Origin of the sequence: Microseira sp. BLCC-F43 (genome assembly GCF_041929235.1) — a bacterium.
Classification (GTDB): Bacteria; Cyanobacteriota; Cyanobacteriia; order Cyanobacteriales; family Aerosakkonemataceae; genus Microseira.
Genome location: NZ_JBHFNP010000192.1, coordinates 1 through 57,164, shown reverse-complemented (window position 1 = coordinate 57,164; position 57,164 = coordinate 1). Strand labels below are relative to the sequence as shown.

General features: G+C 44.2%; 60 protein-coding genes (1 of these 60 running past the window's edge). 16 read left to right on the top strand and 44 right to left on the bottom strand.

Translation table 11 applies throughout. From position 1 onward, the window contains the following. On the top strand, positions 1-971 hold the 3' end of the coding sequence (locus tag ACE1CM_RS26705; RefSeq protein ID WP_374881883.1) for a CHAT domain-containing protein. 1,600 nt of this gene lie to the left of the window's left edge; 971 of the gene's 2,571 nt are visible here — the last part of the coding sequence; its start codon lies beyond the left edge, outside the window; it ends in the stop codon at positions 969-971. A gap of 152 nt (positions 972-1,123) precedes the next feature. Here the strand turns inward: ACE1CM_RS26705 and ACE1CM_RS26700 are convergent, their stop codons facing one another. The 7 genes from ACE1CM_RS26700 to ACE1CM_RS26670 all read right to left on the bottom strand — a co-directional run bounded on the left by ACE1CM_RS26700 (position 1,124) and on the right by ACE1CM_RS26670 (position 10,974). Further along, entirely contained in the window at positions 1,124-1,873 is a 750-nt protein-coding gene (locus tag ACE1CM_RS26700; protein ID WP_374881882.1) for a DUF928 domain-containing protein, read from the bottom strand. Positions 1,874-1,885: 12 nt separating this feature from the next. Continuing rightward, positions 1,886-4,063, bottom strand: a complete 2,178-nt coding sequence (locus tag ACE1CM_RS26695) for a CHASE2 domain-containing protein (RefSeq protein WP_374881881.1) — start codon at positions 4,061-4,063, stop codon at positions 1,886-1,888. 83 nt (positions 4,064-4,146) lie between these two features. Then, complete coding sequence (locus ACE1CM_RS26690; protein WP_374881880.1) at positions 4,147-5,757, bottom strand: NB-ARC domain-containing protein; 1,611 nt, start codon at positions 5,755-5,757, stop codon at positions 4,147-4,149. 343 nt (positions 5,758-6,100) lie between these two features. Then, positions 6,101-7,057, bottom strand: a complete 957-nt coding sequence (locus ACE1CM_RS26685; RefSeq protein WP_374881879.1) for a branched-chain amino acid ABC transporter permease — start codon at positions 7,055-7,057, stop codon at positions 6,101-6,103. A 455-nt stretch (positions 7,058-7,512) separates the two neighbouring features. Beyond that, the gene (locus ACE1CM_RS26680; protein ID WP_374881878.1) at positions 7,513-8,463 is read right to left on the bottom strand and encodes a branched-chain amino acid ABC transporter permease; all 951 of its coding nucleotides are present in this window, start codon (positions 8,461-8,463) and stop codon (positions 7,513-7,515) included. Positions 8,464-8,552: 89 nt separating this feature from the next. Beyond that, positions 8,553-9,743 (bottom strand): ABC transporter substrate-binding protein, encoded by a 1,191-nt coding sequence (locus tag ACE1CM_RS26675; protein WP_374881877.1) that lies wholly within the window; start codon positions 9,741-9,743, stop codon positions 8,553-8,555. 10 nt (positions 9,744-9,753) lie between these two features. Beyond that, positions 9,754-10,974 carry an ABC transporter substrate-binding protein gene (locus tag ACE1CM_RS26670; protein WP_374881876.1) on the bottom strand — a complete coding sequence of 407 codons (1,221 nt, stop codon included), beginning with the start codon at positions 10,972-10,974 and terminating at the stop codon, positions 9,754-9,756. A gap of 26 nt (positions 10,975-11,000) precedes the next feature. Between ACE1CM_RS26670 and ACE1CM_RS26665 the strand changes: the two genes are divergently transcribed. After that, complete coding sequence (locus ACE1CM_RS26665) at positions 11,001-11,207, top strand: hypothetical protein (protein ID WP_374881875.1); 207 nt, start codon at positions 11,001-11,003, stop codon at positions 11,205-11,207. A 20-nt stretch (positions 11,208-11,227) separates the two neighbouring features. Here ACE1CM_RS26665 and ACE1CM_RS26660 read toward each other — a convergent pair whose 3' ends face one another. Further along, positions 11,228-13,099 carry an ATP-binding protein gene (locus ACE1CM_RS26660; RefSeq protein WP_374881907.1) on the bottom strand — a complete coding sequence of 624 codons (1,872 nt, stop codon included), beginning with the start codon at positions 13,097-13,099 and terminating at the stop codon, positions 11,228-11,230. Positions 13,100-13,201: 102 nt separating this feature from the next. Next, positions 13,202-13,372 carry a hypothetical protein gene (locus tag ACE1CM_RS26655; protein WP_374881874.1) on the bottom strand — a complete coding sequence of 57 codons (171 nt, stop codon included), beginning with the start codon at positions 13,370-13,372 and terminating at the stop codon, positions 13,202-13,204. Between the two features lie 69 nt (positions 13,373-13,441). On the opposite strand from ACE1CM_RS26655, the gene ACE1CM_RS26650 reads away from it, so the two are divergent. The 3 genes from ACE1CM_RS26650 to ACE1CM_RS26640 all read left to right on the top strand — a co-directional run bounded on the left by ACE1CM_RS26650 (position 13,442) and on the right by ACE1CM_RS26640 (position 15,734). After that, positions 13,442-14,290, top strand: a complete 849-nt coding sequence (locus ACE1CM_RS26650) for a Uma2 family endonuclease (RefSeq protein ID WP_374881873.1) — start codon at positions 13,442-13,444, stop codon at positions 14,288-14,290. Positions 14,291-14,331: 41 nt separating this feature from the next. After that, on the top strand, positions 14,332-14,925 hold the full coding sequence (locus tag ACE1CM_RS26645; RefSeq protein ID WP_374881872.1) for a Uma2 family endonuclease: 594 nt from the start codon (positions 14,332-14,334) through the stop codon (positions 14,923-14,925). Between the two features lie 95 nt (positions 14,926-15,020). Continuing rightward, a complete protein-coding gene (locus ACE1CM_RS26640) occupies positions 15,021-15,734 on the top strand; it encodes a DUF4058 family protein (protein ID WP_374881871.1) in 714 nt (237 codons plus the stop codon). Between the two features lie 229 nt (positions 15,735-15,963). Here the strand turns inward: ACE1CM_RS26640 and ACE1CM_RS26635 are convergent, their stop codons facing one another. From ACE1CM_RS26635 to ACE1CM_RS26500, 28 genes are all read right to left on the bottom strand, one after another. Further along, positions 15,964-17,943 carry a DUF4157 domain-containing protein gene (locus ACE1CM_RS26635; RefSeq protein ID WP_374881870.1) on the bottom strand — a complete coding sequence of 660 codons (1,980 nt, stop codon included), beginning with the start codon at positions 17,941-17,943 and terminating at the stop codon, positions 15,964-15,966. A 376-nt stretch (positions 17,944-18,319) separates the two neighbouring features. Next, on the bottom strand, positions 18,320-18,553 hold the full coding sequence (locus ACE1CM_RS26630) for a nucleotidyltransferase domain-containing protein (RefSeq protein ID WP_374881869.1): 234 nt from the start codon (positions 18,551-18,553) through the stop codon (positions 18,320-18,322). A 60-nt stretch (positions 18,554-18,613) separates the two neighbouring features. Beyond that, entirely contained in the window at positions 18,614-18,880 is a 267-nt protein-coding gene (locus ACE1CM_RS26625) for a type II toxin-antitoxin system ParD family antitoxin (RefSeq protein WP_374881868.1), read from the bottom strand. A 70-nt stretch (positions 18,881-18,950) separates the two neighbouring features. Then, complete coding sequence (locus ACE1CM_RS26620; RefSeq protein WP_374881867.1) at positions 18,951-19,079, bottom strand: hypothetical protein; 129 nt, start codon at positions 19,077-19,079, stop codon at positions 18,951-18,953. Further along, positions 19,076-19,321, bottom strand: coding sequence for a hypothetical protein (locus ACE1CM_RS26615; protein ID WP_374881866.1), 246 nt, complete (start codon positions 19,319-19,321; stop codon positions 19,076-19,078). Before ACE1CM_RS26615 ends, ACE1CM_RS26620 begins: the two co-directional genes overlap by 4 nt. A gap of 119 nt (positions 19,322-19,440) precedes the next feature. Further along, positions 19,441-20,979 carry a polymer-forming cytoskeletal protein gene (locus tag ACE1CM_RS26610; RefSeq protein ID WP_374881865.1) on the bottom strand — a complete coding sequence of 513 codons (1,539 nt, stop codon included), beginning with the start codon at positions 20,977-20,979 and terminating at the stop codon, positions 19,441-19,443. A gap of 139 nt (positions 20,980-21,118) precedes the next feature. Then, positions 21,119-21,397, bottom strand: a complete 279-nt coding sequence (locus ACE1CM_RS26605; protein ID WP_374881864.1) for a hypothetical protein — start codon at positions 21,395-21,397, stop codon at positions 21,119-21,121. A 104-nt stretch (positions 21,398-21,501) separates the two neighbouring features. After that, positions 21,502-22,107, bottom strand: coding sequence for a hypothetical protein (locus tag ACE1CM_RS26600; RefSeq protein WP_374881863.1), 606 nt, complete (start codon positions 22,105-22,107; stop codon positions 21,502-21,504). A 6-nt stretch (positions 22,108-22,113) separates the two neighbouring features. After that, on the bottom strand, positions 22,114-22,323 hold the full coding sequence (locus ACE1CM_RS26595) for a phage tail protein (RefSeq protein ID WP_374881906.1): 210 nt from the start codon (positions 22,321-22,323) through the stop codon (positions 22,114-22,116). Between the two features lie 3 nt (positions 22,324-22,326). After that, complete coding sequence (locus ACE1CM_RS26590) at positions 22,327-22,554, bottom strand: hypothetical protein (RefSeq protein WP_374881862.1); 228 nt, start codon at positions 22,552-22,554, stop codon at positions 22,327-22,329. Further along, a complete protein-coding gene (locus ACE1CM_RS26585; RefSeq protein ID WP_374881861.1) occupies positions 22,541-23,467 on the bottom strand; it encodes a baseplate J/gp47 family protein in 927 nt (308 codons plus the stop codon). Before ACE1CM_RS26585 ends, ACE1CM_RS26590 begins: the two co-directional genes overlap by 14 nt. 3 nt (positions 23,468-23,470) lie before the next feature. Continuing rightward, on the bottom strand, positions 23,471-24,418 hold the full coding sequence (locus ACE1CM_RS26580) for a baseplate J/gp47 family protein (RefSeq protein WP_374881860.1): 948 nt from the start codon (positions 24,416-24,418) through the stop codon (positions 23,471-23,473). Next, on the bottom strand, positions 24,366-25,688 hold the full coding sequence (locus ACE1CM_RS26575; RefSeq protein WP_374881859.1) for a hypothetical protein: 1,323 nt from the start codon (positions 25,686-25,688) through the stop codon (positions 24,366-24,368). Before ACE1CM_RS26575 ends, ACE1CM_RS26580 begins: the two co-directional genes overlap by 53 nt. A gap of 17 nt (positions 25,689-25,705) precedes the next feature. Continuing rightward, positions 25,706-26,845, bottom strand: a complete 1,140-nt coding sequence (locus ACE1CM_RS26570) for a hypothetical protein (protein WP_374881858.1) — start codon at positions 26,843-26,845, stop codon at positions 25,706-25,708. A 5-nt stretch (positions 26,846-26,850) separates the two neighbouring features. Beyond that, positions 26,851-27,234 carry a GPW/gp25 family protein gene (locus ACE1CM_RS26565; protein WP_374881857.1) on the bottom strand — a complete coding sequence of 128 codons (384 nt, stop codon included), beginning with the start codon at positions 27,232-27,234 and terminating at the stop codon, positions 26,851-26,853. A gap of 69 nt (positions 27,235-27,303) precedes the next feature. Continuing rightward, positions 27,304-27,627 (bottom strand): PAAR-like protein, encoded by a 324-nt coding sequence (locus ACE1CM_RS26560; protein ID WP_374881856.1) that lies wholly within the window; start codon positions 27,625-27,627, stop codon positions 27,304-27,306. Continuing rightward, positions 27,627-28,316 carry a phage baseplate assembly protein V gene (locus ACE1CM_RS26555; protein ID WP_374881855.1) on the bottom strand — a complete coding sequence of 230 codons (690 nt, stop codon included), beginning with the start codon at positions 28,314-28,316 and terminating at the stop codon, positions 27,627-27,629. Before ACE1CM_RS26555 ends, ACE1CM_RS26560 begins: the two co-directional genes overlap by 1 nt. Continuing rightward, the gene (locus ACE1CM_RS26550) at positions 28,313-29,428 is read right to left on the bottom strand and encodes a phage late control D family protein (RefSeq protein ID WP_374881854.1); all 1,116 of its coding nucleotides are present in this window, start codon (positions 29,426-29,428) and stop codon (positions 28,313-28,315) included. The genes ACE1CM_RS26555 and ACE1CM_RS26550 overlap by 4 nt, the downstream gene beginning before the upstream one ends. A gap of 15 nt (positions 29,429-29,443) precedes the next feature. Beyond that, a complete protein-coding gene (locus ACE1CM_RS26545) occupies positions 29,444-30,124 on the bottom strand; it encodes a LysM peptidoglycan-binding domain-containing protein (RefSeq protein WP_374881853.1) in 681 nt (226 codons plus the stop codon). Further along, entirely contained in the window at positions 30,115-31,566 is a 1,452-nt protein-coding gene (locus ACE1CM_RS26540) for a hypothetical protein (protein WP_374881852.1), read from the bottom strand. Before ACE1CM_RS26540 ends, ACE1CM_RS26545 begins: the two co-directional genes overlap by 10 nt. 26 nt (positions 31,567-31,592) lie before the next feature. Continuing rightward, positions 31,593-31,727: a DUF6760 family protein gene (locus tag ACE1CM_RS26535; protein ID WP_374881851.1), complete on the bottom strand. Its 135-nt coding sequence runs from the start codon at positions 31,725-31,727 to the stop codon at positions 31,593-31,595. Between the two features lie 20 nt (positions 31,728-31,747). Beyond that, the gene (locus ACE1CM_RS26530; RefSeq protein WP_374881850.1) at positions 31,748-32,113 is read right to left on the bottom strand and encodes a phage tail assembly protein; all 366 of its coding nucleotides are present in this window, start codon (positions 32,111-32,113) and stop codon (positions 31,748-31,750) included. A 379-nt stretch (positions 32,114-32,492) separates the two neighbouring features. Then, positions 32,493-32,945 carry a phage tail protein gene (locus tag ACE1CM_RS26525; RefSeq protein ID WP_374881849.1) on the bottom strand — a complete coding sequence of 151 codons (453 nt, stop codon included), beginning with the start codon at positions 32,943-32,945 and terminating at the stop codon, positions 32,493-32,495. Between the two features lie 93 nt (positions 32,946-33,038). Next, positions 33,039-34,202, bottom strand: coding sequence for a phage tail sheath family protein (locus ACE1CM_RS26520; RefSeq protein WP_374881848.1), 1,164 nt, complete (start codon positions 34,200-34,202; stop codon positions 33,039-33,041). A 77-nt stretch (positions 34,203-34,279) separates the two neighbouring features. Beyond that, the gene (locus ACE1CM_RS26515) at positions 34,280-35,137 is read right to left on the bottom strand and encodes a phage tail sheath family protein (protein ID WP_374881847.1); all 858 of its coding nucleotides are present in this window, start codon (positions 35,135-35,137) and stop codon (positions 34,280-34,282) included. Between the two features lie 498 nt (positions 35,138-35,635). Then, complete coding sequence (locus ACE1CM_RS26510) at positions 35,636-37,081, bottom strand: FAD-dependent oxidoreductase (protein ID WP_374881846.1); 1,446 nt, start codon at positions 37,079-37,081, stop codon at positions 35,636-35,638. Beyond that, the gene (locus ACE1CM_RS26505) at positions 37,078-37,929 is read right to left on the bottom strand and encodes a YdcF family protein (RefSeq protein ID WP_374881845.1); all 852 of its coding nucleotides are present in this window, start codon (positions 37,927-37,929) and stop codon (positions 37,078-37,080) included. Before ACE1CM_RS26505 ends, ACE1CM_RS26510 begins: the two co-directional genes overlap by 4 nt. A gap of 127 nt (positions 37,930-38,056) precedes the next feature. Further along, positions 38,057-39,898: a hypothetical protein gene (locus ACE1CM_RS26500; RefSeq protein WP_374881844.1), complete on the bottom strand. Its 1,842-nt coding sequence runs from the start codon at positions 39,896-39,898 to the stop codon at positions 38,057-38,059. 149 nt (positions 39,899-40,047) lie between these two features. Here ACE1CM_RS26500 and ACE1CM_RS26495 point away from each other — a divergent pair, with 149 nt between their 5' ends. The 3 genes from ACE1CM_RS26495 to ACE1CM_RS26485 all read left to right on the top strand — a co-directional run bounded on the left by ACE1CM_RS26495 (position 40,048) and on the right by ACE1CM_RS26485 (position 41,145). Then, positions 40,048-40,374, top strand: coding sequence for a type II toxin-antitoxin system ParD family antitoxin (locus ACE1CM_RS26495; RefSeq protein ID WP_374881843.1), 327 nt, complete (start codon positions 40,048-40,050; stop codon positions 40,372-40,374). Between the two features lie 46 nt (positions 40,375-40,420). Beyond that, positions 40,421-40,666 carry a UPF0175 family protein gene (locus ACE1CM_RS26490; RefSeq protein WP_374881842.1) on the top strand — a complete coding sequence of 82 codons (246 nt, stop codon included), beginning with the start codon at positions 40,421-40,423 and terminating at the stop codon, positions 40,664-40,666. Positions 40,667-40,749: 83 nt separating this feature from the next. Next, positions 40,750-41,145 (top strand): DUF3368 domain-containing protein, encoded by a 396-nt coding sequence (locus ACE1CM_RS26485; protein WP_374881841.1) that lies wholly within the window; start codon positions 40,750-40,752, stop codon positions 41,143-41,145. 124 nt (positions 41,146-41,269) lie between these two features. Here ACE1CM_RS26485 and ACE1CM_RS26480 read toward each other — a convergent pair whose 3' ends face one another. Both ACE1CM_RS26480 and ACE1CM_RS26475 read right to left on the bottom strand, forming a co-directional pair. Then, positions 41,270-41,539: a hypothetical protein gene (locus ACE1CM_RS26480; RefSeq protein ID WP_374881840.1), complete on the bottom strand. Its 270-nt coding sequence runs from the start codon at positions 41,537-41,539 to the stop codon at positions 41,270-41,272. Further along, positions 41,536-41,679, bottom strand: coding sequence for a hypothetical protein (locus tag ACE1CM_RS26475; protein ID WP_374881839.1), 144 nt, complete (start codon positions 41,677-41,679; stop codon positions 41,536-41,538). The genes ACE1CM_RS26480 and ACE1CM_RS26475 overlap by 4 nt, the downstream gene beginning before the upstream one ends. Positions 41,680-41,688: 9 nt before the next feature. Between ACE1CM_RS26475 and ACE1CM_RS26470 the strand changes: the two genes are divergently transcribed. Beyond that, positions 41,689-41,985 carry a hypothetical protein gene (locus ACE1CM_RS26470; RefSeq protein ID WP_374881838.1) on the top strand — a complete coding sequence of 99 codons (297 nt, stop codon included), beginning with the start codon at positions 41,689-41,691 and terminating at the stop codon, positions 41,983-41,985. On the opposite strand, the gene ACE1CM_RS26465 is transcribed toward ACE1CM_RS26470, so the two are convergent. Beyond that, positions 41,951-42,595: a PEP-CTERM sorting domain-containing protein gene (locus ACE1CM_RS26465; protein ID WP_374881837.1), complete on the bottom strand. Its 645-nt coding sequence runs from the start codon at positions 42,593-42,595 to the stop codon at positions 41,951-41,953. The genes ACE1CM_RS26470 and ACE1CM_RS26465 overlap by 35 nt on opposite strands. 227 nt (positions 42,596-42,822) lie before the next feature. On the opposite strand from ACE1CM_RS26465, the gene ACE1CM_RS26460 reads away from it, so the two are divergent. Both ACE1CM_RS26460 and ACE1CM_RS26455 read left to right on the top strand, forming a co-directional pair. After that, entirely contained in the window at positions 42,823-44,211 is a 1,389-nt protein-coding gene (locus tag ACE1CM_RS26460) for an NB-ARC domain-containing protein (RefSeq protein ID WP_374881836.1), read from the top strand. Between the two features lie 243 nt (positions 44,212-44,454). After that, positions 44,455-45,060 carry a glutathione S-transferase family protein gene (locus tag ACE1CM_RS26455; protein ID WP_374881835.1) on the top strand — a complete coding sequence of 202 codons (606 nt, stop codon included), beginning with the start codon at positions 44,455-44,457 and terminating at the stop codon, positions 45,058-45,060. A gap of 484 nt (positions 45,061-45,544) precedes the next feature. On the opposite strand, the gene ACE1CM_RS26450 is transcribed toward ACE1CM_RS26455, so the two are convergent. Continuing rightward, complete coding sequence (locus ACE1CM_RS26450; protein WP_374881834.1) at positions 45,545-45,754, bottom strand: hypothetical protein; 210 nt, start codon at positions 45,752-45,754, stop codon at positions 45,545-45,547. 201 nt (positions 45,755-45,955) lie between these two features. Here ACE1CM_RS26450 and ACE1CM_RS26445 point away from each other — a divergent pair, with 201 nt between their 5' ends. Both ACE1CM_RS26445 and ACE1CM_RS26440 read left to right on the top strand, forming a co-directional pair. Continuing rightward, complete coding sequence (locus ACE1CM_RS26445) at positions 45,956-47,467, top strand: NACHT domain-containing protein (protein ID WP_374881833.1); 1,512 nt, start codon at positions 45,956-45,958, stop codon at positions 47,465-47,467. Between the two features lie 102 nt (positions 47,468-47,569). Beyond that, positions 47,570-48,484, top strand: coding sequence for a hypothetical protein (locus tag ACE1CM_RS26440; RefSeq protein WP_374881832.1), 915 nt, complete (start codon positions 47,570-47,572; stop codon positions 48,482-48,484). A gap of 319 nt (positions 48,485-48,803) precedes the next feature. On the opposite strand, the gene ACE1CM_RS26435 is transcribed toward ACE1CM_RS26440, so the two are convergent. Further along, positions 48,804-51,302, bottom strand: a complete 2,499-nt coding sequence (locus ACE1CM_RS26435; protein WP_374881831.1) for a VWA domain-containing protein — start codon at positions 51,300-51,302, stop codon at positions 48,804-48,806. A 269-nt stretch (positions 51,303-51,571) separates the two neighbouring features. Between ACE1CM_RS26435 and ACE1CM_RS26430 the strand changes: the two genes are divergently transcribed. Further along, positions 51,572-52,123, top strand: coding sequence for a siphovirus Gp157 family protein (locus ACE1CM_RS26430; protein ID WP_374881830.1), 552 nt, complete (start codon positions 51,572-51,574; stop codon positions 52,121-52,123). A gap of 251 nt (positions 52,124-52,374) precedes the next feature. Here the strand turns inward: ACE1CM_RS26430 and ACE1CM_RS26425 are convergent, their stop codons facing one another. Beyond that, entirely contained in the window at positions 52,375-53,649 is a 1,275-nt protein-coding gene (locus ACE1CM_RS26425) for a M20 family metallopeptidase (RefSeq protein ID WP_374881829.1), read from the bottom strand. Between the two features lie 199 nt (positions 53,650-53,848). On the opposite strand from ACE1CM_RS26425, the gene ACE1CM_RS26420 reads away from it, so the two are divergent. Both ACE1CM_RS26420 and ACE1CM_RS26415 read left to right on the top strand, forming a co-directional pair. Further along, positions 53,849-54,832, top strand: coding sequence for an endonuclease/exonuclease/phosphatase family protein (locus ACE1CM_RS26420; RefSeq protein WP_374881828.1), 984 nt, complete (start codon positions 53,849-53,851; stop codon positions 54,830-54,832). 82 nt (positions 54,833-54,914) lie between these two features. After that, the gene (locus ACE1CM_RS26415) at positions 54,915-56,087 is read left to right on the top strand and encodes a CapA family protein (RefSeq protein ID WP_374881827.1); all 1,173 of its coding nucleotides are present in this window, start codon (positions 54,915-54,917) and stop codon (positions 56,085-56,087) included. A 413-nt stretch (positions 56,088-56,500) separates the two neighbouring features. Here ACE1CM_RS26415 and ACE1CM_RS26410 read toward each other — a convergent pair. Continuing rightward, positions 56,501-57,164 (bottom strand): beta-propeller domain-containing protein (locus ACE1CM_RS26410; protein WP_374881826.1); only part of this gene is annotated, 664 nt, incomplete at its 5' end.

Below are 57,164 nucleotides of genomic sequence, written 5' to 3'. Positions count from 1 at the left end.
ACCAACGGTTAGCCGTCATTTTACAGTTACCTGAAAAAGTTTTAGAATATCATGAAATTGCGATTGACAAAAACCAGGTACACAATGCGATCGCCGAGTTAAAAGAATATTTAAACGCACCGAATCGCCGCGATGAAGTTATCCAAAAAGCGCAGATATTTTATCAATGGATATTTAAACCTATCGAACCAACAATTAGCAGCCGCAAAGACATTGAAACTTTAGTATTTGTTCTAGATGGAGACTTGCGAAATATCCCGATGACAATTCTCCACGACGGTCAAAAATATCTGTTTGAAAAATATCCAACTGCTGTGGCTCCCCAATTGGAAATTTTCGCCCCCAAACCGCTGGAAAAAAGCTTAAAATTATTTATTGGTGGCGTTGGTCAACCACAAACAATCGAGGGAATATTTTACGAGCGCATTAGATATTTTGACCAAGAGTTAAATCAAATAAAAACGCAAGCATCTGCCAGCGAAACACTTGTAAATGAGAATTTTACCCTGGCAAATATCCAACAGCAACTCGAATCAGAAAACTTTTCAGCCATCCATATTAAAACTCACGGCGTCTTCAGTTCTGAACCGGATGGTACATTTATTGTGGCTTACAATCAATTAGTCAAGGGTAAAGATTTAGCTAACATAATTCAATCGAACCGTCAAAGCGAATCTCAAACTATCGAATTACTCGTCCTGAGTGCTTGCTATACAGCACAAGGAGATAACCGAGCGATTTTAGGACTGGCTGGAATTGCAGTGCGTGCAGGCGCACGCAGTACAATATCAACGTTATGGGAAGCACGGGATGCAGCCAATACCGAACTAATGGCAAAATTTTACCAAGAGTTATCTAAACCAAACATGACGCGAGCAAAAGCATTGCAACTAAGTCAAAAATCCCTGTTTGAGCAATACAAAGCTCCCAATGTTTGGGCACCTTATGTTTTAGTTGGGAATTGGCTTTAATATCGTGTCCGGTCGATTACCTCTAATAAAATAAGCCCGCGCAGGCGGGCTTAGTTTGTGTAGCCGCACCCTTTAGGGTGACGGTATTATGGGTAATTTACCGGACATCATATAACAACCAGAAACCCGGTTTTTCTAAAAAACCGGGTTTCTTAACCATTATCCACGAGTTGTATGACTTCAACCACAGGTATTTTACCCATAGCCTCCAAATCAGTGGAATCTAACTCAGCAGATGTTAATAAATTCATCCAATCGCGTTTGAGTTGTTCATTTTCTGAATTGCTAAGACGCTGTTCTGCTAAACGGGATAAAGCGTCATACCAAATTTCTGGATTCCCAGCGTTCATTTTAACCTCGCTTTCGGGAGTTAACGGAACTCGTTGCACCCACTCATCCACAGCAACGCGCTGATTGGGGGTCTTTTGTTGGCATTTAATTACTAAATACCAATGGTAATATTGATTCGGTTGCAGGGCATATTTAGGAACGGCAGGGAGACGAATCCCAATAATTCCAGGAGTTTTAGAGGGTTTAAAAGAAGTTCGGTAAATAAGTTTTTCGTCGCGCTCGTGCAGTGAAAATTCGCTCGATTCAATTTCTTGTGATGAATAGGGAAGATAAAACCAAAATGTGGGATATTCTTCTGTGGTTAATCGCTGTTCCAGATTGCGAGGAACTAAAGCTGTCAGTCGCTGACCTGTGTTGTTGCAAGATGCGCTAGAATCGCCAAGTCCACCGCCTTCTGTGGCAGTTCCTTTGGGTGGTCGGTCGCGACTTGCATTGACTTGGTTCTGATTCTCCAGAATACCAGACTGTTGTTGTGCAAGCACCGGGTAGAATGGCACGCTGATGATTGAGAGAGCAATCGCAAAAGCAATCTTAACCTGCTCGGTGACCATAGCAAATGGTGATTATGAGTTCTTAGAAGCAATATAAAAGACCAAAACGCCGCTTGTGAACAGAGATAATACTGAAGGAACCAGCGGTATCCACCCACTGATAACGAGACTGCCGTAGCAGATTAAATATAATGCGATCGCTGCCACACTGGCGCTAGGGACGACTAAACCTCGCCGCGATCGCACAGACGAAGCGAACGCACCCCCTGCAAGGGACCAAATCCAAACAAAAATAGCATCCCCCCACTGGGGTAAGGTCCACAACAAAGGTCGTTTATCCATCACCGCACTGATAATTTGACTCGTCATCTGTGCGTGAACCCAAACCCCCGCCATTTCACCCAATGGGGTATTAAAATTATCTCTAGCAACTTTTGCAGTATAGCCAATCAGTACAATTCGATCTTTTACCAATTCTGGGTTAATTCCAGCTAAAACTTGCGTTAGGGTCACTTTATTTGCGGGTTTGGGGTTTGAACGATAGTTAATTAGTATTTCATTGCTCTCGCCACTTAAGTTTTGATAACCACCCGTCCGCGCATTTAATGGTTTCAAGATAACTTGGTCGTGATGCCAATCTCCATTTGGCAAAGTTGTCAGCGGTTTACCTTCTGCCTGAAGAAATCGTTTAGCTAACACCAAGCTTAAACTATAGGGAGTAATGCAAGTCGGAGATTTACGAAATTTCGGGTTGTAGGACAGAAATTGCCGCCGAATTGAATTATCAATCCAATCATCCTTAATTAAATCGCTATAACCGACTTGTTCCTTTAACTGTTTTTGGGAAAATTCAGCAGGTGGGTAAAAGTTTGGTGTTGAATCTAAAGCAGCACAGACAGTCAATAAATTTGAGTTTTGTTGAAATTGCTCGATGAATTCTTTTCTCCCCGGTGGTCTGGCTTGATAGCGGTGCATATCTAAACCGATAACGCGGGGTTGATGTTGTTCTATTTTTTCAATTAACTTCGCTAACGTTGTATCTTCTACGGGATATTTTCCACCTATATCTTCTTGGGTGACTTCAACAACTAAAATGCGCCGATCGATGGTTTCAGATGGACGCGATCGCATCATCCCATCAAACACCGCCAACTCCCACGATTGCAATATCCCAGTTAACCGCACACCCATTATTAGAGTGGTTGCGATCGCGCTTGTAGGTAAAACAAATTGCCAGCAATCTTCCCGTAACCAAACAGGACGATTTACGAGCGATCGCCAGTTTTCTAAACGGTTTTTAATTATTTCTACATTTGCCGGTCTTTTGTCTATAGATTCCTCTATCATCCAATCCAGCAAATCAGCCAACCGCTTTGAAATATGCTTAGCACTATTTCGCCAAATTGGCTTTTTTGTGCCTTCGTTTTTCGGGAAATCACAGGGTTTTTTGCCAGTCAGCAAATGTACAAAAGTTAGCCCCAAAGCAAAGAAATCTGATTGGGGATATCCCAGTCCTTGTTTTCCCTGTTCTGGCGCTGCATACATTGATATAACTCTTCTGGCAACTTCATCTCCCGCACCTAATCTTGCGTAATAAGTGTTCGTAATTTGTCTAACTTCGCCAAAGTCAACTAACACCAGTTTACCATCATCTGGTTTTAGCATGATGTTTGAAGGGCTGATATCAAGATGTAAATATTTTTTATCATGATGCAGATATCGCCGGATTTTTATTAATTGTAATAACCAGTCAATTGCTGGCTTTTCTTCAATCGGTTTATATTCAGGATTTTCCATCCATTTGTCTAAGTTGATTCCTTCTATTTTTTCCATCAACAGACAGTGGATTTCTCGTGGCGGACAATCTTCTATAGGATGAGTGAAGTAATCTTCTCCTGCTTCTACTCTAGGAATTGATATATCTGGACGCCACAATTGTTTCAATACTCTGCCTTCCTGCTTAAAGGAATCCAGATGTTCTAGCTTTGTTAGACATTTAAGAACTTTCTTATTTCCATTGTTATCTACAACCTCAAAAACTCGTGCAAAACCCCCTTCACCCAACTTCTTAACGACGCGATAACGATCTTTCAGAATTAATGCTGCTCCACATTCAAGGCACAAAGATTCATCTTCTGGATTTTCTGGATTGTTACACCAAGGATTGAGGCAATAAATCATAGTCGGAGAAAGAACATAAATCAATTCAGATAACCACAGGGTAGGGGCACGGTATCCAAAATATTCCATCCAAATGAAGATTTTATGATTGCCGTGCCCCAGGGACGAGCTATCGCTATTGATATTCAAGCATAAACCCAGTTTCTTGAATTTTAATCTGACAATTGCTCGATCAAATAATCAATATTATCTGCTGCATACCCGATTTCTTCGATTGGCTTTTCTTCAATTTTTGAGCATAATTGACTCAGCTTTTCTTGCAAAACACTGTCTTCTCGATAAACCTTGCGTAAGGTTTCTATAATCTTGTCCGTGATGTTAGGAATGAGGGATTCCACAGTCTCATCTCTTTCTTCTTGAATATCCAAACAATAAGCTTTCAGCATTTTAATTTGTTGAATTTTTGACAGCTTAATTGCTTGATAAATTTCCCGTGTAATTCCATCGCTCAATTGGTTTCGGACATACTCCATCACAACAGGTGGAAAGGTAAATCCTGCTGCATTTCGCTCGATCATATTGCGTCTTTGCAGCGATTCTAAAGCCTCGAATAACTCATCATCAGAGACGAAGAGTAAACTATTTAATTTGATATCTTGCCACGGCAGTGGATTGCCGACGATCGCTAGCCATCCGGCGATTTCTTTTTCGCGTTCTGATAACCGTTCGTATTGTTGCTTGATTAAGTCTCGAATATCCTGCACTAACGTCACTTTTTGCGCCAAAAATTCGGATATTTTGCCGCCAAATAGCTCTTTAATCGTGGTGGAAGCAATTTTTAAAGCTAAAGGGTTTCCTCGATAGTGTCGAATCAGATAGTCATATTGTTGCCGATCGACTAACTGTTTTTCTTGTAAAAACTTTTCGGCATATACCGGATCTAACCCTTTAACTTGATAGGAGCGAACGGGTAAGGTTTCTCCTTCGGCGAAGGCAATTTCTTTAGTCTTTTCCAGACTGGTAATCACAATGCAGCTTTGATGGCGTTCTCCCAACCGCTCTAGCAGTTTGCCATAGTCTTGATGTTTTTCCTCAAATTGTCCGGCAATATTTTCGCTGCAAAGCAGAGATTCTAAGTTATCGAGTACGATCAAGCAGCGATGTTTTTTTAAACAATCGAGTAGTCGCTCGATTCGAGCGTCATTATTATAAGTTTGATAAATTGCCCGCTCGTCAGGTAAAGATTGAATTAGGTCATCTAAGAGGTTCTCAATACTAGGGGCGCGACGCAGCGATCGCCAAATCACATAATCAAACTGCTCGCCAATTTCTTCCGCCAACTTCACCGATAAAGCAGTTTTACCAATTCCCGTCATCCCCAACAGCGCCACGATGCGGCATTTATCATCCACGCACCACCGCTTCAGCATGTTCAGCTCTTCTGTGCGACCATAGAAAACCGAAACATCCGGCGCTTCTCCCCAGTCGAGGCGGGGACGAGAGCGCGATCGCTCAGTGTAAACAACAGCAGACTCTGCGCTTACTAAATTGTCTCGCTTCAAGCTTTTTTGGTGCAGCGAATCAAGCAGGGACATCAACTTGGCTAATTTCCCAGGTCCTGCGCCGGTAATGCGAAACTTCTTGTACACCTCGCCGAGTCTCTTGCGGACTGCTTCCGGAGTCAGGTCTAGCTTTTTGGCGATCGCAACAATCGGTTCGCCCCGCAACGCCATTGACAACACTTCTAACTCGTTGTCGGACACAAAGTATTCAGTTGCTACCGCTTTCAGGAAATCTTGGGGAATCACAGTACTTAGGCTCATCTAGGCGAATATATTTTATTCTATACTTATAAGTGAGTTTTTGTGTATGTTCGCCCGCTCTCACTTCCCGCCAAACCGCGCCAGTCGGATCTTTTGCCTAAACCAACGTCAAAATTGCGTTCTCAACTCCTCTCCCTTGATGGGAAACCGGAAATTATAGGAGACAGTAGTACGACGGGTACAAAAAACTTGACAGTTAAGCTTGACAGAATGGGATTTCCCCATTTATTCTCTCACATAAAGAGATTTGAATGAATTGATCGAGGGCAAAAAAGTTGCGCTCTGATGAAGAAAATTCTACATAGCTGGAATCCCCTGGCGCCTACCATGGGGTGTCCCCGCGTCACCGTGTCAGAGCGTCGGGAGCGTCCTCTTCAATTTGGCGCCGCCTGAGTTTCTTAAACAAATCCGGCGTTACCAAACCTTGAGGGAAAAAGATCGTTCCCAAGACGATCAGCAATCCGAAGATAATTAAACGACCGTCGCGCAGGAATGCTGCTAACCAGTTGGGTAGACCACCAGCGTCTGCGATCGCTCTTAAAATTTCCGGCAATGCTGTAAATATCATACCCCCCAACACCGGCCCCACAAAAGTCCTATTTCCCCCAATTAAAACAGAAGTTAAGTAAATAATACTCGCATCAAACGTCCCTTGGCGGGCATTCCAAGTATTGAGAAAATGGGCGCTAATAGCACCCACAACCCCTGCCAAAATCGCACCCAGCGTAAACGCCAATACCTTGTAATAAGTCGGGTTAATTCCCATCGCCCCCGCAGCCAATTCATCTTCTCGAATAGCTGTAAATGCCCGACCTACCCGGATCCCCTCAAGGCGATAAAGTAAAACCATACTAATTAATAGCAACGGCAATGCAATCCACAAATATTCAATCGGGGTTGAAAAAGGTTGGGGAATACCAAAAATCCCCACAGCACCGCCGGTAATTTCCAAATTCAGCGACAAAACCCGCAACACTTCTACAAAAGCGATCGTTGCCAGTGCCAAATAAATTCCCCGCAAACGTAGCGCTGGAATCCCTACCAAAATGCCCAAAATCCCAGAAAATACAGCAGCACTTAGCATTTCCAATAACAGCAAGGGAATCGGAAATAAACCGCTTTGAGTGGGAAAAACTTTAGTAGATAAAATTGCCGCAATGTACCCGCCCAAAGCATAAAAACCAGGACTCGCCAAAGACAATTGCCCAGTCATTAGAGGCAAGTAAAGCGATAGTCCCAGCAGCGCCCCCAATACCATAGAGACGATTAAAGGCCCGTAAGTGGTGAAAAATTCAGTCATAAATGGATTTTAGATTTTAGATCGGGACTTACGCAAACCCTCTATCTATATGTAGGGTGCGTTAGCGATAGCGTAACGCACCATCTACCAAATTTAGTATCCCTGGGTAAGTCCTGTAGATTTTAGATTGAGATGGAGGCGAGGCCTCCGGATTTCGTTCCCAGGCAAGATCCTGGGAACGAGTGGTGCAAGGCAGAGCCTTGTGGTTTTACTATATCCCTCAAGTCCTTGCCTTGCGGACGCAAGTTTGTATAGCCCCACCCTTAAGGGTGAGGGGCTAAAAATGTCGTGCGTTACGCTATGTGGTGCGTTACGCTATGTGGTGCGTTACGCTATGTGGTGCGTTACGCTATGTCGTGCCGTACTCTGCTGGCTAACGCACCCTACGCGGCTACACCTTTTGAATCAAACGCCGCCCCAGTGCCGTACTCTGCTGGCTAACGCACCCTACGCGGCTACACCTTTTGAATCAAACGCCGCCCCAGCAAACCTTGCGGTCTAACCAAGAGCATAATAAATAATATCCCAAAAGCCACCGCATCTTTATAAGCCGAATATTCCGCAGGGACAAAAGCTTCCACAATTCCAATTACCAAACCCCCCAACACTGCACCGGGAATACTCCCCAACCCTCCTAAAACAATAACAGCTAAACCTTTTAAACCAAAAGCAATGCCAAAATATGGCCCGGCGATGCTAACGCTTGAACCTACCAAAGTTCCTGCCAATCCTGCTAAAAAACTGCTAATGAAAAATGTCAGGACAATAAAACCGTCTGTGTTAATTCCTAACAAACTCGCCGTCGTTGCATCTTCAGCGACGGCACGCATTGCCTTGCCGTATTTGGTGTAATTGATGAAATAAGTAAGAATTGCCAAAATCACCACAGATACACCAAAAATCACCAGTTGAACCGTGCGAATCGGAATCGGGTTTTCTGCCGTACCAAAGTTAATCGCAGCAGGGAGGTTGCCGTAGGTATCGCCTGGAAAGGTGTAGTTTTCTGCACCGACTAAATACTGGATTAAATTGACAATTACTAAGGCAACTCCCAAGCTGGAAACGACAGTCAGCAATGGATCTGAACCCTTACGCCGCAAAGGACGAAAAGCAATGCGTTCGATGGCAATTCCCACTAAACCGGCGAGTGCGCTGCCTAAAATTAACGCCAGTGCAAATGGAAGTTGTACGGGTAAGGCAGCATTGGCAAGCAATCCGCTAAAACCGAATCTTCCTCCCATCAATGTATAGGTGAAATACGCGCCCAAGGTAAAAATTGCCCCGTGAGCAAAGTTAATGATGCCTAAGATGGAGAAGATGAGGGTGTATCCTAATGCAAAAATTGCATAAACGGTGCCAATGGATAAACCGTTGAGAATTTGTTGGATAAATAGAGTTAAATACATATTGCTAATGGCTAATGGCTAATGGCTAATGGCTAATTGGTTCTTACTATTAGCGATTAGCAATTAGCCATTACCCATTCCCTATTTTACTATTTTATTAATGAGAATTTACCATTGTTACCATTGGCATCCATTTTAATTTTAGAGACAGAGAATTCTTTCTGAATTATATCTCCTGTTGGGGTGAAGGCAATGTCGCCTAATGGGGTTTCGTACTTGCCAGCTAGGATTTGTTTGTTCAGTTTTGTCCGCAGTTGTTCTAGGGGTAATTTAGTAATGTCAGATTGTTTATCGACTGCTTTTAGCGCTTCCACAAATACCTGAACTGCTGTGAAAGTTTGGGCGCTAAATTGGGGGGGGTCTTTTTGGTATTTTTGACGATAAGTGGCAGCGAAAGATTTGTTAATTTCGCTGGGCAGCGCCGGATTATAATATTGGGCAACTAGGATGCCGTTGCAGAAGTTTTTACACACGGGAAAGACATTAGAAGTACTGAAACCATTCCCGCCAACGATCGCTCCTTTATAACCCAATTCTCGCAACTGTTTCACCAAGTTTCCCCCATCTGTCGTCAGGCCGGAAATAATCGCCAAATCTGGTTTAAAATTGATGGCAGCAGTCGCTTGGGCTTGGAAGTCAGTATCTGTGGTTTGGAATTTTTGCACCGTTACAATATCGAGTTCCAGTTGCGTAACCGTTTTCTGAAACACTTTGGTTTCATAGACCATTGCTTCTTGGTCTTGGGCGTAAAATACGGCGACTTTTTTGATTTTTGGATTGAGTTTAAGTGCTGCTTTGACCGACTTGGGAACTACGAGGTCGGGACCGGGGGAAACCCGCGCTATAAAATCGCCAATTTCGGGGATGCCTTTGGCGATGGTGGAGGGTGCGATCGCAGGCACTTTTGCCCGCTCCGCCACTGGATGCGCGCTAAAACCCTGTTGCGAAGTAGTCGGTCCGACAATCCCGACTACTTTATTCTTATTAATTAGGGTTTTAAAAGCATTAATTGCTCCCGTTTCGTCTCCCCCAGTATCTTGAAACACCAGTTTAATTTGCTTGCCATTAATGCCACCCTGCTGATTAAAATACTCCTCGGCAATTTTCGCCCCAGCAACTTGTTCCTGACCGATTAAAGCAATGTTGCTAGTCTGCGCCAAAGCTACGCCAATCAAAATAGAATTGTCAGGATTATTGCTCGTGTTATTCTGACCGCAAGCAGAAAGCAATAATCCGATAGTGGCTAGGAGGGTAGATACACAGGTAGATGGTTTTTGCATAAGCGATCAACTATTTCACCGAGACAAACTTGCCATTCTTCCCATCTGGATCGACTTTCAGTTGTGCGACATAAAACTGACTTTGAACCACATCTCCCACTGGCGTAAATGAAATTTGACCCAAAGGAGTATCGTATTTTCCAACTAAAAGCTGCTTGTTCAATTCGGTTCGCAATTGCTCCAGGGGCATTTTAGCAATATCGCTCTTTTTATCCACTTCTTTGAGCGCTTCTACAAATACTTGCACGGCTGTAAACCCTTGGGCGCTAAACTGGGGTGGTTCTTTTTTGAATTGTTCCAGATAAGTACTGCGGAAGGTTTTGTTAATCTCATTCGGGTGTTCGGGGCTATACGCTTGAGCCACCAAAACCCCATTGCAGCGAGCTTGGCACACTGCGAATATATTAGATGTATTGAAACCGTTGCCGCCCACAATGATACCTTGATAGCCCAATTCTCGCAGTTGCCGCACTAAGTTTCCCCCATCCGCAGCTAAGCCGGAAATAATAATTAAATCCGGTTTCAGGTTAATCGCGTTAGTTGCTTGCGCTTGAAAATCAGTGTCACTGGTTTGGAACTTTTGTACGGTTACTAAATCCAGTTTTTGATCCTTAACTACTTGCTGAAAAATTTCGGTTTCCGACTTGCTAAAAGCGTCGTTTTGTGCATAAAACACAGCCACTCGCTTGATTTTTGGATTCAGTTTGAGCGCCGCTTTGATGGAATTGGGAGCAACAATGGAAACGGGTGCAGAAACGCGGGAGATATAATCACCAATTTCGGGGATGCCTTTGGCAGTATTGGAAGCAGCAATCACGGGAACTTTAGCGCGTTCGGCAATCGGATCGGCACTAAAGGCTTGTTGGGAAAGCGTAGGGCCAACAATACCTACTACTTTATTTTGATTAATCAGAATGTTGAAAGCATTGATAGCGCCAGATTCTTCGCCGCCTGTATCTTGCACGACCAATTTTATCGGAGTGCCGTCAACGCCACCTTTGTCATTGAAATATTTTTCGGCAATTTTAGCTCCTTGGATGCCTTCTTGACCCAGTAAAGCCACGTTGCTAGTTTGCGCTAAGGCAACACCAATTGGAATGCCCCCCGCAACACTTGCTGTCCCTGTAGGACTGGTGTTGGTGGCAGTTGGGTTATTCGATTGAGTGCAAGCTGTCATGAGTAAAGTCAAGGCAGCCAATAAGACAGAGGTACGGGCAGTAGAGTTTTTCATAAAGGTTCGAGACAAGAAAAAAATTTATGCCTGTGGGCAGATTGTATCTCATCTCCATTGGCATTAGTGCAGGAACTTGGTGGGTTATATCATGTCCTCTTGCTGCGGCATTGCAGCGACGGGGCGGGTTTATCAATACAATTCGCCCCAAATCAAAGATTTCTCGTAAAACCCGCCCCTACGACGCAATTAACCATACGAGTCCGATACTAGCGGACATGATATTACGCTGATTTAAAGGAATACCACACCATTAATTGGGTAAAAGGATATCTTCTTCGATCAAAATTCTGCCAAGCTTCTGATATTCTCGTCGAATAGCCTGGAGCAGGTGAGCCATGTTGATGACTCTACCATCGTCTGCTGCTAAGAAAGCTGCTGCTAGCGCAATATTCCGAATATGAGCGCCTGGGATTTCAAAGCGACGCGCTAGGAAATCTAAGTTTATGTCTGAACTGCAAGGCGTTGTATCGGGCCAAACTTTTTCCCAGATTTGACGGCGTTGCTTTTCATTTGGGAAGGGAAACTCGATAATGAAACGCAGCCGCCGGACAAAGGCATCGTCCATATTGCTGCGGAGGTTGGTAGTCAGAATTGCTAGTCCTTCATACTCTTCCATTTTTTGCAGCAGGTAGCCAATCTCGATGTTGGCATAACGGTCGTGAGCATCCCGAACTTCAGAACGTTTGCCAAATAAAGCATCTGCTTCATCAAATAAAAGAATGGCGTTGTAGTTAGCCGCAGCGGTAAAAATACGGTTGAGGTTTTTCTCAGTTTTACCGATATATTTGCTGACAATTTGTGACAATTCAATTTTATAAAGGTCGAGTTGCAATTCGCGAGCGATGACTTCAGCCGCCATTGTTTTACCAGTTCCAGGTGGTCCATAAAACAGCACGTTCAAACCTTTGCCGAGGGATAGTTTGCGATCGAAACCCCATTCTTCATGCACGAGATTTCTATATTTGGTTTGATTGCAGATTGCTCTGAGCTGGGTCTGATGGTCGTCTGGTAAAATAATATCATTCCAAGTATATTGAGGCTCTATTTTCCGTGCTAGTGCGGTCAAATCGTGACCGGATTGAGCGCGGGCAGATGCAAATAATAATAAAGTATGGGAAGTGTTTTTCTCTGCCGCTGCTTGCCAACGAGCTGCTTTACAAGTACTTTTGACGGTATTGGTAATTTGGTGGGGAGTGAGGCGGAAGCGGTCTGCTAGGGCATCTAATTCTGTAGGATCGATCGAGATGCCTGCCGTCGTCAGTTGAGTTTGCCAGCAGATTCGACGCTGGGCAAAGTCGGGAATGGAAAACGGTACGGTTATCATTTCGACTGGAACAGCAGCATTAGGTATCCAGGGTTGGATGCCAGCTAGGATGGTAATGCTTCTGTGTTGTGCGATCGCTCTCATCAGATCCTCATACAGAATAGCCTGGTCGTTTAGCAAGGCATCCAGTCCATCTAGGTAAAGCAAGGCATTCTGAAACCAAGCTTCGCGGCATATCAGCTTTAAAGTGGGTGCAAAATTAGCTTTGTTATCTGCAATTTTGGCTAAGTCTGCTGATAGCAAAGGAGCTTTGATTGCTGCAGCTAATGCTTCAGCGGTGAGATGTTTACTGACTCTATCTGAACCTTGAAAATAAATTTGTAGCGTTTTTTGTGCTTGCCAATCTTCGATAACTAAGGTTACCAAAGCTTGTTTTACTTCAGGATTCAGGTATAAATCGTTGAGGCAAGTGGTAGGGTTGATTAGTTGGCAGAAAGGAGCAAGTCGCGCGTCCAGTCCGGGTTGTTGCAATAAAAAGCGAACCACTTGGTCATCGAGGTGCAATTCGTGGGCGAGAAGCGTAGATTTGCTGCGATCGCTTTCTGAAACCACGTGTAGTAAATCATGCCGAATCAGCGGCACATCAGCAGAAAAATGGATGCGTCGCGCTAATTTATCTGCGGCTGAAACACAAAGCAGATTGAGGGCAAGATCGACGCTGGGACGCTTGCATCTAACATCATCTTGGAGATAGGCGTAGAGGCGTTCGTAGCGGCGATCGAGTTCGGGGGCGAGAGCGATCGCAATGATATCTATATCAAAATCCGACAGTCCGAAAGTCTGGATTAACTGTGCCAGTCGCGAATCTTGTTTAATTAAATTACTAATAGGTTGAGTGGGTAATTGATGGTTTAGTTCAAATACTGGTGCGGCTGGTTTTCGTTGTAGTAACTGTTGAGTTTATTCTGGATTAACGTGCAGTCCTCGATAGGGATATTGTGCGGCTTCTGTTCCATAAGCTATTTGTGCGGCGGCTATAGCTTGTTCTAACAATTGGTCTAGACGCTGTAATAGGGGAAGTAATTCTTCGAGTGGGGAATTGCTGGCGATCGCTTCTGTTGTGTTAACCATTTCTTCTCTGTCCGATTGCTACACTAAGTTTATAACTCAAAGCCTTCTGTTGTTCTTCCCCTAAATCCTATGTCCGTTGTACAAAACTGGGAAACTATCGATGTACCCCCTCAGTTTCCAGACCACACCCAACTGCCAGAATCGGATGGAACGTTTGTGAAAAATTTTCAAGCACATCCTCAAAGTATTCTTCTTACTGATTCCATTGACCCTGTTTTGCAGCGTCTCCATCCCGACGGACAGTACGCCATCGGTCAGGATTGCGGGATTTACTGGCGCGAGACTGAACCTCCAGAAAAGGGTGCTGAAGCACCTGATTGGTTCTACGTTCCTCGCGTCCCCGCGAGAATTGATGGTCAGATTCGTCGTTCTTATGTGTTGTGGCGAGAGTTTATTACACCCACAATAGTGTTAGAGTTTGCCTCTGGTAATGGCAGTGAAGAACGTGACAGGACTCCTTTATCGCGTTCTGGTGAGGGAGAAACTATCCGACCTGGGAAATTTTGGGTTTACGAGCAGGTGATGCGTATTCCTTACTATGGTATCTATCAAAATCAAACTTTGGAAGTTTATCATCTGGTAGATACTACTTATCAGCGGATGACACCTAATGAACGAGGTCACTATCCTATTCCCCCAATGCAGGTGGAATTGGGTTTATGGAGAGGGAGTTACTCGAGTCATGTCGATGAGTTGTGGTTGCGCTGGTGGGATGAAGATGGGAATTTGTTGTTAACAGGTCAGGAGGCGGCTGAGGTAGAACGAAATCGGGCTAATGTTGCTGAGGAACGGGCTAATCTTGCTGAAGAACAGGCTAAACAAGAACAACAAAAGCGATCGCAACTAACAGAACGGCTGAAATCGCTTTCTCCAGAACAGTTGCAGGCTTTGGGAATTAGCTTAGAACTTTTGGATTGACATGCTCTATTTTTCAGAAAGGAAACAAACTGGAGACTCAAATGATACCAGCGATCGCACTCCCCAAAAAAGAATCCCCTCTCCTGTTTGAAGGACTGACTTGGAGAGAGTTCAAAGCCGTCGAGCAATTGTTAGACCGTCCGGGATATCGACTCTCTTTCTTGGATGGAGTTTTGGAGATCAGAAGAATGCCTGGAGAACCCCACGAAACTGTTAAGGAACGAATCGGTGCATTGTTGGAACTTTTCCTGCTTGTGGCAGGGTTTGACTTTACTCCAACTGGTTCAATGACTTTAGAAAGTGAAGGAGGTGCTGTCAAGCGAGAGGCGGATAAATCCTATAAACTTGCCCCAGGTCGTAGGCTACCCGATCTGGCGATTGAGGTAGTATTTTCCAGTGGCGGTATCAATAAGCTGGAGGTATACAAGCGGCTGAAAATTCCGGAAGTTTGGTTTTGGGAAGACGGAGTGTTGGAGGTTTATCACCTGCGAGGAGAGGGGGATGCGCTTTACTATGAAAAGATTTCCAGTAGTGAAGAGGTGAAAGGGATCGATCTGGATTTGTTGTTGAGTTGCATCAATATGGTGAATCATGTTGATGCGATTAAGACTTTTCAACAGGGATTTCAGAAATAGCTGGGGATAGGCGATCGCATGACCATCAAGACAGTCGTTACAATTTTGTTGTATCTGGTGAATCAAAATTTATTGATGATGTAGTTTTAACTGATATGGTACTCCGGGATCACTTTCGCCCGCCTCTAAGTACCAGACGACACTGGCACAGTTTTCACAATGCCTGGTCAACCTATATTGCTGATGACTTGAACCAATGTCTTCCAGAAGGCTACTTTGCTGAACCAAACGCTCAATTTGGCATTGAAATTGCTCTGGCTGCTTTCAGCGAACGAATACCTGTTAATCCAAAGCATCAAACATCTGAAATGCTGGAATGGAAGCCAAGCTCACCGACTGCAACGGTGCCATTTCAACTCACCACAGATGTCGTTGAAGTTCAAATTTTTAGTACTCAAGCAGGACCGACGCTAGTGGGAGCTATTGAGTTAATTAGTCCGGCGAATAAAGACCGCCCAGGGCAGCGATCGGCGTTTACTTCTAAATGTCAAACTTACCTGACTCAAGGCATTGGACTAATTATAGTCGATCTCGTCACAATACTTTCTGCAAACTTGCACAACGAGTTGATGAATCGCTTGAATTTGGTAATTGACCCCCTAGATGCACGATTGTACGCCGTTGCTTATCAAGTTGGTCAAAAAAATGGCAGTCCTCACCTTGATTTTTGGCAAGAAGCGCTGGCGATTGGAGACAATCTTCCTATACTACCTCTGTTTTTAAAAGGTGGGCTTTATTTACCGATTCATCTGGAAATGACCTACCAATATACTTGTGTTAGGCAACGTATTCCTGAATTGAATGAATAATCACTAAATAGGAGCAAAGAAAAAGGTGAACCACGGTTCACAAAAAGCGATCGCGTGCGGTGTTATAGGTTGCTATGGGCGAGCGATCGCTCTAACCTTTGGTAAGGGTTGATTTTGTAATTCAACCTAACCTATAGACAAGCGATTGTCCCAAAGGGACACACTTCGCGATCGCACTTTTGGGATGAAAAGCATCCACTATGCGATCGCTATCAGGCACCCTACAAGATCAGAGATTAGTTTTCTTCGTAGTGCGATCCACAAAGTCTTGTTCTTTGTCGTACAATATCCCATGAACCCCTTTAGTTCTCAGCCCTGGTATATGGGCAGCCCCAACTTGGACAAGCAATGGGGAAGGGGCGACATTGATCCGCCGCATCATTTCGTTCTCACGGATATCCCTTGTCTCAGGGTTCATAATGGCTTGATTGACCCGTTGTGACCAATCGTCTCGATTTCTCTCTCGACCTGCATTGAGCGTGATTAGCGGAGCCATCTTCGGGAATTTCTCGATATCGATCGCACTTTTTATAACCAGGTTAATTAGGTCTTGGATCGATTCGATACTCTTCCAGAAATTTCGTTGCATCCATCCACCCAATTGAGTGACCCTGCCCTGTGCATTACTTGTGCTAATTTTCTTCACTTCCTCATAACCATCATGGACGTAGATTTGCAGGGCAAGGTTGACATACTCTTGTTCCGTTGGTGTCTTGTTTGGTTTTTCAAACAGACTCTCTCCAATTTTGTGATATCGCAATAGCACCACATAGACTTCGCGCATTCTTTCAAACAACATATTGTAGAAATCATTTTTGACTTTCTGACTATCGGGACCTGTGAGATTATAAATCTGGTCATATCCTTTGAGGAATTGTTGTACTATACTCAGGGCGCTGATGGCATACTCGTTTTGTCCCTCTAGGGCTAAGTCACCAGTGACACTCCGAGTCTTACCGCCTAACTCATCTTCGATCGGCTGATCTGCTAAGGCAATGCTGTTTTCGGTTGGTTTGCCAAATGTCTTGTACTTTTCCCGCATCTTGGGGAGATAAGACCAGGGAGCTGTAGCATTGTTCCAGGTGTCGGCACCATGCCTTGATTCACCTACAATATGTTTGTCTTCCAGCATTACCCGGACTGATAGGTGATTACGAATTTGCTGACCAAGCGTTGCAGCAGGAGCTACGAGAAAAGTATCTGTTGTTGAGTTCAGCGTCTGTTCAGCTTCGCTCCCAACAGCTACACTCCCTGGTGGAACACCCACATTGTGTTCCATTTCGTGTGCATTGTTCATGAGCGTTTTGTCATCTTTCCATTTTGCCTGGAGTACTGTAACGCCTGATGGTTGCATCTGGTTGGGAGCAGAAAATATGCCTGGAAGCTTATCCGGCGATACCTCACCACCGCCTGTGGCATCCTGTTCCTGAACAGGGACTTCAGCATTGTGAAGTTGATCAAACCGTAATGCAAGCGCATGAATCTTGTTGTTGCTCATGTTATCGGTATCATATTCTTCATTTGTTCCAGAATCTACGTAGATTCTTTGTATCGCATCGGAATTGACTGGAACAATTGGTATGGAAGGTTGAGATACCATAGGTTGATAAGCATTTTGGGGAAGGTGGATTGCTTTTGCCCCCATCACATCTGCTTCTGTTTCCAACTCGCGATCATCATTAATCCCTACACCCAGTGCCTGTATTGTTGGCCTTACCCTTCCCTGCATCTGCTGTACAACGTGCCACGCTTCATGAGGTAAATGCTCTTCTTGTCCCGGTGCCACATGAATATCTGTCCCTTGAGTATATGCCAAAGCCTGCAACTCGGCAGGTTTAGAGCAATTGTAGTGAACCCTCACATCATCCATCGCTATCCCACAAAGGTTTTCTATCCCTACTTTGAGGTTATCCGGTAGTCCGGTTTTGTTTTCTGTCTGCGCTTGAGATACACTAGCACTATCAGCTTCCTTCGCTTGAATGGGTTTTTTTATCTGCATCAAATCACTGCGAAACTCTGGAAATAAACCCCGAAACAGCGGTTTTTGTGGTATGGAAGGTTGATTTGCCAGGAGTTGGTTAACAGCTTGATTGCCGATCGCGCCTTGCAATTCCTCAATGGGGTGCGTGGAAGAGCCAGCGAGCGCACTACTTTTAGTTTGAGATGGAGCGATCGCATTTTTAGTTTGGCTCAGGTGTTGGCGTTCCATAAAATTTTCCTCGAGAACTGGGTATGAAATACGCGATCGGGTTCCCAGTTGCGATCGCATCGATCGTCGATGCACCAACTGCCTTCTTGCTTGGGTTTCAACAGGCGATCGCATTTTGGGATTGAGGTGGAGCGAGCGCTTAATTTTAAGGTGGAGGCAATGTTCCGATTAAGTTTTCAGCTAACTCTAAAAATTGCTCGGCATAAACAATTTGTTCGTTAGCTTGCTCGATTGTAACAGTATTCAGTTAACAGGAATTCAAGCTGGTCTTCTGTCATAGCACTATTCCTTCTTTGCGGATATTTCTCAGCAAAGCGCCATTGCGGTTAATGAATCGATATTCATCCATGAACAGGCAGCTAATGACTGTATCATTTTATCGGGATAAATTTGCTACAATATTGCCGGTTTTTTCTATTTCTTCACCAGGATTTACCGCGCCTTTAAGAACGACTAAGACATCGATATCGGAGTCGGGACGTGCGTCACCTCTCGCTTGAGAACCAAAGAGAATCATTTGGAGGAGGCGATCGCCGTACAGGGTTTCAAATTGCGATCGCAATTGAGTGAGGATCGTTTTCAGCTGATCGTTGATGATGGTTAATTGCATACTCTCTGGTTAATAGTTTTGGTAATGTTTGAATCATGGTGAGCCTAACGATTCATTCAATTAATTCCCCAATCCCTTCGCCTGCCGAAACTTATCCTGCAACTGCTCCATCACTGTTTCCAACGGAATACCCTCACCTCGATCCAACTCTGCTGCTGCTTCATCCACCTGTTGGCGCACCGTCTCAATCCAGCTTTCGTACTCTTGATACTTCTCCTGAAGCAACTTAAACGCCTCAGCCAGCACCTCATCTGGGGACTTGAACCGACCCCGCGCCATCTGATCTCGAATAAACTGCTCTTGCTCTGGTGTGAGGATAATACTCATAATCTTAGACCCTATGCTGCCAATAATTTTACCTTTCCCTCATGGGGCTAAGGAGTTAGGTTTTTGATGACTAAATTGACGTTCCTGGCGCGATCGCATCTATCATCAATTTACCAACCGCCTCGCTCATTGGGTTTCGACGAGCGATCGCGCTACCTGAGTTTAGCTGAATGTTTTTGATTGGGATGGCAACAATCATAAACTTGCATCTCCTGATGTTGTTACGACTTCTGCGCTGACGGTTTCCACTGGCTGACTGCCATTGTCGTCTGCTTCAGATGCTTTGCTTAATTCTTCTTCTAGCACCTGAATCGCTCCACTGATGCAAAGTAAAGTTTCTCGCAGATGTGCTTGTTTTGCTTCTAAGTCTGCCAACATTTTTTGACCGGCTTCAAATTCAGCATTGAGGGATTGGAGACGTTTTTCGAGTTGTTGTTTCATATCCGATAAACTTTTTTGTTTCAATCAAGATTAATCCCTGTTTCATAAGTTTATATTGATGCAATTATAGTGCTATGAATGATTGATATTACTGTTAAAAGAATCTGGCGAATCTAGATTTATGAACCAAAAATCATAACTCGAAGTACCCGATTCTGCCAGTCGCTGCTTTGGGGATTATTTTTAGCCCCTGCTGGGGTGCGGTATTGAACTTTAATAGTATGTTCACCTTGGGCTAATTCGCCTACCCAGAAGTCGCTGTTTCCCCAATATGTGGTATTTCCAGTAATTGTTCTTGAAACCTCTGTGTTATCCACAAATAATCTGGTGACGAAATGAGCATTTTTTGTGTCTGTTTCTTGATTTGCCATTGATATTTTATAAAAAGCTATAACAGTGGCAGTTGCAGACAGAGTAAAAGTTCGCGAGAGACTAGGAAAATCAAACCATGTGTTAACTGAACTTAATGTAACCTCTGTTTCATTGAGTCCGCCAGCAGTAAATATTGCTGTCTTATACCCTTTGGCTTGAATGATTCCTGCAACGTTGACGTTGCCAGCAACTTCCAATTTAGCACTTGGAGTTGTTGTACCGATACCGACGTTGCCTCGATCGAATGCAAGGACGTTCGGATGAGTAGTATTATTGTTCTTTTGAGCGAAGACCCACCTCACCACGCCAGCTGTCACATTTGTGTTCAAGTTTAAATAGTAGAGAGAGGGTTCTTTTTTGGCTTCAAATCGAATTGTATCTCCACTGTAATCAGCGGGTGTCTGTATTGTTAAATTCGCACTTGGAGTTGCCGTGCCGATACCAACATTACCCCCTTTGAAATAACTATCTCCATTGATATTCAAAAATACCTTCTTTTCCCCTTGATGACTTACGGCAAAACCATGACCTATCGCCTCCTCATGAGTCATCCATTCCAATACTCCATCAGCAGGGGAATAAAGTTTTTTATCATTGGCATTAAGGCCATCACCAGTAAAGCCAATTCCTCCTTGTACACTTAATCGCTGTGGAGTATTTTTCGTCCCAATACCAACGTTGCTGTTTAAGAATGTAAAGTTAGCTCCATTGTCTGCAAAAAATCTTAATTCCTTACTATTTCCAAAATCTCCTCCCTGAATATATCCATAGCGAAGAGAATTTCCTCCAGTTCTGTTGTGCAACCAATTGACATAAGGCGGATCTGTATTTTTACTTTCAAAGGATGCCATAGAACTGAAATTATCAGGCGTTTTTACTTTAACCACTTCTAATTCTGATGCTTTAACCTTGCGATTGACTTCCAACTTTTGAGTGGGTTCGGTGTCTTCTATTATCGTACCGATAACAACTTTGCCTGTGAACGTCGCATTGTCTGTCACAGAAAGTTTGCCTTTGAGGTTAGTTTCTCCATTTACAATTAGATTGCCAGTCGTAACGTTGTTATCAAAGGTGGCACTTTCTGTCACAGAAAGTTTGCCTCTGACCTTTAAACTACTATTAAATTCAGCAAAACTCCCAGAGCCATAACTCTTAAAGCTGAGAGAAATCTCTCCATCAGGACTTGGCAAGCGCAAGCCAGAATATACACGAACGCTATTGTCTATGTCGCCTTTAACTACATTGCTGCTAATTGTTAACTTGGCTAAGGGGATAAAATCTTTCAATTCTGAGGAACTCAATTTAAATTCAGGCTCGGCTTGCCACCGCCTGCTGGTAATATCATTTCCTGGTGTTTGTTGGTCAGTTTTTTGTTCGCTATATCCAATATATAAGGTGTAAGTGCCATCAGAAATTGGGGTATTATTAGTAGTGACAATCTATTTTTTGGAGAGCGAGCAAGATAATCTGCTGTCCTTGAGGATCGATCGCGCTTCCCTCTGATACGGTTACAGCTAAATCGCCTTCTCCTTTAGTAACTTTAAGTTTTTCAGCAATGCCGGAGATATGGAGTAAATGATGATGCCAGCGCTGGCGATCGATGTGGTATTGTTGTTCGAGTTGAAAGTCGTCTTCTAATAGGTATTGTCCGGCAAAATAGTTTGGACGTTTGTTAGTTGGTTTCTTAATTTCATTGGATGCCATGACTTTTGTCTCCTTTGTTTATTGGTTATTGGCGATTAAATAGAGAATGGCTAACAGCGACTTCTTTTTACTTGTGAGTTTTGTCTGCTTATGTGGCGAGCGTGTTATTTTTTGGCTTCGATTCCCTCGGTTCCTAACCAGGTATTACCATCTACATATTTATCTTCCTGCTTTGTGAATATTTTTAATCCAGGTGGCACAAAGAATGTGTATTCCTGGGACTGGGTTTCCGATTTAAGTTGTGACGGTGGTTTCGATTTAGATTCAGAGTAGGTTGTTGTAATCGAGATGGAACCTGTGGCATCGCGATCGATCAAATTATCGATGGCGACATACCAATCTTTAACCGTCTTAATTTCTTGTTCATTTAAAGTATAACTGACTTCCAGATTGCCCGTACCGATTTGATAATTGTAAACCTTCACTTCTGCGAACCCTCCTTTAATACTCAATCTCAGATTGTTATTTTCCTCCTCTTTACGGCTAATTTTGACAGCGATTTTGTATGTTACCTGGAAACCGACCAAATACAGAAAATTAATTGGCTTAATCTGAACGGCATAAACATTGCCCGTAATCTGCATTGACGGTACTTGAATTTTCAAGCCGTAATATGTATGCGCGGGCTTTTCTTGGTCGATAATTGCTTTGGCAATGCGGACTTGCTGCCAATAACGGCTGGACTCTAGTCTGGGTAGCCTTAGTTCCACTTGAAATTAGTGGTCTGGGAAATAATCATCCTGGTAAATGGTGACGTTTTCTGGTAATTTGACACTTTTCAAATAAAGCCTCAAAACTTGTTCCAATCCCTCTTTAGTACCGCGCAGGCGATAGAAAGGAACAATTTTTTTAATAAACTTGCGTTTGGTGTCAGGTTGCCAATTATCTCGCAGACTTAAAGCGACCCAACTGGCTAACCAAGGCAGAAATTATTCTGGCGTTAAATCGGGGTTAAAGTAGGTATGAATCGCTCCAATAACCGCTTCTAATCCAGGGGGATGAGAGGACGACCGATCGATAATGTCGGGATTCTTTTCAGAGGGGAAATTGCTCCCAGTTAAAATCTGTTCAAATGCCAGCAAAAAGCGAGCGATGACATCATCAGCTTGCAGTATTGCTGGAAGATATTTAAGATAATCGCTGCTATCGCCAGTCATTACCTAATCGATCCTTAAACTTGAGAGTAACCTGACCTATTGTTACGAGATCGCGAGGGATACTATTAACAGTATCGGTTGTGGCAGTTTCCTTTGACTCAGAAAGTACAAGATTTTTAACGTAATCAACTCCCGACACGCGATCGAGTAAGGCATAGATTTCCGATGGATAAACATTTCGACCAAAGCGCCAGCCTTTCCCATCCCAATAAGTTCCAGATTGTAGGGGATGAAAGAAGGTGTTGATTTCTTCCCGCACGAGCTGTTCTACTTGTTTAATGTCGGCACCATCTTCTAGATATAAGTCAGCACTGATGTTGAAGGTTACGTAATTTGGTTGCACGATATGAAGGCGAGTCGTCAGCAATTTTCGCTGATCCAACCACAGTTTTAGCTCTTGGTATAATTGAGGGATTGGTTCGACTTGGACGCGAGCGGGAACGATAACTAAACTAATATGTCCAGGAGCATTGTTGTTGGATGATTCCCGAGCGCAGTCTGGGATTACATACACTCGTTTAATCTTATTTTTTTGCTCCCAATCTTGCCAAACAAGCTGCTCGAAATCCTCCTTAGTCACAGCGCGATATCGCTGCCGCAATTCTAAAATTGTGTTGCGCGTTTCTTCCTCAAGTGCGGCTTCTCGTGCCTGTGGTTCTACCAAGTCATTGGGTAATTTCCAGGGTGTTTCCTTGAGTAGATTTAAAAAAGTTTCGTAGTTGCGATCGCTGACTCGGTTCACGCGATAAAGCGTCATTTCGGTCAACCAAGCCAGCAATTCAATTAAAATAATTCCCGTATCGGTGGGGTTGCGATCTGTCCATTCGGGACATTCGATCGGGATAAGCGATCGCGCCTCTTCTACTAAGTCTTCATAAGTGCGATCGTCGAGGTTTGGTAAGGGGATAGACATCGATTAACCTCCTATTTCGGATAAAAACAAGGTAATATTATGACTGCCAGAAAAAATCAGAAAAGGTTCTGGCGGTGATGGCGGTTCGGGTTCGATTTTGACCGATAAAGAACGGACATAATCTACACTATCGATCGCTTCAATTAAGGAATAAAAATCAGATTCGTGGGGTTCTCTGCCAAATTCCCATCCTTGTCCGCTGACACCACCTGTCAGAGGATGGAGAAAGGTTTCTAACCGCTGGATAACCGCAGTCCTGACAGCATCGGCAAATTCTAAGGCAGTGGGAACAACCTCCGCCGTGACCGAAACTTGCAGCCATTGAGGACTACCAACCCAGAGGTTAAGTGTCGGAGAAGCGCGATCGCGCAGGTAAGTTTCTACGCGATCAATCAGTGCCAAACTAGGAATAGGTTGAGGAGAATCATTGCGGGGAACGATAAACAGTTTGACTAAACCTGCCTTAATTTCTTTGAGTTTATTTACTCTGGCATCCCGTTCTTCTTGTTTTATGTTTCGGTCTAACCACAACTCTTCAGTCAGGGGATCGTAAGTAGGCGCGATCGCTTTTACCCTGGCAATATCGGCAGATGCTTCGTAAGCCAAATCTTCAAAATCTTGAACGGTGACAGCGCCACCCCGATGGCGAATAAATTTTTGCCCCCTTTCCTGCACTCGATCGATGGGTTCGCGATCGCTTCCACCAGCAGCAGCTTCTAAATTGATAACGCGATCGATGTAAGGAATTGTCGTTTTTAATTGATTGATGGTGTTAGCAGGTTTGTTACCTCTCGCGCCGCCATCCGTTTTATGTCGCGTCATGGGAATGTTATTGCGACCTTGAGGCGGTATCATGCCATATTTTCCGTCGCCAAACTGAATTTCTCCAGTTAAGTGATTAATAGTGTAGTGGCGCGCCCATTCCCGACTGATAAAATTCCGAGACTTCATGCGATCGCACCCACACAGTTTCAACCTCTCCCGTTTCATCTCGAACAATGGTAATTGCCTGTTTTCCTTCTAACTTTTCAATCGCAATTTGTTCTTCTAGGGACGGTATTTTTGGTTCTTGTACTTCCAACTGCTGACCTGACAAAACTGGCGATTGTACGGTGTAAAATGTTTGATTGGGGTTGCCATTACTCGAACCTAAAATTTCATTTTGCAGCGTTGTAGTTTGACTTGCCCAAATCGTATTTGTCAGGATGCGACGCCAGGGCGGTTGCACTCGGAAGTTGCCGCTTTCCCAACGGACGCGCAACCAATAAAGGGTTTTGCCAAATTCCTGAGTTTCCCTAAAGTCAGATGGCCCGATAAATTTAATCAGTCCGCGATCGCCAAAGGCAGAAGTTTCATCAATAACGCTCAAATTTTCCCAAGTTTTGCCGTTGAAATATTGCCAAACTAAGCGAGGCGATGTGGGATTTGTCGTTTCTACCGATAATTCTTCAGAGGTTGGGGATTCTACTTGGAAATAAAGCGCGATCGCTGGATTGGGGAAAGGTCGATCGAAACCCAAATATAAATAGGGTTTGGTATCAGTTGAACGAGCGAACGGTGAGAATCCAGTGTTATTTGTAATCACCTGTTTCACATAGGTAAAATTATTATAAGTCACGCAGGTGGAAAGGTTGGCACTTTTATTATAGGTATAGTCGAGTTGGATAGATCCCACTGATGGTGGTGCGAAACTGGCAGATGAGTTCAGCATCACTGTCGTTCCTACTGGGAACTCTTGGTTGATATTTTCTGCCAAAATGAGCTTTTTATACTTTAATATAATATCCTTAATTGAACCTGTTTGTGAGTTGTTTGCCGCCACGATCAAAACAGCATCATCCAGCATAAAGCCTCTCACATTCTGAACAGTTAGCGACTTTTCTGTGGGGTTGGCTTTTTGGCTTAAGTAAGTCAAATTAATGGGTTGACCTAACGTAGTTCCACTCCCGTAATTTCCTTTGATAATGCGAATACGAAGCCAGTAATTAGTCTCGCCATTAACTGAAATTTGAGTTCCAGGTCGCGAGAGTGTAAACTCTACCTTGCCACTCGCTGTAAATTTGATTGGTGACAACTTTAAATCTGTAATTGGTTGTCCATTCAAGTTTTTGGCAGTGAGTTGCAACGCTTCCCAATTACTCGCATTCCAAGCTTCCCAAACCACCTCCACATCACCGCCATTCGGATTGATAGGTAAATTTTCACTTAGCCTCACTGTCACCGGTACTCTGGCATTTTCTAGGGGGCTTGGCTAGCAATATAGAAAGTGTCATTAAAACGGGGTTGTTCGCCAAATGGATAAAAATCTTTACTCAAATCAATAGGAATGCTGTTGAAAAAGCATCGAGCGGGAGCTAAATTGTTTCGCTGGATGTTGACGGTGGCAGTGATGCGATTAATCTGTGGTGATGCCGCAAGCGATGAAATCAGTTTAACGCGCAACCAAGCCGAATTTAAACCGTCAATTGTATGGGGAGTAATGGCTGGAAAGTTGTCAAGTGTGACCAGATTTGTTGAATTCGGAGATAATAGCAATTGCCAAGCAGTTCCATCCCAATAAGACCAAGCGAGAGATAACTTATTCCAATCCTCTGCGTTCGAGGTTTCAACAGTTAGCGTGACTGTTTTAGGGGCAGGTAACGTGAATAGTTGGTCGCTAGGTAAGTAAAGACTATGTTCGCTCGCGGTATCTCGTGTAAAAACTAAAAAAGCAGTAACTTGTTTTCCTGTTGCTTGTAACGTGCGATGGCTATACTTATCTGCCTCTAACTGTCGTACAAACACCGCTGGCAATTGCACTGGCGTTACCAGCACATCGCTTTCTGTTTCAAAGACAACTTCTTCCTCTTCTCCCTCGGCAGGTGGCGCAGAAATTTGCGTGTAAGCTGGAACCAAAGCTGTTGTATTTTCTGGTACGCCAGATGCCAGAGAAAAAGTTAATGGAACTCGCGCTGGCTGGGGTGGTAAAATTTGCGTACCGAGCAAATCTAGAAAAGCGAGAAAGTTTTTTTCAGGGACTCGATTCAGGCGATCGCTCACCGTTGCTACCATCCGCCCAAAAATGCGAATCAGCGCCAAACCTGCGTCAGGCTTTTCAGGTTTCAACCAGCCTTTGACCTTAACATTAATTTTTTCTAAACCCTTGACTTTTGCGATCGCATCTGCTAAATTTTCGTCGATTAACGTCCCGGCAGTCGCGATTATCTTGCCGTCAGTGTCTTTGATGTCCTCGGCGAGAGTGCGCTCGCGCAAAAATTCTGCTTTATTATCGACTAATTCGCTACTTTCCTGGGCGGTATAATGTTGTACTAACTTGACCGTTTGTTCGACTATATCTTCATAAGTACGGTTGTCAATCTTTGGCGGTTGAATCGACATAAGAGTTAGCCCAAATAGAATGGATAAACCAAATTGAATCGATTATTTGTCGTGCGAACTTGATAATTAACCTGAATCAGCAATCGGTTTGATTGGCTTGGATCAAGACTCGCATCTACATCCAATACATCGATGCGCGGTTCCCATTGAATTAACGCTTGACGCACTTCATCGCTCGCCGTTCCGATCGTGCCAGCACTGTTATTTGCCAACACCAAATCGTGAATTCCACAACCAAAATCCGGACGCATCAACCGTTCTCCCCTCGCGGTACTTAATATCGTCCAAATTGATTGGCGGACGCACTCTTCATAATGCGCCATGACAATTTGATTATTTTCTAATTTCACTGGGGATGTCCATCCGACTCCGAGAAAATTGCTATTCATGGGTAATGGGTAATTGGTAATGGGTAATTGGTAATGGGTAATTGGGAATTTATTGTCATTCTTTATGCTTTAAATTCCTTTGACGCGCGTTTGAGTTACAGCAACAGTTAATCGCGTACCTGTGGGTATACAAATTGCTTTGCTATCTTGCAATAAAACGGGTTGTCCCATTACTTTGACTCTGGTAGCCGCGCCAATCCACTGGGCTGCCGTGCAAGCGCCAACATTGTTAGGGGGCGGGGGATTTGTACAGCTTGCGATCGCATAAGGAGAAGCTTGAGTCACCACAGGATTACCCATTACTTTCACTCTTGGATTCGGAGAATTGGGCTGCGCTTGTCCTTGATGATCGCAATTTACCGTTGCACCGACGTGCAATAACATTCCTGGCATTATGTCACCTCCAAAGCACCGTCATTGATTTTTACACCTGCCAAACATTTAATTCCCATCCCAGCATTAGCCTCAATATTGCAGTTAGCATTGGCTTTAATTTCGCAATTTTGTTTGGCTTGAATATTGAGGTTGTTACACTCGAACGCTAGATCGCCCCCGCTAGTTTTTAGACTGATTTTTCCTTTCGCCTCGAGCGTTAAGTCTTGTTCCACTTTAAGCATAATGGCATTGTTTTTAGAGTCGATAACGATCTCGTTTTTACCAGTCGAATCCTGAATGATAATTTTTTCGGCATCTTTCGTATCGTCCAAAATAATTTGATGACCGCTGCGGGATTTAATCAGCCGCTTGTTATTTTTACCATCCTCATTCGTTTCCGGCGGTTTATCCTTGCCATTCCACAACCCCCCTAAGATGTACGGAAAATTTACATCCCCTTGGTCAAAAGCCACCAGTACCTCATCGCCAACTTCCGGCAAAAAATAGATGCCTCTTTCCTTTCCTGCCATTGGAGTCAACACGCTCGCCCAATAAGTCTCATCCGTATCGGATATCCGAGGCAATTTCACTTTCACTCGTCCCAGTCCTTCTTCGTCTTTATTATTGGTAACTGTACCGATCGTCACGCCATAAAAGCGATCGTTATCCTCTGATGGAGACAGCAAATATAGTATTCTACCTGTCATTTATAACCTCCTATATTTTTGATAAAAAAATGAAAAATGGGAGAGCAACTCGCATTTCGTTTCACCGAAAAATTAGTGCGATAACCTTGAGTTTTGCTGTAGGAGTGGGTGACAGCCGTAACATAATAAGACCCGCTAAAGCGCTTACCAATACCAGTAATTTCGCTCGTCGTACCGGGGTGCAAATCTGTACGCCCCAAACAACTGCCATCCCCAGTGATATAGTTCAATGCCATTTCGTTGAACAGTTTTAAGGCGATTTGATTGGCTTCTGCTTGGCTCGAAACAATGACATTTGCAATCGTATAACTCGTCTTGCCAAATTCTTGGTTAGCCACCTTCGGCCCGCTAATAGAACCCTTCATTTTAGTAGTTTCATTACCAACACCTACCTTGCTAATAAACAACTCCTTCTGTTGGGGATCCCAACCCCGCACTTCCACCTGTCCGACCTGATTCATCGTACTCAGTCGAGCAGAGAAGTCCAGCAAATCGTCTGCGCGGTTTAATTTTAGTACCTGACTGCTGGCATTTTGGGGCGGACGAAAGTATAGTGTCTTGTTTTTAACTAACACCTCATACCCAATCCGTTTTGCCCGAGCTTGCAAAAATTCCCAATCCGTTTTATTAGATTGCAAAACGCGATTTAATTTTTCTTTGCTATCCTCAACTTTGGCATCTAGTCCCCGTTCGCTAGCAATTTGACTGGCAATTTCGCTGTCTTTCATTTCAAGAAAACTGCGCCTTTGGGTGCCTCGCATTAAACGATGGCGGAGAGCGTGACCTCGCACAGTCAATGTGGGTGCGGAATCTTGGGAAAAGCTAGGTTCTAACCCCGTAATATCACCAATAATTAGAGTTTCTAATTTTTCGTAACCCATTTTAATTTCCACAGTATTGCCGCAGTCAAATAAGTTGTTATCAACCCACGTCAGTTCACCTTTCACCAAATCCCAAGTCTTTAATTGAAGGGTAAACATCCCCGCACCTTCTAGGTCTTCCACCACGGTTACGCTTGACAAATCGGCGATCGCTTGAGGTGGCAGAGGGTTGCCTGCGATCGCAACTTTGACTTGAGGGGTTAGAACTTCAGTACCTTTAGGTTGGGACATCTCTATTTTTAACGATCAAAGTGGTGGAACAGTGAGGCGTTGACCGGGGGTAATTTGGCGCGGATTATCGAGGCGATTGGCAGCAGCAATGACTCTCCAAAGTGCAGGATTGTTGTATTCTTCCGCAGCAATACTGGTCAATGTTTCTCCACGCCGCACGATGCGAATTGGGCGATCAATTGGGTTTTGCTCTTTTTGTTTGATTTCTGGCGATATCCATTCCTCAAACCTGCAGTTCAGCTTAGCCCGAACTGGCGTTCCATCCGCCAGAAAACGAGTAAATGTTTTATTTAATTGCTTGATAAATCCTTGAAATAAAACTGTAGTGCGTCCCCATTTCATTCGGCAGATAGGAGGTCTAGGTATCGCACCTAAACCGCTCTTCTTTTCAGTTAGTTGATAAATTTTTATAGTGGATTTTCGGACATCTTTAAGTCGGCTGCTGCCTGACAAATTCAGTCCAATAATACTGCCAATCCCGCTGATCTGTTCGGCATTCAACAGGCTAGTATCGAAAAACAACTCGACCGTTAAAGTTGCTGATTCGTCTGCTGGCTGGAGGCTATTCCCTTGACCCTGCCATCTTGTCTTAGAAATTGAAATTTGCTGGGGATTGAAAAGGGCTATAATAGGTTGATATTCGTCGAAAATGGGGAATTTACTTGCTCCTAAAATTGTCAGTTTTTCTAACTCCATGTTGTCCTGACTCGCGGTTCGCTTTCTATAATTAACCGCTGCATTAGTTGGCGTTCTATTTTGTCTGTTAATGCCTCCATATCGATGGAAATTTGGATGTTAGAGCTATCTTGTCTATTGGGTTGTTGTATATTAGATTCTTCATTGGACTGTATATTCTGAGAAACTTCTCTCGATAATCCCGTAGTTTGGGTCATGCCTTCAGTTCTCGATATCCCAGTAATGCCTGGGTTTGGTGCTTCCAATTCTGTCTGCACCGATTCTGTATTAACATGGGGACTGGAAAATACGAGAGGGGTTTCTAATCCAGACCAACCCATGGGATTTTGGATTTTAGATTTGGGATTTTGGATTGTTTCTCCAGATAAATTTGGGACTGCGGTGCTGGTATCAAATGCGTTCGCTTCCCCAATCGACTCCACAAAACTGGGCAAGTTTGCGCCTGGGAAAATGATACGATCGCTAGCAGGTAGCGGTTGCGATCGCGCCCGCACAATAGGTCTTGGATTATGAATAGTTTCTCCAGATAAATCCTCTAGTTGCCGAGCGATATTTATTGCCTTTGTTTCCAAAGATAAATTTGGCGAATTGAGACTTAAACTTTGCTCAAGTGGCGGTTTCTCAATTGGCACAGTGGTGCTGATGGGAGTTGGTTTGGGCGAAAAAAGGCTGCGATCGCTTCCACTCACAAATTTGGCTTGCACGACTGTTGTTTGACTGCTAGGAAAGTTTTCCCCCCTTGGTTTTGTCGCCAAAAACTCTTGTGGGGTAGGCGTCTCGCCTGCCTTTGGGTTGGTTTTTTGCACCAGTCTATTAGCGCGATCGCTTCCACTCACAAATTTCGCCTGCACTACCATTAGCTGACTGCTAGGAAAGTTTTCCCCCGTTGGTTTTGTCGCCAAAAACTCTTGTGGGGTATGCGTCTCGCCTGCCAAATCATTTGTTGTTTGCACAAGTCTATTAGCGCCAGCGCTTCCAGGTGCAAATTTCGCCTGCACAACCATTCGCTGACTGCTAGGAGACTGACCTAATTCTGGTGAAATCGATCTTGTTGTGGGAGTTTCCTGGGGTTGGGGTTGAGCATAAACAATGGGAATTTGATCTCCCTGAAAACCGATTTTGCGATTCCATCGTTGGGTGAGATGAGAAAGCAAAGGCAAGCGATTAGTAAACTGTTGCGCTCGCTTGACAATTTCCCAACCCATTCCAGTATTAATAACACCCGGTCGTTCGATGGGGCGCAGCAATCTATGTATCAATTTTGGGTCTAAATAATTCGGCATCCCCAATTTACTTTCTAAACCCGTTACTTCTGAAAAATTCCCGGTCAGCAACCCATCGATTTCGATGACAAAGTTGTAAGCCATGTAAGCGTCATATCTCAACCCCGATAGATCGGTTCCCACCGCAAATGCAGCATTCAACCCTAATTTTTTAACCATTCCTCTTACTCCTTTTCTATTACCTATTACCCATTACCAATTCCCTGATTAATCTGAGAAATTTGATCTACCCATTGCTGGCGATCGCGGTGTTCCATTCCCATAATCTGTTCGTGCGACCAGTGAAAATGATAGGCAATATATCCTACCTCTTCCAGCAATCGATCGGTCGGGTAGCCAACTACTCCCCCACCGGCACAGTTTCTACTTCAAATTCACCTTGGCAGTGGGGACAAGTCACTAAAAAGCGGCTGTGTCCGTTTTGGTTGATGCGTTGATAAAAGTCTTGCAGGTAGACCAAATCGCCAGAAAATAAACCCTCGATCGTCTTAGGATTAATCTGCTGAAGCGTTCCCAAATTGGTAATCACCCGCGACAATAAAATAATCACCAAATAGCCAGGATTTGCCTGCACTCGCGGGTCGCGCAGCCGTGCAATTTCATCGTAGGCAGTAGATAATCTCATAGTGCCTTCGCGGTGGATATTGCCTTCTGGAACGATGTAGCCTTGCGGTAATACAAAGGTAAATTCTGTTTGCTGCACCATAAATAATTTTAGATTTTAGATTTTGGATTTTAGATTTATCTTCACTTTTTGCCAAGTTTTGATCCCCCTAAATCCCCCAAAACAGCGGGGGACTTTGAACGCTTTGGTTCGCGGGGACTTTGAACGCTTTGGTTCCCCCCTTTTAAAGGGGGGTTAGGGGGGATCTAAAATATAAGGCTTTGGTTCGCGGGGACTTTGAACGCTTTGGTTCCCCCCTTTTAAAGGGGGGTTAGGGGGGATCTAAAATATAACGCTTTGGTTCGCGGGGACTTTGAACGCTTTGGTTCCCCCCTTTTAAAGGGGGGTTTTTAAGACTTTGGTTCCCCCCTTTTAAAGGGGGGTTAGGGGGGATCTAAAATATAACGATCAGACAGTCACCTTAACTCCACTTATCCACCGTTATTCCTTCATGGACTAATTCCAAACTTTCAACAAGCACTTCATCAGAAGTTGCATTAAAGTCTACCCCCGACCAATTTGTAGGCCAGCAGTTGGTTAAGTTCCAGCGGATTTTTTCTGTTCCGGTATGGTCAAGAAAAACGATCGAAATCTCTCGACGTTCGGCATTGCCTTTCATCAGGTTTTGCCGCCATTTCCAGAGTTCGTCGTTGTTGGTAACGCCTCGTTTGAGGGTGACATTACCATAGGTATTCAACCCAGGGATTTTTCGCTTAGTTAACGGGTCTGTTCCCTCGCGATATTCGGTCGCAGTTTGAGAAGAATTCAAACCAGAACATTCTCTGAAACCTGCGTGAATGATGCCATTCCATTCGACAAAAAAGTTATAGCCAGCATAGGGATCGGGTTTGTGGGGAGGTTTGATATCGGGCATGGTAAAAACTCCTACAATTTTGGTAATGGGTAATGGGTAATGGGTAATTGGGAAAGCAATCTTGTAAATCCCGATCGGATTTTGGATTGCCAATTAAGTCGTTACGGTGACTCCTGTGGAACCGTGAATCAGGCGAACGATAATGAACTCGCAGGGAATCGTTGCTGCTAGACCAATTTCTGTGACGACTTTGCCGCTATCTCTGATTTCGGGCGGGTTGGTTTCAGCATCGCACTTGACAAAAAACGCTTCTTGGGGTGTGTTACCTTTGAGTGCGCCTTGTCGAAATAGCGACTCGAAATAAGCGGTTAATTCCCGTTCTATCCCCAGCCACAATTTGAAGTCATTGGGTGCAAAAGCAACGTTAGCAAGGTTGCGTTCAATCCAGCGACAAACTGTTAAAAATAGCCGTCGCACGCTGATATAACGCCAGTTAGGATCTGAGCTTAAAGTGCGCGTTCCCCAGACTCTGATACCGCGTCCGGTTAAGGAACGCAAGCAGTTAACGCCTGTTTTTGCTGATTTTGAATTAAGCCGTTCAAAGTCAGCGTTGGTAATAGTAAGGCTCAAATCTAATCCGCCTTCCAAGACATAGTTTGCGGGAGATTGGTAAACCCCAGCAGCGCGATCGCTACGGGCATAAATTCCAGCAATATGACCGCAAGGAGGAACCTCTGATAGAGTTGTCCCTGTTGCCTTTTCTAAAGACGGAACTTTCAACCAAGGGGCATACAAAGCACCGTTAATATTGGATAGACGCTGCTGTTGCTGCTGGATTTCTGGGATAGATCGATTCCAAGCATCGAGAATGGCGAAGCGATCGCCCAAAAGTTCGCAATGCTCTAAAATAGCGTTCTGCATCACCCTTATATCCGCTTCTTGCCGTGCCAGCATGATGTCTGGGGCGCAAACGAGGTCGATGGTGTCTAGGGGTGCGATCGCATCCAATCCCGCTGGCAAAGCACTCTGAGTCGCCTCTTCGATGCGGACGACATAACACAAGCGACCCCCATTTTCAAAAAAGCCCCGCACCGCATAACCCAAGTAACTCTTGGATAGCGACTGACCGAAGTGCTGTTCAAACTGAGGCCAAACTGTCAGCAATTGCGGGGTATTAAACGACCCAGCAGTTGCCAAACCCAGGAATGCTGGCACACCTGTAATCAGTTCTGGTTCTGGAATTGAAAATACTTTCTGCAAATAAACACCAGGCATTTGATAGTTGGTCAGCATTTTCCCTTGCTTTAACAGCACCATTAAAACTGCTAATAGTCAATCGCTAATAGCAAATTCAAGAGAATTAGCAATTAGCAATTAGCAATTAGCAATTAACATCATTTACTACCCGGCCCTCCCCACTGACTAATGCGGAAGATGACAAACTCTGCTGGTTTAACGACAGCAACTCCGATTTCGATAATGACTTGACCCGCATCGCGCACTTCTGGTGGATTATTCTCCTCATCGCACTTGACATAAAATGCCTGTTCTGGGGTACTGCCAAACAGCGCACCGCTACGCCAAACCGTTAGCAAGAAAGCAGTAATAGTACGTCGAATTCGCGCCCATATCTCGGGAGAATTTGGTTCAAAAACCGTCGATTGAGTCCCTTCATCAATCGACTCGCGTAAATAGTTAAACACCCGACGAATGTTGATGTATTTAAATTCCCCGTTAGCATCACCTCCTATTGTGCGCGCGCCCCACACGCGGATATTGCCATTGAGTTCGCGAATCGAGTTGATGCCTTGAGGGTTGAGTCCATCCTGCTGGTTTTTACTAATTTTTTGCTTCATTCCCAAAGCCCCCATCACTACTTCATTGGCAGGTGCTTTGTGAACGCCCCTTTGGGTGTCTACGCGAGCATAAATACCAGCTATGTGACCGCTAGGCGGTACAAATTTTAGCTTCTTAGTCGCTGGGTCGAAGACTTGAATCCAGGGAAAGTACAAAGCTGCATAATTTGAATTGAAGGGTTGTAGCTTTTTGACATCATCTGGTTTGCTGAGATCGATACTTTCCGGACTGTCAAGAATGGCAAGGCGATCGCCTAAATTAGTGCAATGGTCTTTGATTTTTCCCAGCACATCGGCATCGTTGATTCCGGGGGCGGCAAGAATGGCAATTTCATCGATCGCCTCGAACTGATTTAGAGCAGTTTCAATATTATTTTTACCTGTCACCCAAACCACGTAGCAGCGCGTCCCTCCGTTGTTAAAGAAGCCGTATACTGCATGGGCTAGAGTATTTTGACCGGGAATATCTGAAAAATCGCCAAAGAATTTCTTGAAGTCACCGAATTTCGTACACAGCTTTACTTCTCCTGCGGTAACTGACTTGAATAGCGGTTGATAATCAACGGTAATTTCACCACTTTCTGGCGCAGTTGTAAACGAAATACTATATTTTTTATTGGCATCGTCATTGGCAATTGAAGCTGTAGTATTCTCAGTCCCAGCAATTTTCAGTTGTAGCGCTCGCGACTCGGTACGGTTCTGTTCTAGAACTGGACTTAGCTTTTGATTAAAGCAGCATCAGTGCAAATACTGAGCATATAGCTTGTTTTAAACGATATTTCAGCAATCAGCCAGATTTAGTCATAAAAGTTAAACAGCGTTCAGAGGGGCAACAAAGCGATCGCTCAGCTCATTGCCATAATCGATCAGCACCTAGAGTAGCCATTCCCCCAGTCAACTTGTCGAGGGATGTCGGGAAATTGAAATCATAAATTGGCGGTCTATCCAATCTTTGCAATACCACAGCAGGGGCGATTCCCATCCGAATGACCCCCAGGAAGCAACAGCACTGCCTTCCCCCGTACCGATGAGGCTAAGATAGCGTTTCTGGGGTTTATACGGCTTCAAGGGTTGACCCTGCAATGTTCGCCATAAATTATTAAACAACGGTTTGCCCTGTCGCACGGCAAATACTCCTGCTTTGGGACAAGGATGGTTGACAATTGTGGCGATATCCCCGGCGGCGAAAACTTGGGGGTGAGAGACAGACTGCAACGTATCGCTAACTAAAATAAATCCTGTGGCGTCAACTGCCAGTCCAGATATTTTAGGCCAATCCGGTGCAGATGCTTGCGTTACCCAGAAAAGGTAATTAAATTCAACATTTAAACCTGACTCGCAACAAACTAATTGCGGTTTCACTTCGCCAACATTTTCTTGTAAATGCACAAAAATACCGCGACGGGTGAGAAGCTGTTGCATGTGCTGTCGCACCCAGGGGTTATGATTGGTCATCAATTCGGCGTCGCGATGGAATAAATGGATTTCTAAATTAGATTGTTCTGAGTTAATTTTTGCCTGGGACTCTGAGTTAATTTTTGGCTGGGACAGGCGAGGACGCCTATCCCACAATTGGGGGAATTTTAATATTTTAGACAGGCGGGAATGCACGTTCAATGCTAGTTCCACACCTCCCGCCCCTCCCCCGACAATCCCGATGCGAATAAGAGAGTCTGGGTTGTTAGTTACTTCCTCAATTATTTGATTCCATTGTTGCAAAAAATGGGGGACGGGTTTGACTGGAATGGCATGTTCTGCTGCACCGGGTACGGATAGGGTGGCGGGTGTGCTGCCAATATCAATCGATAATAAATCGAATCGGACGGGCGACTGGTTTTCACACAGAACTAGGTTGTTATTTAAATCTAAACCAATGGCGCGATCGCATATCATTTTTGCTTTGACATATTGGGTAAGCGAATTCAGGTCAATATGACATTCCTCGTAGCTATAAAAACCCGCCACATAACCGGGTAGCATCCCCGAATAAGGCGTCTGTTCCACATCGGATATCAGCACGATACGCACGTCTGGAAGCGGGTTATGGGCGAAGTCTTTGAGTGCGATCGCATGAGTGTGTCCCCCACCAATTAGCACCAATTCTTTCATATTTTTAGCCAATAATTGCTTTATACCTTCCCCTCGATTAAATTGTTTTAAAACTAGGTACGCGGCATGTAAAACATTGGTTTGACAACCCGAAATCTTGTTGCCCTGTTTCAAAATTAGGGACACGGCATGTAAAACATTGGTTGTCAAACCCGAAATATTCATAATGCCGTGTTTCAAAAGTAGGGACACGGCATGTAAAACATTGGCGATCAAACCCGAAATATTCATAATGCCGTGTCCCTACCAGGTTGCGCCTCTAAGAAACCGGGAATCTCAAGCATTTCCCTCTCCCTTGTTTTGCTATACTCTTCAGCTTGTTGTAACAGATTTTCCAGATTGGGATTATTAATTTTGGCTGATGGCTGTCGATAAAATAGCTTGTTCAAACCATACCCGACTAGATAAATAGATTCTCTTAACGTCAGAACTGCTTTTTTGTACAAATTCCATTTGTTTGATAACTTGCTGGGATGGGGAATGACTGTAAAACCATTGTCGCCGAACAGAAATAGCGATCGCCACATATGAGGCGCGTCAGTAATTAGTATAATTCGCTCGATTCCTTGGGGTTTGAGAATAGCTGCGGTGAAAGCGGCATTTTCACTCGTACTTATAGAACAATTTTCCCCATCTATCACTCGACTGGGAATGCCTTTTTCTGCGAGTAACTGGATCATTTCCCCCGCTTCTGTCCTACCACTGACAAAAATTTCTGGCGCTTTTTTAGCTTGCCAAAGTTCAGCCGCTAAATCGATTCTATTTTCCCATTGAGATGGCCCTCGACCGAGTATTACAATTGCTTGTGCCTCTGTACTATAATCAGTTGGCAAGGCAAGTCCTTTCCCTACAAAGACAAATAGTAGCAGGAACGTGCTGGTTAATCCAATTAGTGATAAAAAGGCTTTTGACTTGATTATTCGCCATTTCCTGCGTCGCTTGTTCACAAGAAAGCCAAGTCCGAAAACAGCTAAAATTAATCCGGCTATCAGGGTGATGTTGACAAGCTCAAACGACACCCAATCTGTGAATAGAGAATATTCGGTTAATTGGCGATCGCACAAGGTTGTATCAAACATTTTACTGGTTAATTGCTAATTGCTAATTGCTAATTGCTAATTGGTAATAGTTAGCGGGCAAATGCTTTTCTCCTACAGATAACAATCCCAAATCCCTAATCTGAAATCCCTAATCTGAAATATGAAATTATTTTTCCCATTTTGGCCCTGTTAAAGTTGCTTGCAGACGCCAGTTTTCTTTTGGGTTTTTCACTTCTAAGACTCCGCTATTTAAATTTTGTCCCATGAACGGACTTTCGATTGCAGGCCAATCTTTCAAGAGCCGTTCTTTACTATTAATATTAGCACGAGCAATCCCGCCGTTGGGTGCATAGGTCATGACTATGCGATCGCCCAATAAACTCGTATAACCTATCTCGCCTTTACTGTTCCAATTTTTATCATCTACAGATGTTTTATCCAAGGCAGTTTTAAGGCTAGCTAAATCTGGATAATCGGCAACTCTAGCAACATCGGTAATCCAAGCGGTATTATCCCCTGCTGCCACTAAAGCTTGATAGTCTTTATCCTGTTCTGAAACCGGATTTTGCCAGTTAATATTATCCCCCCAAGGACGGGCGCACAGCCAAGTATTTTCGATTCGCCAAATATACCAATCTCGATGGCGTTGCGGTTGTCCGTAACGCGCTGGTAAAACAAGGTGAGAACGTGCTGGTACTTTAGCCGCTTTGTCTTTATCGTTTAATCGCAATTGGTATATAACAGCACCCCTTTCTTGCACATACTGATCTCCCGGACTGCGCCCTGTTGCCATTGGGGTGTGGAAGGTTCCTGCTAAACTAATTACTGCGTTATTTTGTCCTTTGGGATCGCGCACAACTAGCTTGTAGGTGGCATATTGGGCGTTGATAGTTCCTTTGACTTGATAAGAACGTTGGGGTTCTATCAGCGTCGCCAAACTGTAGTCAGAAGTTACGTAGAAAGTTTCCCACATCCGGTTGCTTTGGAAGTAACTGTAATACAGAGGGTGGCTGAATTTTGCTTGGAAAGGGAGGGGAATTTCTTTACGCGCGATCGCTCTCAATTCTACAGGCGGACGGTACGTACTCAACCCTGCTGGCAATGCTAACCAAGCACTTTTCTCATCCATCCGATTAGCAGCATCTGGACTATCGCCCCACCACATCCAAGATACAGCACTCATCCCGCTATCCCAAGTACCGCGATCGAAACCTCGACTTTCCGCACCTCCAGCAGTTCCCCAACTCAGGCGCAGCGCCATATTAGCGGCGTACCAATCTAAAGTAGCTTTTGCCAGTTGTTTTAATTCGGGAGTTTTGGCAAAGTCGTAAAGATTGAGCAATCCGGCAATAGAATAACCGTAATAAGTCGAAGAATGAAATTCGCCTTGTCCGATAGTCAAAAACTTGTTAAGTTCCGAACGCAACCATGCTTCATTAGTAGCAGCACTTGCCGGATCGCCATTAGGAAAACCGCTACCATCCATGAAAGCAAGTCCCGACATGCGTTTCATAAACATGTGGTTTTCGGTACCAGTTCCCACCCACTGTAAAACGCGATTTGGTTCCAGCATACTGCGATAAGATGCTGTTACGTTATCTGGCATTTGGTCGCGAAATAAGAAAAAAATGCGAACGTCGTAAATCGTGCGAAAATGGTAAATGCTCGGCTTTGCTCGCTCCATTCCCATCAGGATATCCCAACTTTCTTGACGATTGTAGCGATCGCCTAAACTCAAACGCGCTAAAATCACCGGGAGCAAGTATTTGTGCGGATCGCCAATGTTCTCCCGCTGCCACCAAGCATCGAGTTTATTTAAGTCAAGGGCGGCTAATTTTTCCCTAATCGCCATACTGCGTCCTTCAAACGTCGCCGGTAGACGGCTGATTTGCGCGTTTGTAGGCGCTGGAGTGCTTTCTGCAAGCGGTTTTGGTTCCGTTTTGGGGAGGGAACAGGCGGCGGTAAACTGGGTGAGGAGGAATGCGATCGCTAAAATTCGCAGTTTCATTAGTTTGGCTCTTCCGTACTTGGCGAGATTGAGTTTGCTTATTGCAGATTAGCGAAAAATATAGCCGTTTGACTCCAAGGCGTTATGTGGGAGTGTCAACGCATCAAGTGGAAGAGAGCATTTACTTTCAGTACAAGGAGCAAGAAGCAATGAATATTACTCTCAAGCCAGAACAAGAGCAGTTTATCCAATCCCAAATTGATCGAGGAATTTTTGCCAATCCAGAACAGGCTATAGAAGCAGCATTACGCTTGTTGGAGGATATGAGCATAAATTACGAGCAGTGGCTAGAGGAAACTCGCCAAAAAGTAGAAGTCGGACTAGCACAACTAGAAAGAGGCGAAAAATTTCCGCTTGAAGTTGCGTTTGAACGATTAGAGCGAAAGGTTAATAAATTACGTGAGTGTCTGCAAAACAGCGAGCGCCTATCAGTAAAAAAAAGCAAGGGCGATCGCCAACCCGATCGTTTAAAATAGAAGAGACGTATAGATCTGTAGTTAAATTTTGTAAATCCCAAGAACTATGAGTATTGTAATTTCCGATGAAACTTTACAAACTCTGCAAATGTCTGAATCAGAACTGCTTGCTGAAATTGCGATATTGCTGTTTCAACAAGATCGATTTACTCTCGGACAAGCCAGCCGTTTTGCTCGGATGAATCAACTTCAATTTCAACGCCTACTCGCCAGTCGTCAAATCTCCCTTCATTATGATGTTGCCGAACTCAGAGAGGATGTGAAAAGTTTAGCAGCTAAGGGGTGGCGATGATTGTTGTTAGTAACACTTCACCGCTTAGTAACTTGGCTGCAATTGGACAACTAGAGCTATGACAACAACTTTATGGTAAAGTTTTGATTCCATCTGCTGTATATCAAGAAATACTTGATTCTGGTGAAACCGCTCCAGCTACACTAGCAATTCAAACTTTAGATTGGATTGAATGCCAATCTATTACTAATCAATCTTTACTGCAAAAATTACAGATTAATCTCGATCCGGGTGAAGCCGAAGCGATTGCGCTAGCTGTTGAATTAAAAGCAGAGCGCTTGATTATTGATGAAAGACGGGGCAGAAATGAAGCAATCCAACTGGGTTTACAGGTGACTGGATTATTAGGAATTTTAATCGCTGCTAAACAACAAGGTTTTATTTCTTTGGTACAGCCTCTTTTAGATGATTTGAGAACCAATGGGTTTTGGATTCACGATCGCCTTTATCAAGAAACTTTGCAGTTAGCTGGAGAATAGGAGAAAACGATATGCCTCCCTTCCGCGAAGCTCTCGCATCTACACTCCCCATCGATCGCCTATCAATAAAAAAAGTAAAAGCGATCGCATCGACATTCCTCAGAGAACTGTTAGCTTACTAGCGCTAAAACCCAGAGAGTAAACGATCGTACTCTGCGTGCGAGCCAACCCAAAACCAAATAACAGTATCTCCCTCTAACTGTCCAACGGCTCTATAACTCTTGCTGATTCGAGCAGAATAAATTGGCAATTCTGGATGGATCTTTTTGAAGCGAAGACTGAGATGACTGGGATCTTGTTTAAATAGGCGATATGCTTCGCGTGTCTTTTGTTGAACTTGCTCTGGTAAATCGGCAAAGGCTCTGCCCAATTGTTCAGTTGTACGCGATTTCACAATGTTTCTGGGTCTAATTCTTGAGTTTTACCCGCACGATATTCAGCCATAGCAAGGGCTGCAAGGGAAGCCAAGGTATCTTTAGAACGCTTAAATGTTTCATCCCAACGGATTTCGTCTTCCAGTTCTTCCAAAATCATCGCTGCGAGATGCCTCCGGCAGGCTACGCCAACGCATCCTGTTCGCTAGCAGGTAGAGTTTTCAAGCGGGCAATTGCAAGTTCCGAGCAACTTAGTCATAGATCTGGCTATCTAATTTACAAGATATTATTTAATTATCGCATTCTCGCAAAGAGTGCGATCGCCTATCAGCAAAAAAGTGAGGGGCGATCGCTTGTTTTCCCCTCATCTTCTAACCAAGATATTTGTTCCGTCCGCTCCAGCAATTTGTTATGTTGCTGGAGCGTCGCATCTATTGAAGAGCTTTACTCTTGGTACGCCGGTTGAAAATGGTTCCAGCCAATGCCACGATGCCCAGCGAGAGGACAGAGCTAGGTTCGGGAACTGTTACTCCACCTGAGTCAGGAACTGTAGTGCCACTTAGGTTGATACGGGCAAATGAATTGCGATTAAAGGGAAGCCCCTGGACGTTTACGAACAGTTCATTTCCGTTAAAGGTGACTCGATTGGGTGTGAGACCTAATGTAGTTTGTGGGTCTATCAAAACGTCTGTAATTTGCAGAGCCGTGGGTGCGGTGAATGTAAACACATAAGTATTTTGAAACCCTGTTGCAAATTGACCAAATCCTGCGTTATCAAAATCTATTGCCAGGTAATCTGCACCAGCATCGATCGAAACATCTACAAGAGATCTAGCAAATCCTGGAGGAACACCAGCACTTCGGTCAAACAAACTCGCAACGTTAGGGAACTCCACAGTTGAGTCGCTGACAATTGCAGATGCAGGAAATGAAGTCACAAATAGTTGACTTGTTGAACTTAATTGTCCCTGGGTACGAAGTCTAAGCTCTGACCCAACCAAGGTAAACCCTAAAGCTGAACCACCACTGAAAGTAACCATCGCTACGGAAGCGAAAAGCGGAAGTACTCTAATCATGTAGTATTTCTCCTTGGTATTTTTGATGCAAAATGCGATCGCCTCTCTGCAAAAAGCGCGAGTTTAAACTGCACATTTGTGGTTTAGCTCTGAGTAGTCTAAAATTACTCCTACTTTTTATCAATCGGATCGAGATCGGAACTTTTCCCCAAACACTCCCAAAAATGTCGGGAAAATGTCGGAAAGATCGGATAGCATAGGAATTACCGCACCCGTCTGACCGATTTATGGACATTGCAGAAGTCTTAAAACTCGCTGATGAACTGCTCTTTATGCATACAGGCGATCGCCTAGACCATCTGCAAGAAACAATTCTTAAAGGTACATTACAAGGTCAGAAATATGCCAAAATTGCCTCGGAAAACAATTTAAGTGAAGGTCATGTGCGAGATACTGCATCGGAATTATGGCAAAAGTTATCGGATGTTTTAGGAGAAGATGTTAATAAATTAAATCCTCGGTCTATTTTAGAAAAATTTATTATTTGTAATAAAGTATCTGGGAATTATATCAGCATTCATCAATTAAGTTTTTGTTCAATTCAAAACCGATCGCCTAAATCTTCTCCCCTATCCAAGCCAACTGCAAACAAACCCTACTTAGACATAGATAACGCCCCAGAAATTACCGCTTTTTACGGACGAACTGATGAATTAAACACTTTAAAAACTTGGCTTATTCAAGATTGCCCCCGCATCATTACCTTAGTTGGCATTATCGGAGTTGGCAAAACCACGCTAGCCATCAAACTAATTGAACAAATCCAAACACAATTTGAATATATTGTTTATCGCAGTCTCCGGTATTGTCCAACTATAGATAGTTTTTTAACCGATCTATTGCCAACCTTAATTTCTCCAATTATTCCCAATACCCTCGCTCGCCAAGTCGATGTATTGCTTAAATTTTTACGCAAACATCGCTGGTTAATTATTATAGATGACGTGGAAATGATATTTCAAGCTAGAGAGTTGGCGGGACAATATAAAGCAGAATTTGCAGGATACGCTCTTTTATTTAAACAGATTGCAGAATTGTCTCATGCAAGTAGTTGGTTGTTGATTAGTAGCGAACAACCAGAAGATGCGATCGCTACTCGTCATAAATTCACCCGCTGTTTAAAACTCGCAGGTTTAGGAGAATCTGCTAAACAAATATTAAAGGATAAAGAACTGTCAGACGAACAGATGTGGGACACCTTAATCGAAAAATATCAAGGTCATCCTTTATGGTTAGAAATGACAGCCACGATGATTGAAGAATTATTTGCTGGTAAAGTAACGGAATTTTTGGCTGTTCCTGACTTGGTATTGAGTAATGCGATCGCATCTCAACTCAGTCGTTTGTGGATAAAATTAACCGAGTCAGAAAAACAGGTAATGAATTATTTAGCCAAACAAGAAGATGCGGTTACTTTGCTCCATATTTTACAGGAAATATCTCATCATCCCACAGACTTATTAAAAGCCATACAATCCTTAAAAAGACGTTGTTTCTTAGAAGATACGACGAACTGCATTGGCACTATTCATGGCGAGCATCATCGCTCTTCTTTACTAAGAATCAATCCAATTTTAAAATATTATCTCCTGTCTCTCCCATCGTTACCAACTTGAACCAAAAAGCCCCCCTTGGCAAGGGGGGTTGGGGGGATCGATGCGTATTTTTATTATTTTTTTTCTCTCCCATCGTTACCAACTTGAACCAAAAAGCCCCCCTTGGCAAGGGGGGTTGGGGGGATCGATGCGCCCGTCCTACTTAACTCAAAATCTCAGTATTTGCGCTATCTTTAAGTAAATAAGCGCAAATACTTGCCTGGGAAAGCCATTACCAATTACCCATTACCCACTACCTAATTTATGATCGACCTCTACACTTTTACCACCCCCAACGGACGCAAAGTTTCCATCATGCTGGAAGAAGTCGGACTTCCCTACAACGTCCATAAAATCGACATCACCAAAGGCGAGCAATTTACCCCCGAATTTGTCGCCATTAATCCCAATAGCAAAATTCCCGCTATCATCGACTCCGATACGGGCATGACTGTATTTGAATCGGGTGCAATCTTGATTTATCTAGCCGAAAAAACCGGACAATTCTTGCCTACCGAACAAAAAAGTCGCTTTCAAGTCATCGAGTGGTTAATGTTCCAAATGGCAAGTGTAGGACCAATGTTTGGACAGCTTAACCACTTCAAGCGCTTCGCACCGGAAAAAATTCCCTACGCCATCGAACGTTATGAAAAAGAAACCTTGCGACTTTATGGCGTATTAGACAAGCAATTATCCGACAAAGAATTCATCTGCGGCGATTATTCCATTGCCGATATTGCTACCTATCCTTGGGTTGCTGTTTATGAATTTCAAGGATTAACCCTCGATAACCACCCCAATCTTAAACGCTGGTTTGAAACAATTCAACAGCGGGAAGCAGTACAGCGAGGCATGGCAGTTCCAGCATAATTAACGGATTTAAGAAACCCGGTTTTTTCAAAAAACCGGGTTTCTGGTATAGCTAGCCAATTTTGGGAAAGTAGAAGGAATTTTTAAAGGCTGGCGATCGCTTCTATTCATCAACCAGCAGAGTGAGGAAAAAAAGCGGCAAAACTGCAACGAACACAAGCATCAAGAAGGCGATGCTCCTGAGAACCGAATCGATCGGTTTGAAAACTGTTGAACAAGGCACAAATACCTCCTAAAAGCTGACATTCCGCTGGCTTCAAATCTGAGGAAATATTTGGGAGTTTCTGAGTTAGAATGATAGATAGTTCTGGACTAAATCATTCTCGGGACTTACGCAAAGTTTCTATATGTAGGGTGCGTTAGCGATAGCGTAACGCACCATGACTATATGTAGGGTGCGTTACGCTAACGCACCATGACACCATATTTAGTGTCCTTGCGTAAGTCGTGATTCTGAAACTCAGCAACGCTGTTATTTCAGGGTTTAAAATCTCACCTCGACAGTAACGGGTTTGGGTTTAACTCTTGTGGGAACGGGAACTCGCGGCATCAAGTACTGGCTTTGAAAATCCTTGACGGCTTGATGAAGGGATTCAGAGACACTCACAACCTCCGGTTCCTCTTCATCGACTTCAATCAAGATGATTTCGGGGCAGCAGAAACAGGGATCTTCAGCGGTTTTATCTACACACATTGTTTTCTTACCTCCTTGAATTTAGTTGTTGGGGTCAATTTGTTTTTAGTGCGTTGCTTCTATAACCTGATTAAAGACTACGCCTGCATGTTATACAGCTTGAGATTCAGTAACTTATGCTTGACTTAAGCATGACTTGCGCTTGCGGTTGACTAAAAATAAAGCCAATATGGAATCAGAAAATTTTTACTAATAAAATTTATGGGACGTCGTCGGGGAATTAGAGTCACTCAAAGCTACATCCCCAAAGTGCAGCTAGCTTGGCAGCGTACAGGCTTGAGCCAGCAACATCTGGCTGAGGACGTAGGACTCAGTCGAACTACAGTCCAAAGCTTTTTATCTGGTAAACAAATTGATAGTCTAAACTTTATTGAAATTAGCCAGAGATTAGGGCTGGATTGGCGAGAGATTGCCGATTTGTCAGAAAACTTACCTCAAGAGTTGCCCCAACCTCCAAGCGAAGCGGCTAACAATCAGACGGCAGAGCAGCTAGAGAACGATCTTAATATTGACACCCTCGTGCAAGAAGTCCGGCAATACTGCCACGACAAAATCCTTTTGCTGCACGGCAAGATGCAGTTATTGGACATATCTCAGCCTATCGATTTAGAACATCTCTACGTCGATGTCAACATTCTGGAGCAAGTTACCAGTCAGCGATGGTTAGAAATTACTGATTTGCTTCGGGGTTTTAACCCATCTGCTGATAACTTTGACCGCTTTGGTTTGGGTAGGGTACGTCAAGAAAGAGTTCCAGGGCTAGAAGCAGTTAAAAGGTATTCCCGGTTAATGGTGCTGGGTAAACCAGGAGCAGGCAAAACTACCTTTTTGCAAAACATCGTGATTGAATGCAATCAAGGTCGGTTTCAAGCAGACAAAATACCGATGTTCATCCGTTTGAGAGATTTTGCTAGATCTGCTAGGAATCAGGAGAATTTCGGATTATTAGACTACATCAGCGCCGAATTTCGCAGTTGTGGCATTTTGGATGAGCAGAAGACTCAAGCAGTGCTGGAGCGCGGCAGAGGGCTAATTTTATTAGATGGCTTGGATGAAGTGCCTTCTGAAGATGAATCTGATGTTGTAGATCGGATTGAAGTATTTTCTCAAGTTTTTTTCAAGAATCCGTTAATTATTACCTGTCGAATTGCTGCTTCTGGATACAGGTTTCCCAGCTTTACCGATGTCGAGGTAGCAGATTTTAACGACGAACAAATTAAATTTTTTGCTGAAAAATTGTTTGTAGCCGTTGCCAGAGGTAATAAAGAAGAGGGATTAGCTAAGGCAAGGCAGTTTATTGAAAAGTTGAATAGTTCAGAAAATCAGCAAATTAAAGAACTGGCAGTTACCCCAATCTTGCTGCACCTGACTTGTTTGGTGTTTCAATCCAGAGCTGATTTTCCATCCAATCGAGCAAAGCTGTACGAGCAAGGATTAGAGATTTTACTGAAAAGATGGGATGAAAATAGAGGGATTCAACGGGATGAAGTTTATCGTTCTTTGACATTGCCGCGCCAGAAACAATTGCTTTCTCAGATAGGAGCGATTACATTTGATCGCGGCGATTACTTTTTTGAAAAAAACAGATTTCAGCAACTCATTGCGGATTATCTTCGCAGTTTACCAGATGCCAAAACTGACCCAGATGAATTGCAGATAAATAGTGAGGTGGTGCTGAAAGCAATTGAGGCGCAACATGGATTATTGGTATAACGAGCAAGAGGGATATATTCTTTTTCTCATCTGACATTTCAAGAATATTTCACATCTCTAGAAACAATTAGACAATTTCTTTCTAAGTTTGAACCTCAAGCTTTGCAACATTTGGTCAGCTATATCAACGAGAAGCACTGGCGCGAAGTCTTTTTGTTAACAGCTGGAATGTTGCCAAATGCAGATTGTCTGTTGCAGTTAATGAAACAGCAGATTGACTGGCTTGTAGCTGCTGATGAGAAATTGCAACGATTCCTGATGTGGGTTAATCAGAAATCTCATTTAGTTGAGCCTCCTTTATTTTATGCTACACACCAGTCAATTGATGCTTTTACAGTTAATAATTATTCTAAAAAATTAGCATTTAGGCTGTTTTATTCTACCCTTGGTATCATCCACAGCAGTTTCAACAAAGCTATCAACAATTTTCTCTTGCCCAACCACTTTTTTCCCAGTCGCCGCCTTCCACTCAGTTTCATCCAACTTATCAATGAAGTTCTCCACATCTCCTGTAATTTCTTCAGCAGCACCGACTTCGTTATCGACCTCTTGCTCACTGACATTCTCAACCAAATCTACTATATATCCCACAGGTTCAGCTCCGACTCCCACCGCTACATCTCCGATTCCCACCGCTACATCAATGCCTGCCTCAACAACATCCTCAACCGCAATACCAACCTAGAATTCAAGCGATCGCTGCAAGAGCTTAGAGAGCAACTTCCCGATCCTTTAGCAGATGAAAAAAAGTGCGAGGAATGGTGGCAAGAGAATGGTAAAGCTTGGACCGATCAATTAAGATCGGTGATGATTAAGTACCGCAATATTGGTCATAATTGGCTGTTCAGCGAACAGCAGAAGGAGTTGCTTAGCCAGTATTACGATGCTAATAAATTGCTAGTGGATTGTCTGAATAGCGGTTGTAATGTGACTCCTGCTGTGCGAGAGGAAATTGAGGAGACATTGTTGTTGCCTATCGCCGAAATTGAGAAACGAGGTAACTGTCAAAATAGATAATATAACCCAATTTTTGTAGGGGCACGGCGTAAATAACTTTTGGTTCCTTCCGGGAGATTGTAAAATGCCGTGCCCCTACCACCGATGTTGGGCGATCGCATCCCCCATCCGCAACATGCGATCGCCCGCAGCACAACCGGAAAGCCCCCCTTGGCAAGGGGGGTTGGGGGGGATCCCCCTGTAGCCCCCCTTGCCAAGGGGGGTTGGGGGGGATCCCCCTGTAGCCCCCCTTGCCAAGGGGGGGTGGGGGGGATCCCCCTGTAGCCCCCCTTGGCAAGGGGGGTTGGGGGGGATCGATGCCTAAGTCCTAATACAAAATTTAAGTTGTACTGTAATACTCATTCTTAGCATACACGCTAATAATGGTATCTCCTACCTCAAAAAACGCTCCCTCTTGCTCATCTTTGGAAAATTGCAAGTTACCGTACTTAGCATTAATTGCATCAGCAGTCTGCGCTAAAGTATCCATTTCATCTGGTAAAAGTCCAGTCGAACCAATATAGAAAACTAGCGGAGAAATCTTTTCCCGATACACTTTCTCTGCATAGTCTTCCAATTTCTCTTTTGCCGCCGTCAAAGCAGTCACAAATTCTTCTCGGTTGACTTTTTCTCCTTGCGATTTTACCTGCAACAGTCGCGTCAGACTATCCCCACCCACTTTTGATAATATCGCTGCAACGCTACCGTTATCTTCAATTCCCAGAAAGTTATCAAAAATCCGCTTCATCAAATCATCAACCTTGGTAATCTTTGTGCGAGATGATAAGGTTTTGTGTCCGAAAACCACATCTTCATCCAAGGTGATATCGAAGGTTGGTTTATCCACTTTCTCTCCCGTATCTTGATTAAATCCCTCATACAAGCGATCGAGGAATTTATTCGCCGAGTAAAGTTTGCCGAGATTGAGGATATCTTTGTTGCCAATATCGACTTTGTAGCTAACGCGAGTATCTACCGTACCGTTTGCGATCGCTTCCTTTAAATCGGTATACTCTGTGGTTGTGGGAAAGTTGATATAAAGATTCTTGGAGAGATAGTGCTTTTTCAACTCCGTCAACTGTTCATCAGTGTAAACATCCGATTCTTCTTTCAAATGAGCCGCTAAAATACTAGCAAGTATTTTAATTTCGGCTAACTCGTTGAACGTCCCATCAATATTACCATAGCTGCCAGTAAAAGCCACGAGGGGCAAATTGTCTAACCGCAAAGTGTATTCGGTGCGGAAATCGAAATTTTCGGCTTCTATTACACCCTTTGACTTCAACAAATCAAAGACTTTCTTACTGCTAATTTTAATTGGCAGCGACTTGACGTTTACCTCCCCGTCGCTGACAATCGTATAATTGTTGAAACTTTCCAGATTGGTAATCAGCACACCAGCTACTTCGCTGATTTGGCTGCTATCCTCAACTTTTACCAGTTTAACAGGTCTGGTAATCAGCATATTGATCGTAGCGGTATTGCGATTAATTTCAAACGTCCCCATGCTGACATATTCGCCACCGTCTAAAAATTCCGTCTTCAACCAAGGTTCGATTAGTTTCTCATTTTCATCTCTCGAACCGTTAATCCGCTTTACTCCTTTGCGGCGATAGTTTTTCTGCAATTCCTTGATATTGATAATGATGCTGCTGTTGTTTTCCTCCAACAGGTTGACTAATTCCAGCACTGATATTTTATCGTTGACTTTGACGCTATCCAAGATTTCGTGCTTCGCCAACGCCGACGCATCGAAAATAGCCAAATCAAGGTCTTGAGTTAACTCAGCTATTTCGGCATTTGTCAGCGCCTTGGCGTGTTTTTCAGTCAAGGTTGCATCAAAGGTACTCGCCAGCGCATACTTGGCTGTATTCAAGTTTCCATTAGCCAAATTCGCCTTGGCAAAAGCTAAGACAGATTCATCTGTTTGCGCGACAGGAACGTCGGTTAGTTTATCGTAGTCTTCTTGGCTAATTTTCCGATATTTGTAGAAGACGCCATCATCATCTGCCTTAAGTCCGACAATTTTCAGAGTGCTGGAGGAACCATTAATTTTCTTACCAGTTTTAGAGACAAAAACCTGGTAATCGTACTCCTTAATTAAAGGTTCTTCCATCGCCGGTGCTACCGAACTACCTAATAGTTTGGCGCTTTGGTAAAGTCCATCATAAACTTGCCTGACTTCCCCGGCGCGAATGCAAGTTCCCGATACGGTGTTGGCGATTTTCGAGAGCAATCGGAAGTCAGCAGAGGAATAGGAAATGGTGTTAACAAAAACATCCATGTTTTTCAGTTCTTCGCAAATCCGTTCTAGGGTATTTGCTTCCGCATTAGCACTAGGATCGTTAGCGTATCCGTCGCTGTGTAAATTGATAACAGTAAGCTCTCCCTCTCGCAAGAAAGATTTAGCCATTGTCATCGATTGAGATATGCAGGTAGTGTAACCTGTTTGGATTTTTTGAATTTCTTGGATATAGGAAGAATTAGCTTTCATTACTTCCTGGATCGGAACTCGCTGGAAGTGACAAGTTACATCTCCTTGGGATGCATAAGATATCAGGGTAACCAGTAGCTGGTAATTGTTGTATTCATCCAAGGTCAAAAGTTTAATCAGGGTTTCTTTCAACGGTTCTATGTCATAATACATAGAACCGGAGCGATCGATAACGATCATGCTATGAGCAACAGCTTTTTCTGGGATGTCATTTGAACTTAATTGACGCTTAACCCGGTCTACTAAATAGTATGCTTTTGGTTTTCCGGCAAAATTGTAGAGGGTGAATTTTGTTTGGTTATTCTGTGCATCTGTTGCTGATGGTTGATTTTTTTGGCGTGCCATATTTCGATTTTCCCTCAGTAACGACATCTGGTTTGACAATTGCAGGCGAGACGCCTGCACCACAAGATTGCACCACAAGATTGCGCCACAAGATTGCGGCACGACGCAGATAAATATGATAAATATCTGCGTTGATCTGGGTCGATCTTTTGTTAGTAATTGAAAAAGTTTGAGTAGATTGATAATGAACTGGAACTAATATATATTATACTTCAAAAAGCATGGTTGTGGGGTATTGTTAAATTAATGTCACATCAGGAGTCAAAACAATGGAAAGCACCGCACCGGAGAATGGGTCAAGACAACCAAGAACGCTGTTTAGCATTTCAGCAGAGATCGGCGAGTTGACGGCGTTGCTAGATGAGATTGAGGACAATGATAGCGAGGGAGAACAGTTGATTACCAGTTGGCTAGAGCAATTGGGAGAAGAGCGCGATCGCAAGCTAGATAATTACGCCGCCTTAATCTCCGAATTGCAAGCAAGAGCAGCTGTTCGCAAAGCGGAAGCCAAACGCTTAAGCGACTTAGCCGCCAAGGATGAAAAAAAAGCCGAAATGCTCAAAGAAAGACTAAAATACTTTTTTGAAGTCAACAAGCTGAAAACGATTGACACGGCACGCTACAAATTAACCTTGGCAAAAAATGGTGGTAAAGCGCCTTTAATTGTGGATGAATCTGTATCACCTACCTCATTGCCAGAAAAGTTTCAGAAGATTAGCGTCGATCTGGATAAAGCAGCAATTAGATCCGCACTGGAGGCGGGAGAATCGCTAGATTTTGCACATTTAGGCGATCGCGGTTCTAGTCTCCGCATTAAGTAATGGGTAATGGCGTTCCCTGGCTGGAGGGAACGAGGGTAATGGGTAATTGGTAATGGGTAATGGGTAATTGGTAATTGGTAATTGGCTAAGAGTTTGCAGCGTAGGGACACGGCATCGGAAATATTCTGTAGAAATCAACATTTTATGATTGCCGTGTCCCTACAACATTCCCTCAAGCGAGGCAGAGCCTCGCGATCTCGTTCCCAGGCTGGAGCCTGGGAACGAGTGAGGGGAGGCAGAGCCTCCCTCAGTCATGCATAAAACTTTTCCACGCAGCGGACAAACATTTCTACCCCCATTCCCAACGCAGTTTCATCAAAATCAAATCGGGGATGATGGTGCGGATAAGCCAATCCCAAATCCGGATTAGCCGAACCTAAAAAGAAATAACATCCCGGTACTGCTTGCAAGAAGAAAGACATATCCTCGCCGCCCATTGTTTGACATTCCGGCACAATTCCCAAGGGAGTTTCTACAATATCTAACCCTACAGAACGCACCATTTCTGCGATATCTGTATTGTTAATCACCGGCGGGTAAAGTCCCTTGTAATCTAATTCGTATTTCGCTGCGTGACTGGCACAAATCCCGGCAATAATTTGATCGATTCGTTGCGGAATCAATTTGCCCAATTCGGGATTGAAATATCGCACCGTTCCGCCTATTTCTGCTGTATCGGCTATCACATTCACCGCCTTTCCGGCGTGAAATCTTCCCACCGTTACTACTGCCGAATCGATGGGATTGACGTTGCGCGATACAATCGTTTGCAATGCGTTGACAATCTGCGCCCCAACCACAATAGAATCTACCGTTTGATGGGGAATTGCACCATGTCCGCCCTTGCCATAAATTTTGCAAATAAAACTTTCCGTCGCCGCCATTAACGCCCCCGTTCGGATACCCAACGTACCCAAGGGCAGGTTATTCCACAAGTGGAGGCCGATTATAGCATCAACATCTGGATTATTCAAGACACCGGCTTCAATCATCGGCTTCGCGCCTCCCGGTCCTTCTTCGGCAGGTTGGAAGATAATCTTGACAGTGCCTGGGAAAGCTTCGCGGTGTTGGGAGAGGTAGTAGGCAGTGCCTAATGCGATCGCAGTATGTCCATCGTGACCGCAAGCGTGCATAATGCCATCGTGCTGCGATCGATAGGGTACATCGTTTTCTTCTTGAATCGGCAAGGCATCCATATCCGCCCGAATTGCCAGCACCTTGGGTTTTTGGATGTGGGATTGCTCCAGGGCGATCCCCCTCCCGTCCCCCTTTTGAAGGGGGAAGCTAGATTTCTTGCCTTCGATGGTGGCGACAATCCCGGTTTTAGCGATTCCCGTTTGATGGGTGATGCCCCATTCCGATAACTTTTGAGAAATAAACTCCGCCGTCAGGTTCTCTTTGAAACCAAGTTCCGGGTGTTGGTGCAACTTTCTGCGCCATTCGACCAGGCGGGGTTGTAAAGACCTAATTTCTAAACGGATGCGGGATAAGTCAACAGCAGCAGCATTTGGGAATGTGGATATCATTTTTGGTAATGGGTAATTGGTAATGGGTAATGGTGTTCCATGGCACAGCCTCTTAACGAGGGTCATTGTCGCCAAAATAACAGATGACTATCATAACGAATGGTATAAGCGTTCGCCTCCGTTATATGCAAACCTCGTCGGAGCGATCGCCCAATTCAAAATCATTCAAGCACAACAAGAACCGCTCTCATAAAACAACATGCAATTGAAGCAGATCGGCAAGCAGTTGGGTTCAATTCAATTTTTGGTAAATATCCTAGCAGCAGGCGCGGCGCTAGCGACAGCGCTTAGCTTTGTGGGTTCCTGGTGGTGGATATTCGCGATGCTGGAACACTTTCGACCGCAATACTGCTTGCTGTTAACGATCGCTCTATTCCTGGATCTGATAAATCGAGATCCTTGGTCAAATCAACACTTTTATCTGCTGTGGGCAATTCCTTTGGCAATCAATTTCAGCTTGCTCTTGCCATTATTTCTCCCATCCTTTGGACATGCAACAAATTCGATCGAACTGCGAGTCCTCCATGCCACCCTAGATAACGATAACCCGGATGTCAGTAAAGCCATCGATTATGTCAATAACCAAGCTCCAGATATTGTCTCTTTGCTCGAAGTCACGCCCCAATCTTTACCCCAGCTTCAGGCAGGTTTAACAAACTATCAATTGGTTATTGCAGAACCCCGCACCACCAGTCATGGGAGTGCCTGGTTTGTGTCGCGCCAACCTTCTTATCCGATTGAAGTGAAAGCTGCTGAGTTAATTCACCTACCCCCTACAAGCTCGCGCCCCATCCTCCAGATCACCATTACCTATGCCGGTAAACCCATTGACCTGCTGTGCTTTCATGCCATTCGTCCCCGCAGTGCCAGTACGGTGGACTTCCAGCGGGTGGAATTTGAAGCGCTTGCTCAATGGAGTCGCCAACGGCAAGCGATTGTTGTTGGCGATTTCAACAGTACCCCTTGGTACGGTTCGTTCCGGCAAATGCTGCACCAAAGCGGACTGGTCAACTCCCAAAACGGATTTGGACTGCAACCAACCTGGCACGGTAGTTTACTACCAATCCTGAGAATTCCCATCGACCATTGCTTGCACAGTCCCTCTATAGTTACCATCAGACGCACTATAGGTTCCCACATCGGATCGGATCACCTCCCCCTGCTAGTCACCCTACGAATTTGACCATCTAGTCTCTTCCTCTCTCTTCCCTCTGCGTTCTCTGCGTCCTCTGCGGTTCATTAGGTATTCTTCCACCAGGCAGTATATGAAATTTACGCCCCCGTTCCTAATCATTTTTATCTTGTTTATTGCAAGCTGCAATTTTTCCAAGCATCCGCAGCCAAAGGTACTATCGAATCCTATCAAAGCAGCTCAACCTGAAGTAACGAACCAGTCCAAATCTTTTATAAAAGAAGCCAAACTAATTGCAGTCGGAGACATTTTGATGCATCTGGCTCTGACGCGATCCGGTTACAATCCCCAAAAGAAAACCTATAATTTCGACCATTTTTTCCCAGAAGTTAAGCCGATTATTACCCAGGGAGATTGGGCGATCGCCAATCTAGAAACCCCCGTAGCTGGCCCGGAATTAGGCTATTCCGAGTTTCCTCTGTTCAATGCCCCAGCCCAAATCGTCGATGCTGCCAAAAAAACTGGCTTCAACATCTTGACAACGGCAAACAATCATGCATTAGATAAAGGAGAAAGGGGAGTTATTAACACGATTAAAAATGTCCGATCCCGCGGCGTTGCTTTAGTCGGCACAGCCACCTCTGCCAAGGAAGCGGAAAAGATTTTAATCGTCAATAAAAACAACATTTCGATGGCAATTCTGGCTTATACCTATGGTACGAATGGCATCCCTATTCCCCAAAAATACCTAGTCTCGCTGATTGATGAAAAAAAAATAATCAAAGATATTGCTAAAGCCAGAAAGCAGGGAGCCGATGTTGTGACGATTTGTCTCCATTTTGGCGACGAATATCAGCGTCAACCAAACGCCAGACAAAAACAACTGGTTCAGCGGTTGATTGCAGCTGGGGCTGATATTATTCTCGGCAATCATCCCCATGTAGTTCAACCTTACCAAATCTTCAAGGTACGGGGAAAAGATGGAAAACTGAGAACCAGAGTTGCCATTTATTCACTAGGGAACTTTATCGCTTATCAACTGGGAAATTACAAAGATATTGGGGTAATTTTTTCCGTCAAGATTCGCAAGCGGTTTCCGGAAAAAACTGTAGAAATTACCCAAGTAGAAGCAATTCCCACCTATACTCAGAATTATCGATTGAATAATCGGCTTAATTTTCGCGTTCTGCCAATAGAAGCTGTCGTGAATCGCCAAAAAGATTCGTTGATTCCCGCTAGCAAGTATCCAGTGTTAAAACGGCAATTAATTGAGATGAAGCGTCACCTCAAATCTTTAAGCGATTAATAGCTGAATGCGGCTTGGCTGAGGAATGCAGGTGTATATAGCGGATTGCACTCGGATGAGGTACACCGAAAGTTTGTGTAGCGGCAGCATTAATGCTGCCGCTACACAAACGAAGCGATAACGCTTTCCCTCACGCGGCTGCAAGCCGCTGTATACCCCTTTCTGACGCTCTCGACTAGATCCAAAGTACGAAGCAGCGTATACAGCGGTTTGCAGCCGTATAAACTAAGGCCCCTTTTGTGTGGCGGGACGCTACACAAAAGGCACGCAATGGCTGTACAACATCCTTGTGGCAAACCGCTGTAAACACCCTGAATTTCCCTAAAAATCTGGGCGCAAATGCTACGTCCCTACAGATATAAATCGACTTTTGCACGCACATTACTGTACACCCAACCACTGCACAAACCAGGTCACACCAAGGCGGCGGTAGGGCTGATGATCGACGTGAAAGTATCTGAGGGCAACGGATCGCTGATCCCCCCGATTAACCCCCCAAACCCCTTGTTGTCGGATCCGGGCAAAACCACCTGGCCCACCTGTTGCAAGGTGCCCAGATTGTAGGCTGTGACTTGCTTGTCGGAGATGGCATACAGATCGTTGCCGATGCGCAGGCTGCGTCGAATCTGCCCCCCTTCGTGTTTGATATCTCCTAGCACGGTTAAACCGTCCACCCCATCGACATGGAACACCCGCAGCCCTCTTTCGCTCCCCCTCCTAGTTTGGAACGGAATCGCCAGGATGTCCGAGCCTGGAAAATAACTGACCGCGTGGTGGTCCCACTGGGCTTCTGAGCTAGTGTATTGCCCTTCAAACAAGTAACTTTCCACCTCTTTCGGATTCTTGATATCCGTCACGTCGAACAGCGAGACTTTCAGTGTACGCATACGAGTCAACGGATCCGTATCCTGACCGATGCCCAATACCAGCTGCTTGCCTTCGCTCTCAATCACCTGAAGGTACTGGGAAAAGCCGGGCAGTTTCAACTCGCCAGCCAGCTGGGGATTGGTCGGCTGCCTCAAGTCCAGGGTGAAAAACGGATCGATCTGCCTGAAGGTGACCATAAAGCCATAATCG

Coding starts and splice junctions, on each gene's coding strand:
- ACE1CM_RS26700 (WP_374881882.1), bottom strand. CDS start 1,873: ATGGTCACCGAGCAGGTTAAGATTGCTTTTGCGATTGCTCTCTCAATC.
- ACE1CM_RS26695 (WP_374881881.1), bottom strand. CDS start 4,063: ATGGAATATTTTGGATACCGTGCCCCTACCCTGTGGTTATCTGAATTG.
- ACE1CM_RS26690 (WP_374881880.1), bottom strand. CDS start 5,757: ATGAGCCTAAGTACTGTGATTCCCCAAGATTTCCTGAAAGCGGTAGCA.
- ACE1CM_RS26685 (WP_374881879.1), bottom strand. CDS start 7,057: ATGACTGAATTTTTCACCACTTACGGGCCTTTAATCGTCTCTATGGTA.
- ACE1CM_RS26680 (WP_374881878.1), bottom strand. CDS start 8,463: ATGTATTTAACTCTATTTATCCAACAAATTCTCAACGGTTTATCCATT.
- ACE1CM_RS26675 (WP_374881877.1), bottom strand. CDS start 9,743: ATGCAAAAACCATCTACCTGTGTATCTACCCTCCTAGCCACTATCGGA.
- ACE1CM_RS26670 (WP_374881876.1), bottom strand. CDS start 10,974: ATGAAAAACTCTACTGCCCGTACCTCTGTCTTATTGGCTGCCTTGACT.
- ACE1CM_RS26665 (WP_374881875.1), top strand. CDS start 11,001: ATGCCTGTGGGCAGATTGTATCTCATCTCCATTGGCATTAGTGCAGGA.
- ACE1CM_RS26655 (WP_374881874.1), bottom strand. CDS start 13,372: ATGGTTAACACAACAGAAGCGATCGCCAGCAATTCCCCACTCGAAGAA.
- ACE1CM_RS26650 (WP_374881873.1), top strand. CDS start 13,442: ATGTCCGTTGTACAAAACTGGGAAACTATCGATGTACCCCCTCAGTTT.
- ACE1CM_RS26645 (WP_374881872.1), top strand. CDS start 14,332: ATGATACCAGCGATCGCACTCCCCAAAAAAGAATCCCCTCTCCTGTTT.
- ACE1CM_RS26640 (WP_374881871.1), top strand. CDS start 15,021: ATGGTACTCCGGGATCACTTTCGCCCGCCTCTAAGTACCAGACGACAC.
- ACE1CM_RS26635 (WP_374881870.1), bottom strand. CDS start 17,943: ATGGAACGCCAACACCTGAGCCAAACTAAAAATGCGATCGCTCCATCT.
- ACE1CM_RS26630 (WP_374881869.1), bottom strand. CDS start 18,553: ATGCAATTAACCATCATCAACGATCAGCTGAAAACGATCCTCACTCAA.
- ACE1CM_RS26625 (WP_374881868.1), bottom strand. CDS start 18,880: ATGAGTATTATCCTCACACCAGAGCAAGAGCAGTTTATTCGAGATCAG.
- ACE1CM_RS26620 (WP_374881867.1), bottom strand. CDS start 19,079: ATGATTGTTGCCATCCCAATCAAAAACATTCAGCTAAACTCAGGTAGC.
- ACE1CM_RS26615 (WP_374881866.1), bottom strand. CDS start 19,321: ATGAAACAACAACTCGAAAAACGTCTCCAATCCCTCAATGCTGAATTT.
- ACE1CM_RS26605 (WP_374881864.1), bottom strand. CDS start 21,397: ATGGCATCCAATGAAATTAAGAAACCAACTAACAAACGTCCAAACTAT.
- ACE1CM_RS26590 (WP_374881862.1), bottom strand. CDS start 22,554: ATGACTGGCGATAGCAGCGATTATCTTAAATATCTTCCAGCAATACTG.
- ACE1CM_RS26585 (WP_374881861.1), bottom strand. CDS start 23,467: ATGTCTATCCCCTTACCAAACCTCGACGATCGCACTTATGAAGACTTA.
- ACE1CM_RS26580 (WP_374881860.1), bottom strand. CDS start 24,418: ATGAAGTCTCGGAATTTTATCAGTCGGGAATGGGCGCGCCACTACACT.
- ACE1CM_RS26570 (WP_374881858.1), bottom strand. CDS start 26,845: ATGTCGATTCAACCGCCAAAGATTGACAACCGTACTTATGAAGATATA.
- ACE1CM_RS26565 (WP_374881857.1), bottom strand. CDS start 27,234: ATGAATAGCAATTTTCTCGGAGTCGGATGGACATCCCCAGTGAAATTA.
- ACE1CM_RS26560 (WP_374881856.1), bottom strand. CDS start 27,627: ATGCCAGGAATGTTATTGCACGTCGGTGCAACGGTAAATTGCGATCAT.
- ACE1CM_RS26555 (WP_374881855.1), bottom strand. CDS start 28,316: ATGACAGGTAGAATACTATATTTGCTGTCTCCATCAGAGGATAACGAT.
- ACE1CM_RS26550 (WP_374881854.1), bottom strand. CDS start 29,428: ATGTCCCAACCTAAAGGTACTGAAGTTCTAACCCCTCAAGTCAAAGTT.
- ACE1CM_RS26545 (WP_374881853.1), bottom strand. CDS start 30,124: ATGGAGTTAGAAAAACTGACAATTTTAGGAGCAAGTAAATTCCCCATT.
- ACE1CM_RS26540 (WP_374881852.1), bottom strand. CDS start 31,566: ATGGTTAAAAAATTAGGGTTGAATGCTGCATTTGCGGTGGGAACCGAT.
- ACE1CM_RS26530 (WP_374881850.1), bottom strand. CDS start 32,113: ATGGTGCAGCAAACAGAATTTACCTTTGTATTACCGCAAGGCTACATC.
- ACE1CM_RS26525 (WP_374881849.1), bottom strand. CDS start 32,945: ATGCCCGATATCAAACCTCCCCACAAACCCGATCCCTATGCTGGCTAT.
- ACE1CM_RS26520 (WP_374881848.1), bottom strand. CDS start 34,202: ATGGTGCTGTTAAAGCAAGGGAAAATGCTGACCAACTATCAAATGCCT.
- ACE1CM_RS26510 (WP_374881846.1), bottom strand. CDS start 37,081: ATGAATATTTCGGGTTTGATCGCCAATGTTTTACATGCCGTGTCCCTA.
- ACE1CM_RS26505 (WP_374881845.1), bottom strand. CDS start 37,929: ATGTTTGATACAACCTTGTGCGATCGCCAATTAACCGAATATTCTCTA.
- ACE1CM_RS26500 (WP_374881844.1), bottom strand. CDS start 39,898: ATGAAACTGCGAATTTTAGCGATCGCATTCCTCCTCACCCAGTTTACC.
- ACE1CM_RS26495 (WP_374881843.1), top strand. CDS start 40,048: ATGAATATTACTCTCAAGCCAGAACAAGAGCAGTTTATCCAATCCCAA.
- ACE1CM_RS26490 (WP_374881842.1), top strand. CDS start 40,421: ATGAGTATTGTAATTTCCGATGAAACTTTACAAACTCTGCAAATGTCT.
- ACE1CM_RS26475 (WP_374881839.1), bottom strand. CDS start 41,679: ATGATTTTGGAAGAACTGGAAGACGAAATCCGTTGGGATGAAACATTT.
- ACE1CM_RS26470 (WP_374881838.1), top strand. CDS start 41,689: ATGCCTCCGGCAGGCTACGCCAACGCATCCTGTTCGCTAGCAGGTAGA.
- ACE1CM_RS26465 (WP_374881837.1), bottom strand. CDS start 42,595: ATGATTAGAGTACTTCCGCTTTTCGCTTCCGTAGCGATGGTTACTTTC.
- ACE1CM_RS26460 (WP_374881836.1), top strand. CDS start 42,823: ATGGACATTGCAGAAGTCTTAAAACTCGCTGATGAACTGCTCTTTATG.
- ACE1CM_RS26455 (WP_374881835.1), top strand. CDS start 44,455: ATGATCGACCTCTACACTTTTACCACCCCCAACGGACGCAAAGTTTCC.
- ACE1CM_RS26450 (WP_374881834.1), bottom strand. CDS start 45,754: ATGTGTGTAGATAAAACCGCTGAAGATCCCTGTTTCTGCTGCCCCGAA.
- ACE1CM_RS26445 (WP_374881833.1), top strand. CDS start 45,956: ATGGGACGTCGTCGGGGAATTAGAGTCACTCAAAGCTACATCCCCAAA.
- ACE1CM_RS26435 (WP_374881831.1), bottom strand. CDS start 51,302: ATGGCACGCCAAAAAAATCAACCATCAGCAACAGATGCACAGAATAAC.
- ACE1CM_RS26430 (WP_374881830.1), top strand. CDS start 51,572: ATGGAAAGCACCGCACCGGAGAATGGGTCAAGACAACCAAGAACGCTG.
- ACE1CM_RS26425 (WP_374881829.1), bottom strand. CDS start 53,649: ATGATATCCACATTCCCAAATGCTGCTGCTGTTGACTTATCCCGCATC.
- ACE1CM_RS26420 (WP_374881828.1), top strand. CDS start 53,849: ATGCAATTGAAGCAGATCGGCAAGCAGTTGGGTTCAATTCAATTTTTG.
- ACE1CM_RS26415 (WP_374881827.1), top strand. CDS start 54,915: ATGAAATTTACGCCCCCGTTCCTAATCATTTTTATCTTGTTTATTGCA.